Source organism: Pseudonocardia sp., assembly GCF_035305885.1.
In the GTDB taxonomy this organism is placed as follows: Bacteria; Actinomycetota; Actinomycetes; order Mycobacteriales; family Pseudonocardiaceae; genus Pseudonocardia.
Genome location: NZ_DATGOP010000020.1, coordinates 1 through 57,348, shown reverse-complemented (window position 1 = coordinate 57,348; position 57,348 = coordinate 1). Strand labels below are relative to the sequence as shown.

Below are 57,348 nucleotides of genomic sequence, written 5' to 3'. Positions count from 1 at the left end.
AAGCGACGTCCGCACCGCTGCTCGACGTCCGCGACCTCACCGTGCGGTTCCCGACGCCCACCGGGCCGATCGAGGCCGTCTCCGGGGTGTCGTTCACCGTGCGCCCGGGCGAGACGCTCGCCGTGGTCGGCGAGTCCGGCTCCGGCAAGAGCGTCTCCTCGCTCGCCGTGCTCGGGCTGCTCGGCGCCGGGCGCGTCACCGCCGGGTCGATCCGCTTCCAGGGCGAGGAGCTCGTCGGCGCCGACCCGGAGCGGCTGCGGTGCCTGCGCGGCGCCGACATCGCCATGATCTTCCAGAACCCGATGAGCTGCCTCGACCCGCTGTTCACCGTCGGCGACCAGATCGCCGAGGCGCTGCGGATCCACCGGCCGGTCTCCCGCCGGGACGCGCGCCGCCGCGCGGTCGAGCTGCTCACCGAGGTCGGCATCCCCGACCCCGCGCGCCGCGTGCGGTCCTACCCCCACGAGCTGTCCGGCGGGCAGCAGCAGCGCGTGATGATCGCCATGGCGCTGGCCTGCGAACCCGCGCTCCTGATCGCCGACGAGCCGACCACGGCGCTCGACGTCACCGTCGAGGCCCAGATCCTCGAGCTCCTGCGCCGCATGCGCCGCGATCACGGCACCGCGCTGCTGTTCGTCACCCACGACATGGGCGTCGTCGCCGAGATGGCCGACCGCGTGCTCGTCATGTACGCGGGGAGGGTCGTCGAGCAGGGCACGGTCGACGAGGTGCTGCGCGACCCCCGCAACCCGTACACGCGCGCGCTGATCGAGTCGATCCCCACGCCGTCGACGCCCCGCGGCGAGCCCATGCCCGTGATCGCGGGCAACGTGCCCCACCCGGCCGCGCTCCCCGACGGGTGCCGGTTCCACCCGCGCTGCCCGGTCGTGCTGGACCGGTGCGCGGTCGACGAGCCGGCGCTCGTCGACCTCGGCGCGGGCCGCAGCAGCCGCTGCTGGCAACACGTCGCGGCCCCGGAGGTGGCGCGTGTCGGCTGAACCGCTGTTCGAGGCGTACGACCTGGTCAAGCACTTCCGGATGCGCCGCACCGTCGTGAAGGCCGTCGACGGCGTGTCGTTCACGGTCCCGCGCGGGCGCACCGTCGGGCTCGTCGGCGAGTCCGGGTCCGGCAAGTCCACCGTCGCGCGGCTCGCGCTGCGCCTGCTCGACCCCACCTCGGGCCGGATGACGTTCGACGGCGTCGACCTGCTGCGGGTGAGCCGCCGCGAGATGCGCGCGCTGCGGCGCCGGATGCAGATCGTGTTCCAGGACCCGTTCGGCTCGCTCAACCCCCGCATGCGCGTGGTCGAGGCGGTCGGCGAGCCGCTCGCCGTGCACCGGATCGCCCGCGGCAAGGAGCGCACCGACCGCGTGGTCGAGTTGCTCGAGCGGGTCGGGCTCGGGGCCCGCGACCTGCACAAGTACGCCCACCAGTTCTCCGGCGGGCAGGCGCAGCGGATCGGCATCGCCCGCGCGCTCGCCACCGACCCCGACCTGATCGTCTGCGACGAGGCCGTGTCGGCGCTCGACGTCTCCGTGCAGGCCCAGGTGCTCAACCTGCTCAAGCGGCTGCAGGCCGAGCTGGGCCTGTCCTACCTGTTCATCGCCCACGACCTGAACGTCGTGCGGTACATGGCCGACGAGGTCTGCGTGATGCACCGCGGCGAGATCGTCGAACGCGGCGACGGCGACACCCTGTTCGCCGAGCCGCAGCACGCCTACACCAAGACGCTCGTCGGCGCCGTCCGCCACCTTCCCGCCCGGGAGGCATCGTGATCGGCTACACGCTGCGCCGGCTGGGCTACGGCCTGGTCGTGATGGTGCTCGTCACCGTGTTCGTCTTCGTCGTCATGCGGCTGGTGCCCGGCGACGCGGTGTCGCTGCAGCTGCAGGAGACCGGCGTGAGCGCCGAGGAGGCCGAGGCGCTGCGGGCGCAGTTCGGCCTCGACCAGCCGGTGTGGGTGCAGCTCGGGACCTGGCTCGCCGGTGCCGTGCGCGGCGACCTGGGCACCTCGTTCTACGGCGGCGAGCCGGTCGTCGACCTGTTCCTCGCCCGGGTCCCGGTGACCCTGCAGCTGGGCCTGCTCGCGATCGTGGTCGGCGCGCTGCTCGGGGTCGGGTTCGGCATCGTCGCGGCCGTCATGCGCGGCACCGCGGTCGACGCGGCCGTGCGCGTGTTCGCGGTGGCGTTCCTGTCGGTGCCCAACTTCGTGCTCGGGCTGCTCGCGCTCACGTTCCTCGCGCTGTGGTTCGCCTGGTCGCCGCCGATCGTCTACGCGGGCCCCACCGAGGACTTCGGGGGGTGGCTGCAGCAGATCGCGATCCCGGTGCTCGCGCTCGGCACCGGCGGCATGGCGGCGATCACCCGCATGACCCGCTCGTCGATGCTCGAGTCGCTCGGCTCGGACTACATCCGAACCGTGCACGCCAAGGGCGCCCGGCAGCGCACCGTGGTGTTCAAGCACGCGCTGCGCAACTCGACGATCTCGGTGCTCACGCTGCTCGGCCTCGAGCTCGCCACCGTGCTGGGCGGCACCGTGATCCTCGAGCAGATGTTCGCCATCCCCGGCACCGGGCAGCTGATCTACCAGGCCGTCCTCGACCGCGACTACCCGGTGGTCGTCGCCTGCACGATCTTCTACGCCGGGCTGTTCGTCGTGACGATCATCGTGATCGACCTGCTCTACGCGCTGGTCGATCCCCGGATCCGGACCGGGAGGGCGCTTTCGTGACCGCGCCCCTGATGGCACTGCGCACGTTCGTCCGCGCCCAGCCGCTCGGTGCGGTCGCCCTCGTGCTGATCACCGTGTTCGTGCTCGCCGCGATCCTCGCGCCGTGGATCGCGCCGCACGACCCGCTCGAGCAGTTCCGCCGCGACATCCTCGCCGAGCCGTCGGCGCAGTACCCGCTCGGCACCGACGACCTGGGCCGCGACGTGCTGAGCCGGGCCATCCACGGCGCCCGCACCTCGCTGCTGGTCGGCGTCGCGACCACCGGGCTCAGCCTCGTGCTCGGCACCGCGATCGGCGTGGTCTCGGGCTACTTCGGCCGCGCCGTCGACGTCGTGCTGCAGCGCGTGATGGACGCCGTGCAGGCCGTGCCGAGCATCGTGCTGCTGCTGTTCATCGCCGTGGTGCTCGGCCCGTCGGTGCGCAACACGGTGATCGCCCTGACGATCGTGATCACGCCGTCGTTCAACCGGATCGCGCGCGGCGAGACCCTGCGCATCCGCCAGGAGCGCTACGTCGAGGCCGCCCGCGCCACCGGGGCGGGGGTGCCGCGGATCCTGTTCCGGCACGTGCTGCCGAACATGTTCGCCTCGGTGCTCACCCTCGGCAGCCTGATCTTCGCCGGGGTGATCATCGCCGAGTCGGCGCTGTCGTTCCTCGGCATCGGAGCCCCGCCGCCCACCCCGTCGTGGGGCGCGATGCTGTCCGAGGGCGTCCGCTACGTCGAGCGCGCCCCGTGGATCATCCTCGTGCCCGCGGCGCTGCTGTCGGCCGCCGTGTTCAGCTTCAACCTGCTCGGCGACGCGCTGCGCGACCACCTCGACCCCCGCCTGCAGCGCCCCGCGATCACCCGCGCGGCGCGCAGCTGGTGGAAGGGCCGCCCGCCCGCGGCGCTCGCACCCGGTCTCGCTCAGGGCTCGTCCCGCCGGGACGGTTAGAAGGGGAGGAACGTGGAGATCTCGCTGGAGGGCAAGGTCGCCCTGGTCACCGGGGCGGGCCCGAACATCGGCAGCGGCATCGCGCTGGCGCTGGCCCGCTACGGTGCGAAGGTCGCGTGCAACGACATCGACCCGGCGGCGGCCGAGCGCGCGGTCGAGCGGATCGAGCGCAACGGCGGGACGGCCATCGCGGTGCCCGGCGACGTGACCGACGAGGAGCAGGTCACCGGCTACATCCGGCGCGTGATCGACGAGTTCGGCCACATCGACATCCTCGTCAACAACGCCGCGCTGCTCGGCGGGAAGGGCGTGCTCGACGAGAGCACCGAGTTCTTCACCCGGGCCGTGCAGGTCGCGGCGCTGGGAAACTTCCTCAACACCAAGCACGTCGGCCGGCACATGGCCGAGCGCGGCATCCGCGGATCGATCGTCGCGATCTCCTCGTCCAACGGCTGGTCCGGCTCGGCCGGGGTGATCGCCTACGCGTTCCACAAGGGCGGGGTGAACAACTTCGTCCGGGCCGCGGCGATGGACCTCGCCCCGTACGGCATCCGCGTCAACAGCTTCACCCCCACCGCGCCCACGCCGGACAACCCCGAGCTGATCAAGGAGCGCGGGGCGGGCGGCGTGCTGGACCGGCCCCGCGCCCACGGCATCGGCGGCGAGACCGGCACCGAGGAGTGGCGCCGCCCGGCGCGCTACACGGGCCAGCGGATGCCGCTGGTCCCCATGGGCACCACCGGCACGCCGACCGACATCGGCCACTGCGTCGCCTGGATGTGCTCGGACTACGCCCGGCTGATCACCGGCTGCGACTTCGTCGTCGACGGCGGCGCGCGGGCCAAGAACTTCGCCTACGCGCCCGCGCCCGCCTCCGAGCTCGCCGGGCCGCTGCCGCTGATCCCCCTCGACGTCACCGGCGAGCTGGACCGGGAGCTGTGATGAGAACGCTGAAGCGCAGGACCTTCCTCCTCGGTTCGGCCGCCGCGGTGGGGCTGGGTACCACCGCGTGCGGGGGCGGCGGGCGCTCCCGGTCGGGGCCGGTCGGCGAGCCCCGGCCCGGCGGCACGCTCGTGCTGCAGATGCCCTCGGAGATCAGCACCCACATCCACCCGCTGCTGCAGACCGACCCGGCGGCGATGGGCGTCGTGTCGGGCACCGTCTACTCGAAGCTGTTGGAGTTCCGGACCGGCCCGGACGTCACCACGCTCGAGATCGAGCCCGACCTCGCCGAGTCGTGGGAGGTCTCGCCGGACGGGCTGACCTACACGTTCCGGCTGCGCGGCGACGTGCGCTGGCACAACGTCCCGCCGGTCAACGGCCGCCCGTTCACCTCCGACGACGTGGTGGCCACGTTCGAGGCGATCAAGCAGACGCCCGCCCAGTACGCGTGGATGTACGAGCCGGTCTCGAGCGTCACCGCGCCCGACGAGCGCACCGTCGTGTTCACCCTCGACCGGCCCTACACGCCGCTGCTGGAGTACCTCGCCTACCACTTCAGCATGATCGTGCCGAGGGAGGGCCTCGAGGGGCGCTACGACCTCGAGACCCAGGCGATCGGCACCGGGCCGTTCCTGCTCGAGAGCCACAACCCCGACGTCGAGTGGGTGCTCAGGCGCAACCCGGACTACCACATCCCGGGCCGGCCCTACCTCGACGAGATCCGCCTCCCCATCCTCAACGACACCGCCGCCGTCACAGCGGCGCTGCGCAGCGGCCGGATGGACGTGGGGACCACCAGCGACGTCAACGTCGCCGAGGAGCTGCGCACGCGCGGGTTCGCCATCGCCGAGGCACCGGGCGCGCCGATCAGCTTCTACCTCAACCCCACCGTCGAGCCGTTCGACGACCTGCGGGTGCGGCGGGCCGTCGTCCAGGCCGTCGACTGGGTCGGGATGGGGGAGAACATCCGGGGCCGCTTCGTCCTGACCTCGCTGCTGCGCCCCGACACCAGCAGCGCCGCGCTGACCCACGACGAGGTCCTCGCGCTGCGCCCGTTCGACCCCGACGGCGCCCGCAGGCTGCTCGCCGAGGCGGGCCTGCCGAACGGGTTCACCACCACGATGATGGTGCAGCGCGTCGACGACGAGGACGTCCGCGAGGCGCAGTGGATCCAGGCCGACCTCGCCGAGGTCGGCATCGACATGGAGATCGAGATCGTCGATCCGGGCACCGGCATCGACCGGCGCCGCAGCCACGACTTCGCGATCGCCAAGGCCCTGCGCGGGGTGCACCTGCCCGACCAGGTGTGGCGCGACTTCGAGCCCGATTCGATCGAGAACTACGCCCTCGTCGACGACCCGACCCTGCACGAGCTGATCGACACCTCGCGGGCCGTGCTGGACGAGGGCGAGCGCGACGAGATCTACCGGCAGATGCAGACCCGGATGGAGACCGAGATCTGCCAGGCGCTGTACCCGATCCAGAAATTCGACTACACGATCGCCGGCGAGCGGGTGCAGGACCTGTGGCCCAGCCCGATCTACCAGGGCAAGCGGCTCGCCGACGTCTGGCTTTCCGACAACGAGGCGTGAGGGGCGGCGGCGATGCGACAGATGACGTACCCCGTTCGCGTCCGCGCACCGGTGCGGTCGGCCCGTCGCCCTGTTTGTATCGCCCCACCCCGCGTCCGAAGGAGTGCGCAGCAGTGACAGCACCCGCCACGACCCCGTCCCGTAGGAGCATCTTCGTCGCGAGCTTCATCGGGACGTCGATCGAGTGGTACGACTACTACATCTTCGGCACCGCCGCGGCGCTGGTGTTCGGGCAGCTGTTCTACCCGGACTTCTCGCCGGCGGCGGGCACGCTCGCGGCGTTCGCGACGTTCGCGGTGGGGTTCATCGCCCGCCCGCTGGGCGCCGCCGTGATCGGGCACTTCGGAGACCGGCTCGGCCGCAAGTCGATGCTCGTGCTCACGCTGCTGCTCACCGGCGGCGCGACGTTCCTGATCGGCGTCCTGCCCACGTTCGAGTCGATCGGCCTCGCCGCCCCGCTGCTGCTGGTGATCCTGCGGCTGGCCCAGGGCTTCGGGGTCGGCGGCGAGTGGGGCGGCGCGGTGCTCATCGCCACCGAGCACGCCCCGCCTACCCGGCGCGCGATCTACGGCAGCTTCGCGCAGTTCGGCGTGCCCGTCGGCGTCCTGACCTCCAACATCGCCTTCCTCGCGGTCTCCCCGCTGGCCGACGAGGACTTCATGGCGTGGGGCTGGCGGCTGCCGTTCCTCGCCAGCATCGTGCTGGTCGTCGTCGGGATCATCGTGCGCAGGCGGCTGCAGGACGCGCCCGAGTTCCAGCGGCTGAAGCAGGAGCGGTCGCTCGCCAAGGTGCCGGTGGCCGACCTGTTCCGCACCGAGCCGCTGAAGGTGGTGCTCGCGAGCCTCGCCGCGATCGGCCCGCCCGCGATCGGCTACTCGGTGATCGTCTACATGCTCACCTACGGCACCCAGGTCGTCGGCTTCCCGCGGCCGCTGCTGCTCACGCTCATCCTGCTGTCGACCCTCGTGTGGATCGCGACGATCGTCGTGTCCGCGGTGCTCGCCGACCGCTACGGAGCCAAGCCGATCTACGTGATCGGCACGATCACCGCCGTCGTGTGGCCGCTGCCGATGTTCGCGCTCGTGGACACCGGCAACGCCGGGCTCGCGTTCATCGCGTTCTGCGTCGCCGCGATCGTGCAGGGGCTCATCGTCGGGGCGCAGGGGCGGCTGTTCACCGAGATCTTCGACGTCCGCGTGCGCTACAGCGGCGCCTCGATCACCTACCAGATCGGCGGCATGATCGGCGGCGCGGTCACCCCGATCGCGGCCACGGCGCTGTTCGCCGCGTACGGCTCGTCGACGGCGGTGGCGCTGTACCTCACCGGCATCTGCCTGCTGAGCCTGATCGGCATCCTCGCGCTGCGGGTGGCCCACCCCGCCAGGTCCGAGGCCCTGCCCGCCGGAACGGACTGACCCCACCCCGGCGAGTCGCGCTCCGGGTGTCGGCGAGTCGCGGTGTGGTGCGCGCGAGTCGCGGTGTGGGTGCGCGCGAGTCGCGGTAAGGGTGCGCGCGAGTCGCGGTAAGGGTGCGCGGCGGCCGGCCGGGGTCGGCCCGGTTCCGCGCAACCGCCTCCTGGCGGCGCCGCGCGCCGATCGGGCGGGCCCCAGGGCCTGCCCGCAACAGCCTGCCGCAAGGGGCCACAGCGGGTCGCAGGTCAAGGGTCGAAGCGATCGCGTCGCCGACGCCGCCAGGCGCCTTGACCTGCGAGGAGCGGCCCCGCACCCTGCGCGGCGCCGCCAGGAGGCCCACCGAGGCTGCGTACGAAGACGGGCACGAGCGGGTTCCGCAGGCCCCCGAGGGGACCGGACCCGTCGGAACCTCGTGGGGCGGCCCGCGCCCGAGGCCGGGGAGGCGTCAGCCGAACCGGCGCACTTCCGTCGGCACCGGCACCTCGACGAGGCGGGGCCCGTCGGTGCTCGCGACCGCGGAGAGGGCCGCCTTGAGCTCGCGCGCGGTCGACACCCGGCACCCGGGCACCCCGTAGCCCTCGGCGATGCGCACGGCGTCGAGGTCGGGCAGGTCCAGGCCGGGCGCGTTCTGCACGCCCAGCTGGGAGACGATGCCGCGCAGGGCGCCGTAGCCGCCGTTGCGCAGCACGAGGAACGTGACGGGGAGCCGGTGCCGCGCCGCCGTCCACAGCCCGGTGATGCCGTACTGGGCCGCCCCGTCGCCGAGCACGGCCACGACGGGGCGGTCCGGGTCGGCGAGCGCCATGCCGACGGCGGCGGGCAGCCCGAAGCCCAGCCCGCCCGCGGCCGGGAAGAGCAGGGAGCGGGGCTCGCGCAGGTCGATCTGCTCCCAGAACTGGGTGGTGTTCGCGGTGGACTCGTTGACCAGCCGCGCGGACGCCGGCAGCGCCTCGGCGAGCGCGGCGAACAGCGCGTCGGCGGGGAACGGGCCCTCGTCCGGCAGCACCGTGTGGGGGACGCCGCGCGGGGCGGGCGGCGGGCGTTCCGGTTCGGCGGGCAGGGCGGCGAGCAGCTGGCCCGCGATCGCGGCGACGTCGCCGACCAGCGCGTCGCCGAACGGGGCCCGGGCCGCCGAGCCCGGGTCGGAGCTGACGGCCACCAGCTCGGTGCCGTCGGGCAGCCACGGGCCGGGGCGGTTGGCGTGGTAGCGGAACACCGGCGCGCCCAGCACGAGTACCAGGTCGTGCCCGGTGAGGTGCTCGGACACCCCGGCGATGCTCGGGGGCAGCACGCCGCGCCACAGCGGGTGGCGGGTGGGGAACGGGCAGCGCGGTGGCGTCGGCGCGGTCCAGACCGCGGCCCGCCACCGCTCGGCCAGCGCCACCACGCGGCCGAAGGCGCGCTCGTCGTCCACCTCGGGGCCGACGACCAGGGCGGGCGTGCGCGCCGCCGCCATCCGCTCGGCCAACGCGCCGACCACCTCGGGGGCGGCCGCGCCGGCCCAGCTCACCCGCCGCCCCGGGATCCGGGCGACGGCGGCGGGATCGACCTGCCGGCCCCAGTCGTCCATCGGCAGCGACACGAACACCGGCCCGGCGGGCGGCAGCGCGGCGCGGTGGAACGCCTCGGCCAGCGCCCGCGGCACGTCCTGCGCGGTCGTGGGCTCGCACGCCCACTTCACCTGCGGCTCGGGCACCCGCACGAGCTCGGGCTCGCCGAGCACGGCGTTCAGCCCGACGAGGGTGCGGTTCTGCTGGCCCGCGGTGACCACGAGCGGGGTGTTGCTCGCGCGGGCGTTGGCGAGGTTGCCGACGGCGTGCCCGAGGCCCGCGGCCGAGTGCAGGTTGACCAGGGCGGGACGGCCGGTGGCTTGCGCGTAGCCGTCGGCCATCGCGAGCACGGCGCCCTCGTGCAGGCCCAGCACGTAGCGGAAGTCGGGTGGGAAGCCGTCGAGGAACGGCAGCTCGTTGGAGCCGGGGTTGCCGAAGACCGTGGTCAGGCCCCAGGAACGCAGCAGGTCGTGGACGGTGTCCCGGACGGTGGGCACGGGGGCTCCTCGGCGTGGGGAGTGGCGACCCGCCGGCGGGGTCGGACGCGCTCGACCCCGCCGGCGGTGGCTCGTGGCTGCTACCCGGCCGGCGTCACTGCGCGGCGGCCTTGGACCGCCAGCCCGGCCGGTAGCTCTCCCGGACGACCTCGGCGTACGGGGCGGGGCTCACGACGGCGCGCACCGCGAGCTGCTCGTGCGGCTGGACGGTGGGCTTGCGGGTGCCGCCGTCCGGCTCGCCCCAGATCACCTGCACCTCGGCGCCGAGCGGCACGTCGGGGGCGACGGTGGCCAGCGAGAGGACCTTGCGCTCGTTGGCGCTGTAGCCGGTGAACAGCGACAGGCCCACCAGGTTGCCGTCGGCGTCGACCACCGAGTCGAAGTTCGACGGCCCGTAGTTGGCGTTGGGCAGGTCGAAGAACTGGTAGTCGGGGCCGTCGGTGACCAGGTAGCTCAGCAGCTTGGCCACGTCGTCGGCGTTCCAGGCCAGGGTGACCTTGCGGCGCTGCTTCTCGGGCTCGATCGCGGCGAGGGCGTCGCGGCCGACGAAGTCGTGGTCGAACTTGACGAACGACCCGTAGCCCATCTCCCACGGGTTGAGGTAGTAGTCCTCGATGTTGTCCGACACGAAGCTGCCTGCGATGGCGTTGGTGGCCTCGTAGCTGTCGGCAGGCAGCCACTCGCGGTAGTCGCGCAGCCCGGGGCTGGTGTAGATCGCCGGCAGCGGCGAGGGGATCCAGCCCGACTCGAGCGTGTTGCAGGCGTAGGCGCGCGAGCCGCACGGCTCGAGACCGAACTCGCGGCCGGCCTCGAGGATGGTCTCGCGCACCCGGTCGTAGCTGTCGTACGGGCCCCAGATCTCCAGGCCGGGGGCGCCCGCCATGCCGTGGCGCAGCGTGCGGACCTCCTCGCCGCCGATCTTCATGCGGCCCATGGTGAAGAACTTGGTCTGCTCGACCGGGCCGCCGTTGAGCTTCTCGATGACGTCCCACGCCCGCGGCCCCTGGATCTGGAACCGCCACACGTCGCGCTTGACGGCCTTGCCGTAGGGGCGCATCGGCGAGCGCGGGTCGAGCTTGATGTCGACGTCGTAGCCCTGCGTGGCCCGGAACTGCAGGTAGTTGGCCACCGGGGCGCGGCCGACGTAGACGAACCGGTCCTCGGCCTCGCGGAACAGGATGCCGTCGCCGATGACCCCGCCCTCGGGGGACACCGGCACGTACTGCTTGGCGGTGTCGACCCGGAAGTTGGCCGTGCTGTTGATCCCGTAGTCGGTGATCAGCTTCAGCGCGTCCCGGCCCGAGATGAACAGGTTGGCCATGTGGTGGCTCTGGTCGAACAGCACCGCCGTCTCGCGCCAGGCGATCACCTCGCGGCGCCAGTTGGTGAACTCGGCCGGGACGACCGGGTAGATGTACGCGCCCAGCTGGGAGTTGCGCAGCAGGTCGACGATGTCTCCCGCCTGGTCCAGCACTTCTTGGCAGTTCTTCGCGCTCATGCGTGCCACCCTCGTCGTTCGTCCCTACGGTCTGCAGTCACGCTAGGAACGGGGGTACCCACCCGGACACGGGGAAATGGCGTGACCGGCCCGGCCACCGGAACGCCGCCGAGCGGGTCATTTGACGTACCTGAATGATGGGGCCGTGGACGGGATCATCCGGGTGCTGGTGGTGGACGACCACGCGGTGGTGCGGCGCGGGGTGATCGCCTACCTCGACGTCCTCGACGACGTCGAGGTCGCGGGCGAGGCGGCCGACGGGGCGGCGGCGCTCGACCTGCTGGCTCAGCTCGCGGCGCACGGGCGGCTGCCGGACGTGGTGCTCATGGACCTGCAGATGCCCGGCATGGACGGGGTGTCGGCGATCGCGCAGATCCACCGCCGGTTCCCGTCGGTCCGGGTCGTGGTGCTCACGAGCTTCGGCGAGATCGAACGCGTGCACGCCGCCCTCGGCGAGGGTGCGGCGGGCTACCTGCTCAAGGACGCGGGGCCGGGGGAGATCGCGGCCGCGCTGCAGGCCGCGGCCCGCGGGGAGGTGTTCCTCGACGCCGCCGTCGCCCGCAGGCTCGCCCAGGAGATCCGCTCGCCCCGCAGCGGGCTGCGCGCGCTCACCCAGCGGGAGCGCGAGATCCTGCGGCTCGTGGCCGAGGGCCGCTCCAACAAGGAGATCGCCGCCGAGCTCGTGATCAGCGAGCGCACCGCCCGCACCCACGTCAGCAACCTGCTCGGCAAGCTGGGGCTGGCCTCGCGTACCCAGGCGGCCCTGCTCGCGATCCGGGAGGGGCTGGTGCCGCCCACCGGCTGAGCCCGACCCCTAGACTCCGGCCGTGGTCGCCCGGGTCGTGCAGGAGTCGTCGGACCCGGGGCAGCAGCACTCCCAGCGCCTGCTCGGGACGCTGCTCGGCGACTACTGGTTCTGGCGCACCGAGCACCTGCCCTCGGCCGCGCTCGTCGAGATGCTCGGCGAGTTCGGGCTGGCCGAGCCGGCGGCGCGGGCCGCGATCCGGCGGGCGGCCGCCCGGGGGCTCGTCGTCGCCTCGCGGGCCGGCCGGACCACCGCCTACGGCGTGCCCGAACGCACCCGCGAGCTGGTGATCCGGCACGTCACCCGGCTGATGCGCTTCGGCGCGGGCGACCGGTCCTGGGACGGGCGCTGGACGTTCGCGCTGTTCTCGGTGCCGGAGGAGCAGCGGGAGGTGCGCCGGACGCTGCGCACGCGGCTGCGCTGGCTGGGCTGGGCCCCGCTGTACGACGGGGTGTGGGTCACGCCGTGGGACGTCGGCGACCAGGCCCTCGACGTGCTCGCCGAGCTCGGCATCGACACCGCCACCGTGGCGCGCGCCGAGCTCGCCGAGCGGCTCCCGGCGGGCGGGCACCCGCTGCGTGCGTGGGACCTGGACGCGCTGCGCGCCCGCTACGAGGAGTTCCTCGACCGCTACCGCGGGCTGGCCGAGCGGGTGCGGGCCGGCGAGGTCGGGCCGGCCGAGGCGCTGACCAGCCGCACCCGGCTCATGACGCACTGGCGGGAGTTCCCCGACCTCGACCCGGAGCTGCCCGCCGAGGTGCTGCCCGCGGACTGGCCGCGGGCAGCCGCCCGGGAGTGCTTCGTGACGATCTACGACGGGCTCGGCCCGCTCGCCGAGCGCCGCTTCGCCGAGCTGCTCGCCCGGCACGCCCCCGACCTCGCGCCGCTCGCGGCCCACCGCACCAGCGAGGACGTGCGCCGCGGCGAGCCGCCCGACGGGCCCGCGCCGAGCGGGGACGCGCGGACCGGCTGGATCGGGCCGCTGGGGAGGCAGTAGCGGAAATAGACAACACCTTGTTGTCCGACCGGACGGACAGCTGTAGCGTGTGAGGCCTGCTCGCCGTCTCACCGTGGAGGCTGCCGTGCCCACGTCCCCCTCCCCATCGCACGGGCTGCGGGCCCTGCTCGCCGGCCCGGTCGGCATCTGCCTGGCCAACTACGAGTTCGGCGTCTACGGCACGATGTCCGCGCTCGTGATCAACGAGCTGTTCTTCCCGACCCTCGACCCCGCGGCCGGGACGCTCGCCGCGTTCACGACCTTCGCCGCGGGGTTCCTCGCCAAGCCGCTGGGCGGGCTGGTGTTCGGCCGGATCGGCGACCGGTTCGGCCGCCGCGTCGTCGTGGTGTCCGGGCTGCTGCTCATGGGCATCGCGACGATCGGCATCGGCCTGCTGCCCACCTACGAGACGATCGGCGTGGCCGCGCCGGTCCTGCTCACCCTGCTGCGGCTCACGCAGGGCCTCGCCGTCGGCGGCGAGTGGGGTGGCGCGGCGACGCTCGCCGTCGAGCACGCACCCCGCCACCGCAGGGGCCGGTGGGGCGGCGCGGTCGGCGTCGGCGGGCCGATCGGGTCGATCCTCGCCGCGCTCACCGTGCTCCCGCTGACCGCCTTGCTCTCGCGCGAGGCCTTCCTCGCCTGGGGCTGGCGGCTGCCGTTCCTGTTCAGCGCCGTGCTCGTCGCGGTCGGGCTGTGGATGCGCCTCGGGGTGGACGAGTCGCCCGTGTTCCGCGAGCGGGTCGCCGGGCGCGCCTCCGACCTGCCGCGCGTGCTGCGCACCAACGGCGGCCCGATGGCGCTCGTGTTCTTCCTCGCCGGCGCCGCCGTCACCGGCATCTACCTGTTCAACACCTACTCGCTGTCCTACGCCGTGCAGCACGCCGGCCTGGACCGCAGCGCGATGCTCGCCACGATGACGACCGCCCAGATCATCGCGGTCGGCGCGGCGATCGCGCTGCTCGGCCGGATCGACCGGATCGGGCTCGCCCGGCTGTACCGGGTCTGCGCCGTCGCGCTGGCGGCGGCCGCGTGGCTGCTGTTCGCCGCGATCGACTCGGCCGTCCTGCCGGTCGTCCTGGTGGCGTTGTGCCTCGGCCAGATCGCGATCAACGGGATGGTCGTGTCCTCCGTCCCGATCTACGTGCTGCTGTTCAAGCCCGAGGACCGGGTCACCGGCGCCGGGTTCAGCTTCAAGACCTCCGACGCGCTCCTCGGCGGCACCACGCCGCTGATCGCGGGCCTGCTGGTGCAGGCCGTGGGCGGCGCGTCCTGGGTCGTCGCGGCCTACGTGACCCTGCTCGTGGCGGTGTCCGTCACGGCGTCGTTGCTCGGCAGGCGGCTGCTCGCCGCCCGCACGGGCCCGTCCCCCGAGGAAGAGGAGGTGTCGGTCACCGCATGACCGTGCAGCCCAGCCCGCGTCCCGCCGAGCCCGGCGAGCACGACTTCGACCCGCTCGCCGAGGAGACGTTCACCAGCGCCCACGCCACCTACGCCGAGCTGCGGGCCCGGTGCCCGGTCGCCCGCAGCGCCACCTACGGCGGGTTCTGGGCGCTGTTCCGCCACGCCGACGTGGTCGCGGTGCTGTCGGACCCGGAGACGTTCACGACCAGCGTGCAGAACGTGGTGCCGAAGTTCGCCTTCACCGGCAGGCGGCCGCCGCTGCACCTCGACCCGCCCGAGCACAGCGACTACCGCCGGGTGATCAACCGGTTCTTCACCCGGCGCCGGATGGCCGCGCTGGCCCCGGCGGTGCGCGGCCACGTCGCTCGGCACCTGCAGCGGATGATCGACGCGGGCCGCGCCGACGTCGGCCCGAACTACGCCCAGACCATGCCGGCGCACGTGTTCGCCGAGTTCTTCCACCTACCGCTGGAGCTGTCGGAGCGGATCGAGCAGATCAGCGCCGAGTACGTGCGCGCGATCCAGGTGGTCGACGACGAGGAGGTGCGCCGCGGCTCCCGGCTGCTGTACCAGATCGCCGAGGACGTCATCGCCGCCCGGCGGGCCGAGGGCACCGACCCCGACACCGACCTCACGGCCGCGCTGCTGGCCGCCCGGCCCGGCGGCAGGCCGCTGCCGCCGGACATGGTGCTCGGCTGCGTGCGCCAGCTGCTGGTCACGGGCATGGTGGCGCCGAGCGTGTTCATCGGCACGATGCTCGCCCACCTCGCCGAGCACGAGGAACTGCAGGCGCTGCTGCGCCGCGAGCCGCACCGCATCCCGGCCGCCGTCGAGGAGTACCTGCGGCTGTTCACCCCCTACCGCGGCATGTGCCGCACGGCGCGGCGTGACGTCGTGATCGGCGACCGGCTGATCCGCGCCGACGAGCCGATCGCGCTGGTCTACACCTCCGCCAACCGCGACGAGGCCGTCTTCGAAGACGGCGAGCGGTTCGTGCTGGACCGGCCGAACCTGCGCGCCGCGATTCCGTTCGGGGCGGGCGTCCACGCCTGCCCCGGCGCCCCGCTCGCCCGGATGATGCTGGTGATGACGCTGGAGGAACTGCTCGCGCGCACCCGCTCCTTCGCCGTCGACGGCGAGATCACCATGGCCCGGTGGGCGGAGTGGGGCACCCGGTCGGTGCCGATGCGGTTCGTCCCCCGGTGACCCCGGCCACGTGCGTCCGCGCGGCCTTCCGCGGCCCGCGGGGACGGACTAGTGTGCCCCCTGTATCAGGAAGCCTGTCATTCGGCGGAGGACCAGGACCCATGGACACCGCAGCGCTGCGGCACGCGTCCGCTCCGGCGCTCGGCAGCTGGCCGGCCCGGCGGGCCCGCATCGCCCCGGACCGCCCGGCGTTCGTCGAGGGCGAGCGCACGCTCACCTACGCCGAGCTGGCCGAGCGCACCGCGCGCCTGGCGGGTGTGCTCGCCGCGCGCGGGGTCCGGCCCGGCGACCGGGTCGCCTACCTCGGCGTCAACGCGATCAGCGTGTTCGAGACCTACTTCGCGACGTGGCTCCTCGGCGCGATCGCGACGCCGCTGAACTACCGGCTCGCCGCGGCCGAGATCCGCTACATGCTCGAGGACTCCGGCGCCTCGCTGCTGGTCCACAGCGCCGACACCGACCGGCTCGTCGCCGCGGCGGCCGCCCCGGTGCCGGTGCTGCGGGTGGGCCCGGACTACGAGGACGCGATCGCGGCCGCGGAGCCGCTCGCCGACCCGCCGCGGGTCACCCTCGACGACCCCGCGCTGCTGCTCTACACCTCCGGCACCACCGGACGCCCCAAGGCCGCCGTGCTGACCCACGGCAACCTCACCTGGAACACGATCAACCAGCTCGCCCACGTCGACGTGCTGAGCACCGACTACGCCCTGTGCATCTCGCCGCTGTTCCACTGCGTCGGGCTGGGCCAGGTCACGCTGCCGACCCTGTTCAAGGGGGGTTGCGTGGAGCCGCTCGCGAACTTCGACGCGGGCGCGGTGCTCGCCCGGATCGGCGAGAAGGGCGTCACCAGCTTCTCGGCCGTGCCGACGATGCTGCAGATGATGGTCGAGCACCCGGGCTGGGCGAGCGCGAAGCTCGACTCCCTGCACACCGTGCTCTACGGGGGCTCGCCGGTGCAGGAGCGCGTCGCCCGCGCGTGGCTCGAGCGCGGGGTGCAGGTGCAGCAGGGCTACGGCATGACCGAGGCCGCGCCGGGTGTCTACATGGTGCCGCGGGGTGCGGGCGCCGACCGGCCGACCTCGGTGGGCGTGCCGCACTTCGCCACCGAGGTCGCGATGCTGCGCGACGGCGAGCGGGTGCCGGTCGGCCCCGAGCCCGCCGAGCTGCTCGTGCGCGGGCCGCACGTGTTCGCCGGGTACTGGAACCGCCCCGAGGAGACCGCCGAGGCGTTCGTCGACGGGGAGTGGTTCCGCACCGGCGACGTGGTGCGGGTCGCCCCCGACGGCTGGGCCGACGTCGTCGACCGGGTGAAGGACATGATCATCTCGGGCGGGGAGAACATCTACCCGGCCGAGGTGGAGGCCGTGCTCGTGCGGCTGGACGCGGTGGCCGACGCCGCGGTCGTCGCCGTCCCCGACGCGAGGTGGGGCGAGGTCGGCGCGGCGTTCGTGCAGCTGCGACCGGGCGCCACCGTCACCGACGAGGAGCTGCGCGCGCACCTCGAGGCCCACCTCGCCCGCTACAAGATCCCCAAGTACTTCGTCCGTGCCGACGCGCTGCCGCGCAACGCCACCGGCAAGGTGCGGCGCGTCGAGCTGCGCTCCCGCGCGGCGGAGGAGTTCGCCGGAGAAAGGTCCCAGTGATCATGCTGTGAGCGACGCAGCGACTGATTCCACGTGCGAGAACTTCTCCCGCCCGCCGACGTTGCAGGTCGAGCGGGACGGGGACGTGGCCGTGCTGCGGCTGTGCCGCGCCGCCAAGCGCAACGCCCTCGACGACGCCACCGTGCGCGGCATCGAGGAGTTCTTCGCCGAGCCGCCCGCCGGCGTGCGCGCGGTCGTGCTCGACGCCGAGGGCGAGCACTTCTCGGCCGGGCTCGACATGGGCGAGCTCAGCGGGCGCGACGCGTTCGGTGGGGTGGCCCACTCGCGGATGTGGCACCGCGCGTTCGAGCGGATCGCGCGGGGCAGCGTGCCGGTGGTCGCGGTGCTCAAGGGCGCCGTCGTCGGCGGCGGGCTCGAGCTGGCGAGCGCCGCGCACGTCCGGGTGGCCGAGCGCAGCACGTTCTACGCGCTGCCGGAGGGGCAGCGCGGGCTGTTCGTCGGCGGCGGCGCCGCGGTGCGCGTGCAGCGGCTGATCGGCACGGCCCTGATGACGGACATGATGCTCACCGGGCGCGTCCTCGACGCCGACGAGGGCATGGCCGCCGGCCTGTCGACCTACCTCGTCGACGCCGGCGAGGGCCTCGCGACGGCGCTCGACCTGGCCAAGAAGATGGCCGCGAACTCGCCGGTCACCACGTTCGCCGTGCTGCAGGCCCTGCCGCGGATCGCCGAGACCGGCCCGGACGAGGGGTTCTTCATGGAGGCGCTGATGGCGGCGGTCGCCTCGAGCAGCGCGGAGGCGCAAGCGCGGATGGAGGCGTTCCTCGCCGGCCGGGGAGCGAAGGTGCGGGGCCCGGAGGTGGAACGGGCGTGACCGGCAGCATCGCGGGCACCGAGCTGGGTCGCTTCGTCGACTGGCTGCGCACCGCACGCGGGCGGGACTTCGCCTCGTACGACGAGCTGCACGCGTGGTCGGTGGCGGACCTGGACGGCTTCTGGTCGGCGATCGCGGAGTTCTTCGGTGTGCGCTTCCACACCCCGCCCGCGACGGTGCTCGGCAGGCGCGAGATGCCGGGCGCGGAGTGGTTCCCCGGGGCCACGCTGAACTACGCCGAGCACGCCCTCACCGGCCACGAGGGCACCGCGGTCATCGCCTACTCCCAGACCCGGGACCGGGTGGAGCTCAGCTTCGCGCAGCTGCGCGAGCAGGTGGCGCGGGCCCGGGCGGGCCTGCAGCGGCTCGGTGTGGGCCCGGGGGACCGGGTGGTGGCGTACGCGCCGAACATCCCGGAGACGCTCGTGGCGTTCCTCGCCACCGCGAGCCTCGGCGCGGTGTGGGCGAGCTGCGCGCCCGAGTTCGGCGCGCGGAGCGTGGTCGACCGGTTCGCGCAGGTGGAGCCGGCCGTGCTGCTCGCGGTACCCGGCTACACCTACGGCGACAAGCGCATCGACCGGACCGCGGAGGTCGCGGCCGTGCGCGCCGGGCTGCCCACGGTCCGGCACGTGGTCGCCATCCCCTACGGCGACGGGCAGATCCCCGACGCCGTGGAATGGGACGACCTGCTCGCCGAGCCGGGGGAGCTCGCGTTCGAGCCGGTGCCGTTCGCGCACCCGCTCTGCGTGCTGTTCTCCTCGGGCACCACCGGCAAGCCGAAGGCGATCGTGCACGGCCACGGCGGGGTGCTGCTCGAGCAGCTGAAGAACCACGCCCTGAGCTGGGACCTGCGCACGGGCGACCGGCTGCTGTGGTTCTCCACCACGGCGTGGATGATGTGGAACGCGCTCGTCGGTGGCCTGCTCGTGGGCGCAGGCATCGTGCTGATCGACGGCAACCCGGTGCACCCCGACGTCGGCTGGCAGTGGCGGCTCGCCGCCGAGACCGAGGCCACGATGATGGGCGCGGCGCCGGCCTGGTTGATGGCCTGCCGGGCGGCCGGGCTCGCGCCGACCCGCGACCACGACCTGTCGCGCATCCGCCAGATCGGCGCCGCGGGCAGCCCGCTGCCCCGCGAGGGCTACCGGTGGGTGGCCGAGCACTTCCCGGGCGTGCTGCTCAACGTGGGCAGCGGCGGCACCGACGTCTGCTCCGGCATCGTGCAGGGCGGCCCGTGGCAGCCGGTCGTGGAGGGGGAGATCTCCGGGCCCGCGCTCGGCGTGGCCGCGGCCGCTTTCGACCCCGACGGCAAGCCGATCGTCGGCGAGCTCGGCGAGCTGGTGATCACCGAGCCGATGCCGTCGATGCCGGTCGGGTTCTGGGGTGACGCCGACGGCTCCCGCTACCGGGCCGCCTACTTCGACGTCTACCCGGGTGTGTGGCGGCACGGCGACTGGGTGCGCTTCTCCGAGTCGGGTTCGGTGGTGGTGGCCGGCCGTTCGGACGCCACCCTCAACCGCGGCGGGGTCCGGTTGGGTACCGCCGAGTTCTACGCGGTGGTCGAGGAGCTGCCGGAGGTCGTCGACAGCCTGGTCGTGCACCTGGAGGACCCGGACGGCGGGTTGGGCGAGCTCCTGCTGTTCGTCGTGCCGGCGGACGGGGTCGAGCTGGACGACCCGCTGCGCGCCCGCATCGCGACGGCCCTGCGCACGGCGCTCTCCCCGCGGCACGTGCCGGACCGGATCGTCGCGGTGCCCGCGGTGCCGCGCAACCGCACCGGCAAGAAGCTGGAGGTCCCGGCCAAGCGCATCCTGCTCGGCGCCGCACCGGACGAGGTCGCGAGCCGCGACGTGCTGGCCGACCCGAGCGCCCTCGACGCGTTCGTGGAGCTGGCCCGATGACCCGCACCGTCGCCGTGGTCGGCACCGGCGTGATCGGGGCGAGCTGGGCCGCGCTGCTGCTCTCCCACGGCCACGAGGTCGTGGCCACCGACCCCGCGCCGGGCGCCGAGGAGCGGCTGCGTGCCGACGTCGACGCGATCGGGCTGCCGGTGCGCGGCGGCCTCGGGTTCGTCGGCGACGTCGCCGAGGCGGTCGCCGACGCGGACTTCGTGCTGGAGAACGGCCCGGAGCGCATCGAGGTCAAGCACGACCTGTTCGCGGCCATGGACGCGGCGGCCCGCCCGGACGTGGTCCTGGCCAGCAGCTCGTCGGGCCTCCTGCCGAGCGAGATCGCGACCGCCTGCACCGCGCACCCGGAGCGGGTGCTGGTCGGGCACCCGTTCAACCCGCCGCACCTGCTCCCGCTCGTGGAGGTCGTGCCGGGCAAGCGCACCGACGAGGCCGCCGTGCAGCGGGCCGTGGACTTCTACACGGCGCTGGGCAAGAAGCCGATCCGGCTGCGCCACGAGCTGCCCGGGCACGTCGCCAACCGCCTGCAGGCCGCGTTGTGGCGGGAGGCGTACTCGCTGGTCGACCGCGGCGTCGTGTCCGTGGCCGACATCGACACCGCGATCGCCAACGGCCCCGGCCTGCGCTGGGCGCTGCTCGGCCCGTTCGCCGTGCAGGACCTGTCCGGCGGGCCCGGCGGCATCGCCCACGTGCTGGAGCACCTCGGCCCGCCCACCGAGGAGTGGTGGCGAACCATGGGCGACCCGTCGCTCACGCCCGAGCTGACCACGAAGATCGTCGAGGGGGTGGCCGCCGAGCTCGCGGGCACCGACCGGGCCGAGCTGGCCGCCCGCCGCGACGCCGCGCTGCGCGCCCTGCTCGCCGTCAAGGACGAGCACGGGCTCGGTTGAGGAGACGAGAGATGGACCTTTCCACCCTGGACGCGATCGACGTCCACGTGCACGTCGAGCAGGACGGGCACGGCTGCTTCGCGCTCGACCAGGAGCTGCTCGACGCCTCGGCCGCCTACTTCAAGGCCGGCCAGGACCGCACCCCGACCGTCGGCTCGATCGCCGAGCACTACCGCGCCCGCCGCACGGCCGCCGTCGTGTTCACCGTGGACGCCACCGCCGGGACCGGGCACCCCGCCCTGTCCAGCGAGGAGATCGTCGACGCCGCGGCCGAGCACGCCGACGTGCTGATCCCGTTCGGGTCGGTGGACCCGCACGCGGGCAAGGCGGCGGTCGCCCGGATCCGCCGGCTCGTCGAGCGGGGCGCCCGCGGCTTCAAATTCCACCCCAGCCTGCAGGTGTTCGAGCCGAACGACCGCGCCTACTACCCGCTCTACGAGGCGATGGCCGAGCTCGGGGTGCCCGCGGTGTTCCACACCGGGCAGACCGGCATCGGCGCCGGGCTGCCCGGCGGGCGCGGGATCAAGCTGCGCTACTCGGCGCCGATGCTGCTCGACGACGTCGCCGCCGACTTCCCGGAGCTCACCGTGGTGCTCGCGCACCCGTCGGTGCCGTGGCAGGACGAGGCGATCTCGATCGCCACCCACAAGGCCAACGTCTACATCGACCTGTCCGGGTGGTCGCCGCGCTACTTCCCGCCCCAGCTCGTGCGGGCGGCGAACGGCCTGCTCAAGCGCAAGGTGCTGTTCGGCTCGGACTACCCGCTGATCACCCCGGAGCGCTGGATCCGCGACCTCGGCGAGCTGGAGATCAAGGACGAGGTGCGGCCGCTGATCCTGAAGGAGAACGCGGCGCGGCTGCTCGGTCTGAGCTGATCTTCCCCAGCAGCCGCAGCGTGCGGTCCCGCTCCTGCGCGTCGCCGGTGAGGCTCACCAGCACGTCGGTCGCCCCGGCCCGAAGCTGCGGGCCGACGCGCGCCGCAACGTCGAGCGGCTGGTCGCGGCGGCCAGGGCCGCCCTGGACGAGGTCGGGCTCGGGGTGACGACCCGCGACGTCGCCCGCCGCGCCGGGGTCGGGCTCGGCACCGTCTACCGGCGGGTGCCGTCCCTCGACGCGCTGCTCGCCGCGATCCTCGTCGACACCGTCGACGCCATGACCCAGCGCGCGGTCCAGGCCCGCGGCGCCGACGACGCGTGGGCCGGGTTCGCGGCGTTCGCCGAGGACTTCGTGCAGCTGCGCGCCTCCAGCTGCGGCCTGCACGCGGCGCTCGGTGCAGAGGCCGGGCCGCAGCTCGAACCGCGGCTCTCGCGGCTGCGCGACGCCGTCCGCGACCTGGTCGAGCACGCTCAGGCGGCCGGGGCCATCCGGGCCGACCTCGACTGGACCGACGTGCCGTTCGTGCTGGCCACCGCGGTCCCGACCGACCGCACGCTCGGCATGCCCGCCCGCCCCGACCAGTGGCGGCGCAACCTCGCCGTCGTCCTCGACGGGCTGCGCGCCCACCGCCCGGGCTGACCGTCAGGCGAAGTCGCCCGGCGCGAACTCCCTGGGCTCGACCAGCACCATCCAGTTGCCCGAGTTGTCGCGGGCGACGGCCTCGACCCCGTACGGGCGCTCCTCCGGCTCCTGGATGAACTCGACCCCCTTCGAGGAGAGCTCCTCGAAGGTCTTGCGGCAGTCGTCGACGTTCACGCCGAGGCCGAACATGTTGCCCGCGTCCTGGGCCCGCTTGATCGCGGCGACCATGTCGTCGGAGATCGGCGGACCGGGCACCGTCAGGTGGATCTGCAGCTCGGGCTGGGTGGGGGTCTTCACGGTGCACCACCGGTAGCCCTCGCCGAGGGTGATGTCGGTGTGCTCCTGGAAGCCCAGCACGTCGATGTAGAAGGCCTTCGCGGCGTCGACGTCCTTGACGAACACGGAGGCGATGGAGACGTTCGTGATCATGTGTTCAGGCTAGGAGCCGGAACCCGCCCGCGGCTTCTCCTGGATTGCGCAGCCGCGCTTCTCGGCGAGCCCCCACATGAACACGAAGCACCCGGGGATGCGGGGCGCGCCGACGGCGGCCCAGCGGCGCTGGAAGGCGCTCGGTGTCTCCCCGACGAGCTCCCGGAACCGGCTGCTGAACGAGCCGAGGCTGGAGAAGCCCACGGCGTGGCACACCTCGGTGACGGTGAGGTTGGTGGCGCGCAGGAGGTCCTGGGCGCGCGCGACGCGCCGCCGGGACAGGTGCTCGGCGGGGGAGACCCCGTAGGTCGCGGTGAACAGCCGCTGGAAGTGGTACTTGCTGATGCCGGCGACCGCCGCGATGGAGGAGAGGTCGAGCGGCTCGGTGTAGTGGCGGTCGACGTGGTCGCGGGCGCGGCGCAGGTGCACCAGCAGGTCGTCGGGGGCCCGACGGGTCGGGGCGCTCACCGCGGCGAGTCTAGGCCGTGCCGGGAGGGTCCGGGAGCGCCCCGACGGGGGTCAGCGGGGCGTGGCGAAATCCTGCGTCCAGTAGCCGTCGGCGTAGCCGACGCCGATCTCGGCGAACGAGCAGTTGAGGATGTTCGCACGGTGGGCGTCGCTGTTCATCCACAGCTGCATGGCCCGCTCCGCCGAGGTGGTGCCGGAGGCGACGTTCTCCCCGACCTTGCGCCACTCGTACCCGGTGCGGGTGATGCGGTCACCCACCCGGGAGCCGTCCGAGCCGGTGTGGGTCATCTCGCCCATCTCCGCCTGGTCCTGCGAGTGCTCCCGGGCGGCGGTGGTGAGGCGGCGGTCGACGGTGACCGGGTCGCAGCCCGCCTCCTCGCGCTCCTCGTTGACCAGGGCCACGACAGCGGCGGCGCGGTCGGCGGCTGTCGACGAGGACGCCGAGGAGGGGACGGCGGCGTAGGCCACGGTGGCGGGCACCGTGCACGCCACCGTGACGAGTGCGGCCACGAGCGGTAGGCGGGCAGCCCCGCTGGTGCGTTCCTTCACACCTCCTACAACACCCGAACGGGCGAACGGGATACGCCCGATGCCGCATCTCGTGACGCGGCGTGTCGATCACGGGTTCCGCGCCACCCGGTCGGGCGTCAGCAGGGCTGCTCGATCGTGCGCGGGGCGTCCTCGCCGAGGTCGGCGACCTGCACGTCGTTGCCGCACATCTGCCCCTGCCGGGCGTCCGAGTCGATCTGGAAGGCCTCGGCCGCGATGCCGGAGATCCGGTTGCCCTCGACGACGTTGCCGCCCTTGTCGTACTCCTCGTCGTCGCTCTTGATCTTGATGGCGACGCCCGCCGAGTCGGAGATCGTGTTGTTGCGCACCACGTTGTTGTGGCCGCGCAGCTCGATGTTGCTGCCGTTGAACTCCGCCGACTCGACGTTGCCGGAGCACTCGTTGTTCTCGAACACGTTGTCGTGCGCGTTCTCCTTGACGTTGAAGCACTCCGAGCCGAACGTGCGGATGATGTTGCCGGTGACGAGGTTGTTCGAGCTGGTGTCGTTCTCGTGCATCGGCTGGCTGTCCGACTTCGGGCTCGTGCCGATGTAGACGCCCTCGCCGTTGTGGAACTCGAAACGGTCGGTGTCGTCGCTCTTCTTGCCGAACATGCCGCAGTACTGGATCACCGAGTCGGCGATGACGTTGTCGTGCGCGTTGTTGCGCAGCCGCACGCACTCACCGCCCGCGCTGGTGAGGAACATGTTGCGGATCTCGACCCCGGTGATGTCGCGCGACTCGTCCGACGCGCCGATGTAGATGAGCCGCCCGTCCTCGACGTCGCGGGCCACGCTGCGCTTGAACGCGGTGATCTCCTCGAGGTCGGTGGGGAACTCGCGGCCCTTGAGCTTCTCCTGGCCGTCGATCGTGAAGCCCTCGAAGACGTGGTAGCTGTGGTCGACGCTGATGATGCGGCCGGTGCCGTACAGCGTGGCCTGGTAGCGGCCGGACGGGTCCTGCCCGGTCTCCGGGCCCTTGATCGTGATCGGCGCGTCCGGCCGCCCGTCGCGCTGCGTGGCGATCTGCTCGCGGTACTCGCCGGGCGCCAGGTTGATCGTGGTGCCGGGCTGTGCGCGGTCGAGGGCCTTCTGGATCGTGCGGAACGGCCTGGCCTGGGAGCCGTCGCCCGCGTCGTTGCCCGCGGGGTCGACGTAGAGCTGCACCCCGGCCGGTGCCGGTGGGGGTGGGGTCGGCCCCGGCGGCGGGGTCGACCCGGGCAGGACGACGACCAGCACGACGACGAGCACCGCTGCTGCCACTGCGGCGCCGAGCGCCACGTTGCGCCACTGGCGGGACCGTGACGCCATCGGCGCAGCGGGCGGCGAGTTGCGGACCTGAACCACAGATTCCCCGATCGCTCCGGCGTGCTTCCAACCGCACGCGCTCCGCAACGATGATGCCCGGGGCGCCGAGGGCGGATCACCGGAGGGCCCCGTCCGGGGGACGCTCAGGCGATGATCCGCAGCGGGGCCTCCAGCACGGCGGCGAGGGTCTGCAGGAAGGCGGCGCCGACGGCGCCGTCGACGACCCGGTGGTCGCACGACAGGGTGAGCCGCATGATCGACCGGACGACGGGCTCCCCGTCGCGGGGGCGGATCTCCTCGGTGGCGGCGCCCACGGCGAGGATGGCCGCCTCGGGCGGGTTGATCACGGCGGTGAACTGCTCGATGCCGTACATCCCCAGGTTCGACACCGTGAACGTGCTGCCGGTCATCTCGTCGGCCCGCAGCTTGCGGTCGCGGGCGCGCGTCGCGAGGTCGCGGGTCCGCGCGGCGATCTCCGAGACGCTCATGCGGTCGGCGTCGCGCACGACGGGCACCAGCAGGCCCGACTCGACCGCCACGGCGACGCCGACGTGCACCCGCCGGTGGCGGCGCACCGAGTCGCCCGCGTAGGAGACGTTGATCTCCGGGTGGGCGCGCAGCGCGCCGGCGACGGCCTTGATCACGAGGTCGTTGACGCTGACCTTGGGCCCGCCGGCCGCCGCGAGGGTCTCGTTGAGCCTGCCGCGCAGCGCGAGCAGCTCGGTGACGTCGACGGCGCGGGTCAGGTAGATGTGCGGCGCCTCCTGCTTGCTGCGGGTGAGGCGCTCGGCGGCGACCTGGCGCATCCGGGGCAGGGGGAGCACCTCGACGTCGTCGTCCGCCCCGGCGTCCTGCGTCGGCGGCGCCGCGGGTGCGGCCGGCCCCGGGGTCTCGGCGGGTGCCGGCGCGGCCTGTGCCGGTTGAGCCGGCTGTGCTGTCCCGGTCGGCTGGGCCGCCTGCTGGGCGGCGGCCGCGGCCTCGATGTCGGCGCGGATCACCCGCCCGTTGGGGCCGGTGCCGCGCACGGTGGCGAGGTCGACGCCGCGTTCCCGGGCGAGCCGGCGGGCCAGCGGCGAGGCCGGCGGGCGCCGGTCCGCCGGCGGGGCCGGGGCGGGCGCCGGTGGGGCGGGGTTGGCGGGCGGTGCGGCAGGGGCCTCGGCGGTGCCGGTCCCGGTGCCGGCGGGCGGCTCGTCGCCGGCGTCGGCGGTGGCGCCGGTGCCGTCACCGAGCACCCCGATGGGCGCGCCGATCGGGGCGCTCTCGCCCTCGCCGACGAGGATGCGCTCGAGCACGCCGTCCTCGTAGGCCTCCAGCTCCATGATCGCCTTGTCGGTCTCGATGTCGGCGATGACGTCGCCCGCGTGGACGGGGTCCCCGACGTGCTTGTGCCAGGTGGCGATGACGCCCGACTCCATCGTGTCGGACAGGCGGGGCATGGTGATCTCGGGCATCGCAGGTCCTCGTGGGGTCAGGGGAGGCGGCCGACGGCGGCGAGGGTCTCCCGCACGGCGGTCAGCAGCGAGTCGGCCGAGGGGAGCGCGGCCCGCTCGAGCGGCTTGGCGTACGGCAGCGGCACCTCCGCGGCGGCGACGCGCCGCACGGGGGCGTCGAGGTGGTCGAAGGCGCCGTCGGAGATCGTCGCGGCGATCTCGGCGCCGATGCCGTAGGTGAGCCAGTCGTCCTCGGCCACGACGGCGCAGCCGGTCTTGCGCGCCGACGCCACGATCGTGTCGCGGTCGAGCGGGCGCAGGCTGCGCAGGTCGACCACCTCGGCGGAGATCCCGTCCTCGGCGAGCCGCTCGGCCACCTCGGCGGCCACGGCGGCCATGCGGGAGTAGCCGACGATCGTGACGTCGCTGCCCTCCCGGGTCACCGCGGCGCGGCCGATCTCGGCGTCGGGCAGGTCGTCGGGCACCTCGCCCTTGACGTTGTAGAGCGCGAGGTTCTCCAGGAACAGCACCGGGTCGTCGTCGCGGATCGCGGCCCGCAGCAGCGCCTTGGCGTCGGCGGGCGTGCTCGGCGCCACCACCTTCAGGCCGGGCACGAACGCGTAGTACAGCTCGATGTTCTGCGAGTGGGTGGCCCCGAGCTGCTGGCCGCCCCCGCCCGGCGTGCGGATGACCATCGGCACCGGGGTCTGGCCGCCGAACATCCCGTAGACCTTCGCGGCGTGGTTGACGATCTGGTCGAGCGCGATCAGCGAGAAGTTGATCGTCATGATCTCCACGACCGGGCGCAGCCCGAGCATCGCCGCGCCGATCGCGGCGCCGACGAAGCCCTCCTCGGCGATCGGGGTGTCGCGCACGCGCTTCTCGCCGAACTCGGCGAGCAGCCCGGCGGTGATCTTGTAGGAACCCTCGAAGACGCCGATCTCCTCCCCGATCAGGAAGACGTCGTCGTCGCGCAGCATCTCCTCGCGCAGGGTGCTGCGGAGGGCCTCGCGGTAGGTCATCACGGGCACGGTGGGCTTCCTCAGCGGTAGAGGGCGTCCGCCGGGAGGCGGCGCGACTCGTTGGCCACGGGGGTGGCGTAGGTGTGGTCGAACAGGGTGGAGACGTCCGGGTGCGGGCTCGAGGCGGCGAACGCCACGGCCTCGTCGGCCTCGCCGCGCGCCTGCTCCTCGAGCGCGGTGAGCGCGTCCTCGTCGGCGACGCCCGCGGCGAGCAGCGCGGCGCGGAAGCGGGCGATCGGGTCGGCGGCGCGGGCGGCCTCCACGTCGGACGACGTGCGGTAGCGCGCCGGGTCCACCACCGAGTGGCCCTTCAGCCGCGCGCTCACCGCCTCCAGGAGGGCAGGCTTGCCCTCGGTGCGGGCCCGCTCGACGAGCCGGCGCGCGGCGTCCCGCACGGCGAGGACGTCGGTGCCGTCCACCCGCTCGCCGTGCATGCGGTAGGCGGAGGCCCGCTTGTACAGCTCGGGCTCGGCCGACGAGCGCTCCACGGTGGTGCCCATGCCGAGGCCGTTGTTCACCACGACGTAGACGATCGGCAGGTTCCACAGCGCGGCGATGTTGAGCGCCTCGTGGAACGCGCCGATGTTGGTGGTGCCGTCGCCCATCTGGCAGACCACCACCTCGTCGCCGCCGCGGTAGTCGATGGCGAGCGCGGCGCCGGTGGCGAGCGGGACCTGGCCGCCGACGATGCCGTAGCCGCCGAGCATCCGGGCGGCGGCGTCGTACAGGTGCATCGACCCGCCCCAGCCCTTGGACGTACCGGTGGTGCGACCGTAGAGCTCGGCCATCACGCGGCCGGGCTCGATGCCCTTGGCGATCGCGTAGCCGTGCTCGCGGTAGTTGGTGAACAGGTAGTCGTCCGGGCGCATCGCGGCGAGCAGGCCGACGACGGTGGCCTCCTCGCCGAGGTTGAGGTGGCAGTAGCCGCCGATCTCGGCGCGGGTGTAGCCCTGGGCGGCGCGCTCCTCGAAGCGGCGGATGAGCACCATCTGCCGGTACCAGCCGCGCAGGACGTCGGGATCCTCCGCGGCGAGCGGATCCGCCTGCCTGCGCCGCCTGCCCGAGGTCGTTCGCGGGGCCGTCCGCGGGGTCGTCCGCGGTGTCGTCGTTGCCACGGGCCCAGCCTCGTCCCGGCCGGGTCGCGGCACCATGATCCAGTGCCCAGCGCTGGGGCCCGCCGATTGGGCAGATCGCCCAATCAGGCGGGCAGCTCGAGCGCGGAGAGCGCGAGCGACAGCTCGACGTAGGCCTGCCGCCCGGTGAGCGGGTGCCCGATGAGCGTCGACGCGCGGTGCAGCCGGTTGAGCACCGTGTTGCGATGGCAGTAGAGCCGGTCGGCGGCCACGCCGGCCGACCGGTCGGCCTCCAGCCAGGCGGTGAGCGTCTGCAGCAGGACGTCCCGCTCGCGGGGCGGCAGGCGCAGCACCGGGCCGAGCCAGTCGTCGACGATGCGCCGGCGCAGCTCGGGGGAGCGCAGCAGCAGCGCCTCGGCGTAGCGGTCGGAGATCTCCACCACCGCCGCGGTGCGCCTGGGCAGGGTGCCCAAGGCGAGCACCGCGAGCCGGTGGGCGGCGGCGACCCCGGCGAGGCCGTCGTCGGTGCGGGCGGCGGCGCCCCGGCCGCGGGCGAGGGCCCGCAGCTTGGCCAGCACGAACGCCGGGTCGTGGCCGTCGAGGGGGATGAGGCCGACGGTGGTCTCGGTGCGGACGTGCCACACCGACCGGATGCCGAGCGCGCCGAGCGCCGTCTGCGGGTTGGGCAGGGCGGCCTTGCCGTCCGGGTCGAGGTCGGCGACCACCACGAGGTAGGCGCCCCCGAGGGGAAGGTCGAGCTGGTCGGCCACCCGCTGGCCGGTGGTGCCGCCGGCCACGACCTCCTCCAGCAGCGCGTGCCTGCGCTGGTCGTCGCGCCGCAGCTGCTCGGCCTCCGCCCGACGGTAGGACGTGGACAGCGCCGACGACAGCCCGTCGACCACGGTCCACATCGCGGTGGCGGCGGCGCCGAGGTCGGCGGGCGCGACCTCGCCGGTGCGCTCGAGCAGGGCCTCCCAGACCACCCGGCCGCCCAGGCGGAAGGTCCGCAGCATCACCTCGAGCGGCACGCCCTGCTCGGCCCGCTGCCTGCCGATCGCGCCCGCGACCGGGTCGTCGTCGGTGATCCCCGCGGTGCCACCGACGAGCAGCTCCAGGACCCGGGTGAGGTAGCGGCGGCAGCCGTCGCGCAGGTCGTCGGGCGGGACGTTGCGGTAGTCGGTCCAGGCCGGGTGGTCGGTGAAGACGGCCGTGACGAGCCGGTCGGTCAGAACGTCGACGTCGGGCAGCCACGCGGTCGCGACGCTCGACAACGGACCTTCCACGGGCTCAGACGGTACCGACCGGCCTCCGGCACGCGTGCACCCGCGAGCCGCGCTCCGGCTGCGGCCGAGTCGCGGTCCGGGCGTGGGCGAGTCGCGGTGTGGGTGTCGGCGAGTCGCGGTCTGGGCGTGGGCGAGTCGCGGTCCGGCTGGGGGCGAGTCGCGGTGTGGGTGTGCGGGAGTCGCGGTGTGGGTGCTGCGCGGCGCCGACGGCTGATGCAGCCTGGGCCGATGGGGCCTGGGGTGGCCGGCGGCGTCGACACGATGAGCCGGGGCGGGCTGCGCCGCGTGCTGGTGGTGCTGTGCGGCACCGAGATCGTCAGTTGGGGCGTGCTCTACTACGCGTTCCCGGTACTCGCCCCGGCCATCGTGGCCGACACCGGCTGGTCGGTCGGCACGATCACCGCGGCGTTCTCCCTCGGCCTGGTCGTCGCGGCGCTGGTGGGGATCCCGGCGGGGCGGTGGCTGGACCGGTTCGGGCCGCGCCGGGTCATGACGTGCGGGTCGGTGATCGCCGCGCCTGCCGTCGTCGGGATCGCCTGCGCGCCGACGGTGGCGTGGTTCTTCGCCGCGTGGGCGGTGGCCGGGCTGGCGATGGCGGGCGTGCTCTACCCGCCCGCGTTCGCCGCGCTGACGCGCTGGTGGGGCCCGCGGCGGGTCACCGCGCTGACCGCGCTCACGCTGCTGGCCGGCCTGTCGAGCACGATCTTCGCGCCGCTCACCGCCGCGCTGAGCGCGCACCTGAGCTGGCGGCAGTCCTACCTCGTCCTCGCGGTGGTGCTGGCCGTGCTCACGGTGCCCGCGCACCTGTTCGGGCTGCGCGGGCCGTGGCCCGCCGCCCCGGACCCGGCGGCGCGGGCGGGCGTGCCGGGCCCCGCCCCGGCGACGATCTCGCGCAGCGCGCCGTTCCTGCTCCTCGTCGCGGCCGTCGCGCTCGGCACGTTCACCGCGTTCGCGGTGGTCGTGAACCAGGTGCCGCTGCTGATCGAGCGCGGCGCGTCCACGACCGCGGCCGCGTGGGCGCTCGGGCTCGGCGGACTCGGCCAGGTGGCGGGGCGGCTCGGCTACACCCCGCTGGCGGCGCGTACGGGGGTCCGGACGCGGTCGGTCCTGATCCTCGCCGCCCTCGCCGCCACCACCGCCCTGTTCGGGCTGCTGCCCGGCCCCGTGGGCGCGCTCGTGGCCGCCGCCGTGCTCGCCGGCGCCGCCCGGGGTGTGCTGACGCTGCTGCAGGCCACCGCGGTCAGCGACCGCTGGGGCTCCGCCCACTACGGCCGGCTCAACGGGGTCTTCCTCGCCCCGTCGACGATCGCCACCGCGCTCGCGCCGTGGGCGGGTGCGGCGTTGTCGGAGGTGATGGGCGGGTACCCGCCGGTGTTCGTGCTGCTCGCGGTCCTCTCCGTGGTCGCCGCGGTGCTGGCGGTCGGGACGGTGCCGCGGCGGTAGGGGCTGTTTCGGCGCGGCCTGCCGTTCGTGCGTGCGCGATGTCACCGGACGGCTGGTGCGGATTCCGCGAGAGCCGTCCGTTCAGGTCGGACGCCGCCAGAAGCGTTTTCGATGGCTCGGGCTCTCGATGCGGATGCCGGCTGCGTGGATCGTGAACCCGCGGCAGGTGAACGGGACGGTGCCCGCCTGTCCGAGCGCCGCTTCGTCGCCGTGCTCGATCGCGTCGCCTAGCGACGGTCACGTCGGGCGTGACGGTGACGGCGGCAGTGCCGTCTGCTGCGTCTACTCGGCCGATGGCAGAGCTCAGCATCAAGCCCATGGCGAGCAGCATGCCGAGCATGAGCATCAACGCGTTGAACACGGTGCGAATCCGGAGCACGATCATGCCTGTTCCCCATTGCCCGCGGGGGCGTGCGATCCCCCGTGATCGGGAGGATGCACGTAGGCGCGCTCGAGGCGTGCTTCGCCGCGAAAATCGGCAGATCCGGGCGGAATCCTCGTTGCGAGCGCCCACGGGAGACGCCGAGGGGCGGCGCCGCTGCCGTCTTTCCCGGGTATCGATCCGCTTCGGGCCGCGATCGCTCGTGAGGGTGGACAGTGGTTTGCTCGGGATTGACCCTGCCTCACCCGCGCATCGACAACGGGGAGGAAAGGGGCCACGAGCGCGTGGGCAACCAACGGCGAGGACTCGGTGGCGGCTCAGGGCACGGCGGAGCAGTCGGGGGATGTGGTCTGCCGACTGGGACGTGCGGCCTCAGAGCCCGCGACCTCCCCGCACGCATCCCGCGACTCGCCGACACCCACACCGCGACTCGCCCGCAGCCGGAGCGCGACTCGCCGACACCCAGACCGCGACTCGCCGACACCCAGACCGCGACTCGCCCGGTGGCCGCCACCTGGGTGAGCGGCTGCGCCGCGTACCGCAGGCCGCTGCTTCCCCCGCTCGAGTCCATGCCCCCTGGCCCGTGCCCCGCCCGGCATCGCCGGTCGTCGCACGTTGAGCCGCAGGTGGCGGGGAGCGCGCCCGATTTCCGGCTGCCGTGAGCCGCTACGCGATGCGCAGCCGGCCGCCCGCGACGATCTTGTCCTCGTCGATGATGTGCGGGTTGAGGCGCAGCAGGTGGGAGACCGTCACCCCGAGCCGGGACGCCAGGCCGGTGAGCGTGGCGCCCTGGGGGATCACGATCTCGTTCGCGGGCGCCGGGCGGATCTGGAGGGTGTCGCCCGCCCGGATCACGTCGGGGTCGGCGATGGCGTTCTGCTCGGCGATCTGCTCGATCGGCACCTGGTAGCGCAGCGCGATCCGGGCGAGCGTCTCCCCGGGCTGCACGGTGTGCGTGGTCGGGCGGTCGACGTCGGGCGCCGGGGCGGGCCGACCCGGCCCGGGCCGGGCCGGCTCGGCCCGCGGGGGGACGTCGGGCCCCGACGACGCGGCGGGCGCGCGCGGGGCCGCCGGCCGGGGTGACGGCGGCGGTGGCGCCGCCGGCTCCGCCGGGGATGGCACGGCCGGGGATGGCTCCGCCGGGGATGGCTCGGCCGGGGATGGCACCGCCGGCTCGGCCGCGGATGGCCCGTCCGGTGCGGCGGGCGTGGCGGGCTGCGGCTCGGTCCGGGCGGCGGCGACCGCCGCGATCACGGCGGCCGCGATCGGGACGGCGGCGAGCACCCCGATCACCGCCTGCCTGCCGGTGATCACGCGCCGTTCGCCGGCCTGCGAGCGCGCTTCCTCGGCCGCGGACTCGAGCTCGCGGCGTAACCGCTCGTGATCGGGCTGGTGCACGCGCGTATTCTGCATCGCTCGATCGGGCGATGGGTGCCGGGTCGGTTCCCGCGGACGGTGGTCACATTCAGTGGGGGTCGGTTGCGTCGCCGTCGCGTGATCCGGTTGACTCTCCACGTTCGGCCGAGTGGTCGTCACGCACCGTGGCGGCCTTGACCTTTCGATGGGGGTTTTTGATGCCCTGGTGGTCCAGCGAGACGGAGGGTGACTCCGCCGTCCGGGACGGATCGCGGCCGCCTGTGCGCACCGGTGCATCCGATCGGGGTGGCCCACCCGAACGGGCCGGCTCCGTCGATCGGGCCCACGAGCTCGCCGCACGCAACGCGCGTGCGGCGGCGTTGTTCACGGCCGGGAACGCGAAGGAAGCCGCCGCGCTGTTCGAGGACACGCTGCGCGGGTGCCGCGCGCTGTTCGGCCGCGACCACCACGCCACGCTGACGGTCGCGGGCAACCTCGGCGTCGCCCGGGTGTCGGCGGGCAAGCGGCGGGAGGGCATCAACCTGATCGCCGAGAACGTGGCCGACCGCTCGCGGGTGCTCGGCGACGAGGACCCGCGCACCCTGACCGCCCGCGACGCCCTCGCCGTCGCCTACCGGCTCGCCGGTGACGTGGACGACGCGGTCGAGCTGTCCGGCCAGGTCACCGCCCAGCGCAGGCGGGTGCTCGGCCCCGCCCACCCCGACACGATCACCTCGCGGATGGGCCTGGCGCGGGCCCAGGCCGCGGCCGGTGACCTCGAGGCGGCCACCGCGCTGCTCAGCGCGGCGGTGCAGGACGCCGAACAGGCGCTCCCCCCGCGCCACCCCCACCTGACCGCCCTCGTCGAGTGCGCCGAAGCCATCGGCATGACCCGCCGCGAGGGCTAGCCACCCCGGAACCGCTCCCCAGAACAGCTCCCCACGACAGACGAACCGAGGCCCCCGAGCATGTCCACCCCCGCCGCCTACCTGAACCGGGAACGCGAGACGGCGCGCAGCGACGAGGCGCTGCTGCTGCGCCTGGGTTACTCGCAGGTGCTGTACCGCCAGATGGGCGGGTTCTCCAACTTCTCGATCTCCTTCACGATCATCTCGGTCCTCGCGGGCTGCCTGACGTCGTACTACCTGGCGTTCAACAACGGAGGCCCGGTCGCGATCACGTGGGGCTGGCTGCTCGTCGGCTGCTTCTGCGTGCTCGTGGCCATGGCGATGGGCGAGATCGCCTCCTCGATGCCCACCGCGGGCGCCCTGTACTTCTGGGCGTCGAAGCTCGGCGGGCCCGCGTGGGGCTGGTTCACCGGCTGGTTCAACCTCATCGGCCAGATCGCGGTGACCGCGGCCATCCAGTACGGCTCGGCGACGTTCACGACGGCGCTTCTGAACCTGTGGTTCCCGAGCGTGGTCGGCACGGACTCGACCACGATCTTCATCGTCTTCACGGTGATCGCGGCCGGTCAGCTGGCGCTCAACCTGATGAACGTGAACCTGCTGTCGCGGCTCAACACGCTGTCGGCCTGGTGGCACATGGCGGGCGTCGCGCTGATCGTCGTGATCCTGATGATCGTGCCGACCGAGCACCAGTCGCCCGCGTTCGTGTTCGGCGAGGTGATCAACAACTCCGGGTTCTCCGACTCGAGCATCTGGTTCGTCTTCGGCATCGGCCTGCTGATGGCGCAGTACACGGTCACCGGCTACGACGCCTCGGCGCACATGAGCGAGGAGACCCGCGGGGCGTCACGCGCCGTGGCGCTGGGCATGATCTGGGCCGTCGTCGCGTCGGTCGCGTTCGGCTTCGTGCTGCTGGTCGCGGTGACGTTCGCGGTGCCGGACGTGCAGGGCGTGCTCGACGCGGCCGGGATGGCGGTGGTCTACATCTGGTCCGAGGCCACCAACGAGGCGTGGGCCGAGTTCATGCTGGTCATCGTCGTGATCGCGCAGCTGTTCTGCGGCTCGGCGTCGGTGACGTCCGCGTCCCGGATGATGTTCGCGTTCTCCCGCGACCGCGCGGTGCCGTTCTCCCGCCTGTGGCGCCGGGTCGGGGCGAACCGGGTGCCGGTCAACGCGGTGATCGCGATCGTCGTCGCGGCGTGGGCGCTGATGCTGCCCACCCTGGCCAACGGCGTCGTCGGCTACGCGGTCGGCACCTCGGTCGCCGTGATCGGGCTCTACATCGCCTTCGGGCTGCCGATCGTCCTGCGGATCAGGGCGGGGGATTCCTTCGAGCCGGGGGCGTGGAGCCTCGGCAAGCACTACAAGTGGGTCTCGCGGCTCGCGGTCGCCTGGATCGCGGTGATGTGCGTGCTGTTCCTGATGCCGCTGTCGCCCCAGGGCATCCCGGGCGCCGAGGACTTCACCTGGGAGGCGGTCAACTACGCCCCGCTGACGGTGGGTGGCTCGCTGCTGCTGTTCGGCGGCTGGTACCTGCTGTCGGCCCGCAAGTGGTTCACCGGCCCGGTGCGCGAGGCGCGGGCGCCGGTGGAGCCCACCCCGCCGATGCCACAGCACCCGGGCCAGCACCCGCAGTACCCCCAGGCCCACCCGCAGCAGCAGGTGCGGCAACCGGTCCGGCCCTACTGACGCGCGCGGGCCGCCGCACCGCACGCACGATCCATCAGCTACCGTTCGGCGGATTCGGAAGCGTGCGGGGGGAACCGTGGAGCGAGGTGACCTGATCGCCGGGCGCTACCGCCTCGACGCCGAGGCGAGCGCCCCCGGCACGGGCGAGGCGTGGCGCGCCACCGATCAGGAAACGGGCATGATCGTGCTGCTCGAGCGCGTCCCGATGCCCGATCTCCCGGCGGACGAACGCGACGCCCACCGCGAGCAGGTGCGGACCGACATCGCGATCGCCTCGCTCCTGGACCACCCCAACATCGCCCCGGTGCTCGGGGTCGTCGCGCACGAGGGCGCGGACTGGCTGATCTCGAAGTTCGTGTCGGCACCGAGCCTCGTCGGGCTCGCCGCGGCCGGCCCGCTGGCGCCCGGCCGGGTGGCGGCGATCGGCGCGGAGGCGGCCGCGGCGCTGGCGTACGCCCACTCGCCCGCGCTCGGCGTCGTGCACCGGGCGCTGACGCCGCGCAACATCCTCGTCGGCGGCGGCGACCACGTGACGGTCACCGGGTTCGGCACGCCGCGCGGCGACGCGTCGAAGTACATGGCCCCCGAGGTGGCCAACGGGCTCGCGCCCGGGCCGCAGGCCGACGTGTTCTCGCTCGCGGCGTCGCTGTACGAGGCCGTGGAGGGCCGCTCCCCGTGGGGCGACGGCGACGCCGAGCAGATCCGCGCCGCGGCGCGCAAGGGCGTCGTCGAGCCGCCGCGCCGGGCGGGCGGGCTCGGCCCGGTGCTCATGCGGATGCTCGAGAGCAGGCCGCGCGAGCGGCCCACCGCGGCGGAGGCCGCGCACCTGCTCGCGGAGGTCGCGGAGAACGCGGCGTCCGGGCCCGGCGTGCGCGGAGGGCGGCGGTGGCCGCTCATCGCGGTCGCCGTGGCCGTCGTGGTCGCGGTGGCCGCCGGGCTGGTCGTGTGGCTGCGCCCGGCGCCGGCCGCCCTCGACGTCGCGGCGCCGTCGGGTCCGTCGCTCGGCGACCCGGCCACGGCCGACCCGTGCGGGTTGTTGCCGCCCGAGCCGCTCGACCGCTTCGGCGACACCCTGCTGGAGGCCGAGTTCGGCAACTTCGACCGCTGCGACGTCACGATCGACACCGGGGAGAACCGCTCGACCGTGCAGCTGTGGTTCGCCCGGTCGGGCCCGAACCTGCCCCAGGGGGTGCCCGAGGAACGCGACGGGCTGGTCATCGTGCGGGCCGACCAGGTCGGCGAGGACTGCGCCCGCACGATCCGCCTGACCGACGGCTACGACATCCGCATCCTCGCCCGGCCGGTGCGCGGCCCGCTGCCGGAGCCGTGCCCGATGGCCGATGTGGCCACCGACAGCGCGCTCGCGGTGCTCGCCGCGGGCCCGGTGCCGCGCCGCTCGGGGCCGTTCGACCCCGGGTCGCTGGCCCTGGTCGACGCGTGCGGGCTGCTGGACCGCGGGACGGTCGCCACCGTGCCGGGCCTGGAGACCGCCGAGGCCGCCCCCGGCTTCGCCGGCTGGGCGTGCCGCTGGGAGAACGCGGCCGTCGGGTCGTCGGTCGAGGTCGAGTTCGACCGCAACCGCGGCGGCATCGGGCGCGACGCGGGCAACCCCGTGACGATCGAGGGGCGCGAGGCGGCCGCCCGCAGGGACGAGGACGGCGCCGGGTGCGACATCACGATCATGCACCGGCCCTACACCGACAAGCGCGGCTACCCGGCGGCCGAGCTGCTGATCGTGAAGTACGACCTGGCGGCCCCGCCGCCGGGCGCGCCGCCGCCCCCGGACCCGTGCCCGCGGGGCATCGAGATCGCCACCGAGGTGGTCAAGCGGGTGCCCGCCGCGCCCTGACCGGTCGGCGGCGGGTCAGGCCGCGCCGCGCCGCCACCCGTGGCAGGCCGGGCGGGAACCGCGCTCGGGGAGCTCGACGCCGAGCGTCCGTCGCACGAGGCTGCGCTCCCGCTCCTGTGCGGCGGCGAGCGCCGGGACGTGGGCGTGCGCGTCCAGGAGCGCGCGCAGGCCGCGGCCACCGAGCGCGGGGTCGGCCCAGACGGCCGCCACCGCGCCCTCGAAGTCGTCCGGCGGGTCCTCGATCAGCGCGTCGAGGCGTGCGAACAGCGCCGTGCGCCACCGGTGGTGCAGCGCGAGCAGGAACGGCTCGACGCCGCCGAACGCGGCCTCGACCTCGTCGCGGCGGGTGATCTCCGGGCGTCCCGTGCGGGCGGCCTCGGCCAGCACCTCGCGGGTGAGTGCGAACTTCGAGGACATCGCGTCGGTCTCCAGCGCTGCGACGGTTACATACTCTGTGTACGTACACCGAGTATGTCGTAGACTCCGAGCATGTCAAGGCCGAAGAGCCGTCGTGAGCTCTACTCGGAGGCCACGCGCGCGGCGCTGCTGGAGACGGCCACGGCGATGTTCGCCGAGCGCGGTTACGCGCGGACGTCGTTGGACGACATCGCGGTGGCCACGCAGGTCACCCGGGGTGCGGTCTACCACCACTTCGAGAGCAAGCAGGCCGTGTTCGAGGCGGTGTTCGACGCGCAGGAGAAGGACGTGACGCAGCGCGTCGCCGCCGCGGCGGCCGGCCAGCCGAACGCGTGGGAAGCGGGCATGGCGGCCCTGGACGCGTTCCTCGACCTGTGCTGCGAGGACCGCTACGGCCGGCTCTGCTGGCTCGAGGGCCCGATCGCCCTCGGGTGGGCCCGCTGGATGGACTACGAGCAGAAGTACGCCTACGCGCTGATCGACGGGTTCCTCGCGGCCGCCCGCGCCGAGGGGCTGCTCGCCCCGGTGCCCGCGGCCACGAGCAGCACGCTGGTGTTCCACCTGCTCGGCGGGGCCGGCCGGATGATCGCGGAGGCCCCGCCCGCCGAGCGCAGGGCGGTGCGCGACGAGTGCGCGACGACGATCCGGCGGATGCTCAACGGGCTGCGCGCGTAGCCGTCACCGGCCCGGTCCGGTCCTCCCGGCCCACGAGCAGCTCCACCGCGTCCTGCACCACGACGCGAACGTTGCGGCGGTTCCACACCGGGTTGGCGGCCATCCGGTTCGAGCGGGACACGCAGCTCGCGACGTGGTCGAGCCAGCCGAGCAGGACGAGCACCTCGGGGGCGATGACGCTGCCGCCGAGCGCGGTCTGGCACCCGACGAGGACCTCGGCCTCGGCGCGCGGCACGCCGCCGAGCCAGCGCAGCACGACCGGGCCGAGCTCCTCCTCGCCCGCCATCGCCTCCGCCATCGGCATGAACGTGGCGACGTCGAGCACGGACAGCCCGTCGGGCCGCGCGGTGCACCAGTCGAAGATGGCGCTGACCCGGCCGTTGGGGGCGGCCAGCAGGTTGACCGGCAGGTAGTCGCCGTGGGTCCAGCCGACGCCCACGACCTGGCCGCGCAGGCGGCTGTCGAGCAGCGCGGCCATCCGCTGCGCCTGCGCGCGCAGGCCCGCCGGGAGGGTGCGCGACAGCGCCTCGACGGGCTGGTGCACCCAGGCGTCGAGCTCCGCATCGCCGACCCGGCGCAGTTCGGCCGTCTGCCGGTGCAGCTCGCTGATCGCCGCGACCGCGCTGGACAGGAACGGGCCGCGGCGCGCCGGGTCGGCCAGGGCGTCCGGGCCGGGGGCGCCGCGCAGCATCGTCTCGGTCACGCAGTAGGCGTCGCCGACCTCGGCGACGCCGAGCAGGCGCGGGATGAGCGGCGTCCAGTGCTGCAGGCGCGGGTCGGCGTGCAGGGCGGCGAGCGCGGCGGTCTGCTGGCGCAGCTCCTGCTGCCCGTTCGCGGTGTCGGCGGCCTTCAGCAGGGCGCGGCGCTCGCCGGCCGGGCCGATGCTCACCACGACCGTCTCCGAGCCGCCGCCCATGCAGGGCCCGATGACCCAGCCCGCCGGGACGCCCAGGCGGCGCAGGCCGTCCTCGCCGACGCGGCGCAGCAGCGCCGAGTTGCGCAGGCCGTCCATGAACCTCCCCAGCGGGCCGGGCACCCACGGGGCGTTCGCGAGCAGCACGATGGACGCGATCAGGCACTGGGCGGTGAGCCAGGCGATCCCGACGGCCAGCACGCCCAGGTGGGGCATGAGCACCCAGGCGATCCCGATCGTGAGCACCGACAGGGAGGTCGGCACCCCGAACTGCACGGCGGAGCGCTGGCGCACCCGTGCCGTGCTGGTGGCGGCCGCGGTGACCACGTTGGGGATCGCCGACAGCGCGATGAGCGCGAGCGCGCCGGAGCCCGTGTCGGAGTAGTGCCGCCCGAACAGCGACAGCACGAGCGGCGCGCCGACGGCGAGCACCAGCGCCACCGGGGCCACCAGCACCAGCCCGCGGCGCACGGTCTCGCGGCGGGCCTGGTCGACCCGGCCGGGGTCGGCCGCGCTGTGCGCGATCATCGACTGGCCCATCCCGGACGGCACCATGTACAGGGCCAGCCCGAACTGCCAGACCATGTTGTAGGCGGCCGCGGCCTCGGCGCCGAGGCGGCCCAGCACGAGCACCGGCAGGCCCATCATCGCGGCCTGCCAGAACAGCGCGCCCAGGTAGTCGGCGCTCATGAACTTGGCGACGGCGCCTACGGTGATCGGCACCGCCCGGTCGGCGGTCCTGCGGCCGTGGGCGGGCAGCAGCCGGATGAGCAGCCACAGGTTGATCGGCAGCACGATCAGGGCGGTGGCGACCACCCAGGACACCGCGATGCCGCCGGGCAGCGCCGCGAGCGTGACCGCCACGAGCAGGGCGATCTTGAGCACCGAGAAGACGAGGTTCTCGATGGGCACGGCGGTGGCGCGCCCGACGGCGGTCAGGACGTAGTCCTGGATGGCGAACAGCGTCCAGACCGGGCAGCTCACGGCGAAGAACGCGATGAGGGTGCCGTAGCCGGCCACCTCGACCAGCTGCGGGGCCCACCAGGCGGCCCCGACCGCGAACGCCGCCCCGGCGAGGGAGGACACCGCAACGGCCACGAGGTAGCCGAGGGCGACGAGCTTGCGGGCCGCCAGGCCCGCCACGGGGACGAAGCGCAGCAGCGCGTGCGACATGTTCAGGTGCGCGATGCCGCCGACCAGCATGAGCGACGACACCGCGACCGCGTTCACGCCGACGACGTCGGCCGGGAACATCTGGGCGGCGAGCACCCAGTACAGGAGCCCGACCGCGGACGTCATCCCGGAGCTGACCACGAGCGCCAGCCCGTCGCGGTGCTGCGGCGCGCGCCAGCCACGCAACAGGTCCTTCACCCGCGCGACCGCCACCGTCACTTGCATGCCCCCAAGGTCCGGGCCCTTACCCCATCGACGTGAACACCAGGTGGACAACACCGAAACGGCCGTTGCCCGCCGCACATCCTGCCCGAGTGTCCGCAACGTCCCGCTCCTGGGCCCGGCGAACGGGCCGGCCGACGCCGACCGGTGGGCGCGCATCGCCGGGCGCGCCGGCTGCCGCGGTGGGCGGGTGGGTGTCAGTACACGTGCACCTCGGTGCCGATCGGCGCCACGTCGCTCGACCACAGCAGATCCATGGCCGCGTTGGTCAGCCGCACGCAGCCGTGCGACGCCGGGTGGGCGGGTACGCTGCCGGACCCGTGCACGGCGATGCCGCCGTGGAAGTACTTGGGCCGGTAGAGCACGCCCAGCTCCGCCCGCCGCACGCCGTTGATCTGCCGCTCGATCTCGAACTCGCCGCGCGGGGTGCGGGCGACGCCGCTGCCGCCGGAGGGCCGGTTGTAGGCCTCGCCGCTGCCGGTCGAGGTGTTGAGCGCCCACTGCACCCGGCCGTCGCGCACCACGAGCAGCAGCTGGCGCTCCAGGTCGACCTCGAGGTGGTCGCCCTCGGCGAAGCGCGGCTCGGGCCGGGAGGCGGTCTCGAGCGTCCCGCGCGTGTCGGGCCCGGCCACCCCGTCGCGGTCCAGGCCCTCGGCCTTCTGGAACGCCATCACGGCCTGGCGGGTGAGCTGCCCGTAGTGGCCGTCGACGTCACCGAGCCAGTAGCCGAGCGCCGACAGCCGCTGCTGGAGCTCCTCCACCGCGGGTCCGAAGGACTCGAGCATCAGCAGCTCCTCCTCGTCCTCGGCGCCGTCCGGCTCCCCGCCGTCGTCCGGGTCGTCCGGGTCGTCCGGGTCGCCGCGGTCGGCCCGCGCGTCGTCGAACGGGGCCGTGCTCGACGGGGCCGGGGTGGTCGGGCCCGACGTCGGGGGAGCCGACGGAGCCGGGCCGTCGGTGGTCGGCGCCGCGGGGGCGGCCGCGGGCGGCAGCGCGTCCGGGGACCCCGCCGGGTTCCCGCACGCGCCGGCGAGCGCGAGGCCGCCCGCGATCACGACGGCGAGCGCGAGCCGGACGGGGGTGCGGGTGACCTCGGCGGCGACTGGGCGGGTGGCCATCGTGTACTCCTCGCGTCCTCGAACGACCGTGGAGCGGGGAGCACGCGCCGAACGCCACGGCGTGTGCGACCGCGGCCCCCGACACCGGTCGGCATCGTGGAGATCATCGGGTACGCGTGCACGTGAGACGCGCATATCGGCCCCGCGGCGGGGCCGGTGTCACCCGGCCGAGCGATCGGGGTGGCCGTGCCAGGACCGCCACAGGGCCGCGTAGGCCCCGCCGCGGGCGACGAGCTCGTCGTGGGTGCCGAGCTCGGTCAGGCGCCCGCCCTCGAGCACCGCCACCCGGTCGGCGTCGCGAGCGGTGTGGAGCCGGTGGGCGATGGCGACGACCGTGCGCCCGGCGAGGGCGGCCGCGAGCGCCCGTTCGGTGCGGCGCGCGGTGGCGGGGTCGAGGAGGGCGGTGGCGCCGCCCGCGGCGAGCAGCGCACCGGTCCAGGCGGCGAGCGCAGGCCCGTCGCCGTCGGCGATCCCGTGGTCGACGGCCCGCCCCAGCAGGTACGGCCCGAGCGCCAGGGTGGGCATCCCGAGCGAGGCGTGCAGCGACGCGGCGGCCACCCGGCCGCGCTGGCGCGCGACCAGCCACCACAGCAGCCGCCCCGGGGTCGGGCGGGCGCGTCGGTCCCCGCCGCGCCCCCGCCCACGGCGGTCAGCCGGCGAGGTCGGCCAGCGCGGCGGCCGCCTTCTCCCGGAACTCGGCCACCCGGCGCAGCTTGAGCTGCTCGTACCCGCGGATGATCTCCGGCAGCGCGGCCAGCTCGGCGACCGCGTCCGCGGTCTCCGGCCGCAGGTGCTCGAGCGCCGCTCGGACCAGGCCCTGGTACTCCGGCACCAGGGCCCGCTCGACCCGGCGCACCTCGGCCCGGCCGAACGGGTCGAGCGCGGTGCCGCGCAGGCGGCGGGCGGCGCGCAGGGCGCGGAACACCGGGCCCGCGCTGCGGCGCAGCTTGATCTTGCGGTTCACACCCATCGCCCGCAGGACCGGCGGGTGCAGCAGCACCGAGACCTCCGCGTCCGGCCCGAACTCGGCCTCGCGCCGGGCCCGCTCCTGCGGGTCGAGGTGCAGGCGCGCCACCTCGTACTCGTCCTTGTAGGCCATGAGCTTGTGCAGCCCGCGCGCGTAGGCGACGGCGATCCGCTCGCCCGCCTCCGCGCCGGCGCGTTCGGCGGCGATCGCCGCGACGCGCTGGACCTCCTCGGCGTAGCGGTCGGCGTAGGCCGCGTCCTGGTAGGCGGTGAGGTCGGCGACGCGGGTGGCGAGCACGTCGGCGAAGCCCTCGGCGCGCGGGGCGGGCGCGGGCCCGCCGATCGCGGCCGTGACCGCCGCGGGGTCGGCGACGGCCGCCCGGCCCCAGCGGAACGCCGCGAGGGTCTTCTCGACGCCCGCCCCGTTGAGCCGGATCGCCTGCTCGATCGCCTCGGCCGAGATCGGGATGCAGCCGTGCTGGAACGCGGCGCCGATGAGCAGCATGTTGGCCGGCATGTGGTCGCCGAACAGCGCCTCGGACAGGCCCTGGGCGTCCACGTGCAGGGCCGCGTCCGCGCGGGTGGCCGCGGCGATGCGCTCGAGGGCGTCGGCGGGGGAGCCGGGCACGGGAACCCGCCCGGTGACCATGGCGGCCGTCGGCACGACGGCGGAGCTGACCACGGCGATCGTGTGGTCGCCGCGCGCGACGGCGAGGTTGGTCTCGGACGCCGCGCCGAGCAGGTCGAAGCCGATGAGCACGTCGGCGGTGCCGCGCGAGGCCCGCAGGGCGCCGCGCACGGGCTGCTTGGCGATGCGCACGTCGCTCACCACCGGGCCGCCCTTCTGGGCCAGCCCGATCTGCTCCAGCCCCGCCGCGTAGCGCCCGTCGAGGAGCGCGGCCATCTGCAGGATCTGCGACACCGTGACCACGCCGGTGCCGCCGATGCCGGGCATGCGCAGCAGCACGGTGTCGCCGGTGACCCGGCTCTGCGGCTCGGGCAGCGCCGAGGGCGGCTGCGGGACGGGTCGCTGCCCGGCGGTGCGCGGCTCGACCAACAGGAACGACGGGCAGTCGCCCTTGAGGCAGGACAGGTCGGTGTTGCAGGAGGCCTGGTGGATGCGGGTCTTGCGGCCGAACTCGGTGTCCACCGGCTGCACCGACAGGCAGGTGGACACCTGGGCGCAGTCCCCGCAGCCCTCGCACACCCGCTCGTTGATCACGACCTTCGTGGTGGGCGCGGGGAGCGTGCCGCGCTTGCGCATGCGGCGCTCCTCGGCGGCGCAGCGGTCGTCGTGGATCAGGACGGTGACGCCCTCGACGGCGGCGAGCTCCCGCTCGGCGTCGGCGAACTCGTCGCGGTGGCGGACCGTGGCGATCGGGTCGAGGTCGACGCCGCGGTAGCGCTCCGGCTCGGCGGTGGTGACGACGACCCGGCGCACCCCCTCGACGGCGAGCCAGCGGGTGAGCGCGGGGACGTCGAGCCTGCCCTCGGCGCGCTGGCCGCCGGTCATGGCGACGGCGTCGTTGTAGAGCAGCTTGTAGGTCATGCTGACGCCCGCCGCGACGGCGGCGCGGATGGCGAGCGAACCCGAGTGGTGGAACGTGCCGTCGCCGAGGTTCTGCACGAAGTGCCGGTCGTCGGTGAACGGGGCGATCCCGAGCCACTGGGCGCCCTCGCCGCCCATCTGGGTCAGGCCGAGCTGGTGGCCGCGGCCCGCGCCGTCGAGGGCGATCATCGCGTGGCAACCGATGCCGACGCCGACGAGCGTGTCGTCGTCGGTGCGGGTCGAGGTGTTGTGCGGGCAGCCCGAGCAGAAGAACGGGGTGCGCGCGGCGAGCGGGAGCGCGATCCGCGAGGGCCGCTTCGGCGCGGTGGGCTCCAGCAGGAGCGCGGCGCTGCGGGGGAGCCGGTCGGGTCCGATGCGGGAGGCGAGCGCGGCGGCCACGTCCTCGGCCGACAGCGCGGAGCGGGCGGGCAGCAGCGGCCGGCCGTCCGGGTCGTGGCGGCCGACGACGCGCGGGGGGCGCGGGCGGCCGTAGAGGGCGGCCTTGAGGTGGTTCTCCAGGAACGGGACCTTGTCCTCGACGACGAGCACCTCGTCGAGGCCGTCGGTGAGCTCGGCGAGCGCGTCGGCGTCGATCGGGAACGGCATCGCGAGCGTGATGATCCGCAGCCCGAGCGCCTCCATGGCGGCCTCGTCGAGGCCGAGGTCGTCGAGGGCGCGCTGCACGGTCGCCGCGGACGTGCCGGACGCCAGCACGCCGAGGCGGGCCTCCCGCGCGGTGAACGTGATCCGGTTGAGCCCGGCCGCGCGGGCGTAGGAGCGCGCGAGATCGAGCCGCCGGGTGAGCGCGTCGTGCTCGGCGTCGAGGGCCATCGCGCCGACGAGGGTGCGGGTGGGGTCATCGGCCCGGTCCGGGGCGGGTACGCCGAGGTTGAGCGCGTCGACGTCGAGGGTCGCCGACGCGTCGGCCACGTCGGCGACGATCTTCAGCCCGGTCCACAGCCCGCTGGCGCGCGACATCGCCACCGCGTGCAGGCCGAGCTCGACGACCTCGGCCACCGAGCCGGGCGCGAGCAGCGGCATGAGCAGGCTCTGCGCCATCGGCTCGCAGGAGCTGGGCACGGTGGAGGACTTGCAGGAGGGGTCGTCGCCGATCAGCGCGACCGCGCCGCCGAGCGCGGTGGTGCCGGCGAGGGTGCCGTGCCGGATCGCGTCGGCGGCCCGGTCGAGCCCGGGGTTCTTGCCGTACCAGAAGCCGGTGACCCCGTCGTGGCGGCGGCCCGGCGCCTGGCGCAGGAGCTGGGTGCCGGCCACGGCGGTGGCGGCGAGCTCCTCGTTGAGACCGGGCCGGAAAACCACGCCCGCGTCGTCGAGGAACGACCGGGCCCGGGCCATCTCCTGGTCGAGCCCGGCGAGCGGCGAGCCCTGGTAGCCGCTCACGAACGCGCGGGTGTTGAGGCCGCGCGCGGTGTCGAGCCTGCGCTGCTCGAGGATCATCCGCACGATCGCCTGGATCCCGGAGATCAGGACCCGGCCGTGGCGGGCGGTGTACTTGTCGTCGAGGGTGACGGTGGTGGGCCCGGACAGGGTTGGCGCAGACGGCATCGACTGACCTCCGGCGTGGCGGTTATCAGCAGGAGACCGGGTCGATGCCGCCTCAGGCAAGGGCCTGCACCGCCGTGTTCGGTGAACACGCAAAGGCCTTGCGCGCCGTCGGTGATCAGCTCGACTTCTTTGCGCGTTGCTCGGGCTGACCCCGGAGCGGCCCTTCGGCTGAACCCGGCGCGCGCCTCCACGCAAAGGGCTTGTGCTTGGATCGGGTCGGAGCTCGGGTTCTTTGCGTGGAGGCGGGCGTGGCCGAGAACGTCGTGGTGGACGACACCGACCGGCGCCTGCTCGACCTGCTGCGCGTCGACGCGCGCCGCACCTACTCGGAGATGGCCGGTGAGGTGGGGCTCTCGGTCGCGGCGGTGAAGCGGCGGGTGGACCGGCTGCGCGAGATCGGCGTGATCACCGGGTTCACCGTCCAGGTCGACCACGCCAAGCTCGGGGAGGGCGTGGCGGCCTTCGTCGAGCTGCGGTTCCTCGGCAACACGCGGGTGAGCGAGATCGTGCGCTCGGTGTGGACCATCCCCGAGGTGCAGGCGGTGTTCACGCTCGCGGGCGACCCGGACGCGCTGGTGCAGGTGCGGGTGCGCGACCTCGCCCACCTGCAGCAGGTGATCGACACGTTGCGCCGCTCCGGCACCGTGACCGGGACGCGCACGCTCATGGTGTTGGGCTCGTGGGAGCGCTCCTAGCGGACCTCACGCCGGCTTGCGCCCGCACACCTGGAAGAACGGGTGGGACAGCACCACGACACGCGGGTCGTCGAGGTGTGCCCGGCCCTCGGCGTCGAGCCGGTCGAGCTCGGCCTCGTCGGCGAGCCCCAGCTCGACCGCGTGGCTGCGCATGCTGCGCACGAGGTCGAGCAGGACGGTGCGCCGGGTGTGGCCGATCGGGAAGACCTCGACGGCGGCGTCGACCTGCACGTCGGTGAGCCCGGCGTCGCGGAACAGCTGCGGCACCCGCCTGCCGACCTGCGGGTCGGCGCCGTTGCGGGCGAAGACCACCGGGAAGATCTCGCGGATCCGGTCGATGGCCGGGTGGGGCGGGTGGACCAGGTCGTACTCGCAGTCGGGTTCGAGGGACGCGACCTGCCCGCCGGGCCGGGCGAGGCGCACCGCCTCTGCGACGACGTTCTCCGGGTCGGGCACGTTGACCAGCAGCGTGCGGGTGTGAACCAGGTCGAAGGCGTCCGACGGCAGCCCGGTGCGGCGGGCGTCGGCCTCGACCACCTCGACGCCGGGGACGCCGCGTTCGGCGGCGAACCCGGCCGCCATCTCGACGTGCACCGGGTCGGCGTCGACGCCGACCACCCGCCCGCCCGGGGCCACCCGCGCGGCGAGCAGGTCGAGCGCGCCGCGCGGCCCGCACCCCAGGTCGACCGCGGTGTGCCCCGGTCCCAGGTCGGTGCGGTCGAGCAGTGCCCGGTTGGGGGGGCAGCATCTCGTCGGCCTGACGCTGCAGGCGGGCCCGTTCCACGCCGCTGCGGCCGAGCGTGCACACGGCGTTCGGATCGGTCACCGGATCTCCCCCCGACGCGCTGCGACGCTAGTGCCGGGCGGGTGGGGCGGTCAGCACCCGCCGGTCCGATCGACACGAACGGGTGACGGGCGGGGCCGTGATCAGTTCGGTGCCAGGCAGAGGACGTAGCCGTCCAGGCTGTTCCCGCGCTGGATCCCCGACGTCGCCCCGGGCGTGGAACGGCAGACCTGTTCGACACCGAGGCGAACCCCAGCAGCAGGACGACGAGCGCCAGCACGGTGCGCCCGATGCGTGACCCGGCAGACGACATCCCGAACTCCTCCTTCGCGATCGCCTGTGACGACCGGCGTCCGCGGAGGAGCGTTGGGCGATGTGAAGCAGATCACGACCGGGTGGGCTCACGGCGCCGGGAGCGTCGCCTCCGCCCGCAGCACCGACCGCACGACCGGCCACGGCCGCCCTTCCTCGGCGAGCACGAGGTCGGCGCGGGCTCCCGGCGCGAGCACGCCGCGGTCGGCGAGGCCGACCGCTTCGGCGGGCCCGGACGTCACCAGCCCGACGGCGGCCGGGAGCGTCGTGACGCCGTCGGCCGCGAGCAGGAACGCCGCGGCGAGCAGCCCGGACGGAAGGTAGTCGGAGGCGAGCGCGGTGACGAGCCCGCGGGCGACGAGCTCGCGCGCGGAGGCGTTGCCGGAGTGCGATGCCCCGCGCAGCGCGTTGGGCGCACCCATGACCACCGGCATGCCGCGGTCGCGGGCGGCGGCCGCGGCGTCGACGGTGGTGGGGAACTCGGCCACGGCCCCGCCGCGGTCGGCGAGCGCGCCGATCTCCTCCGCCGACGCCGGGTCGTGCCCGAACAGCCGCACCCGCCCGGCGCGGGCGAGGTCGCCGAGGTAGGCGAGCGCCTCGTCGCGGACGCCGCGGTTCGCCTCGCGCGCGGCGACGAACGCGTCGACGTGGGCGCGGGCCTGCTCGGCGGTGAGGCCGCGGGTGCCCATGACGTGGCGCTCGAAGTAGCTGCGGTCGGCGTACTGGCCCTGGCCGGGGGTGTGGTCCTCGTGGGAGACGACGGCGGTCTCGCCGAGCGTGTCGAGCCGCGCCCGCAGCGCCGCGAGCCCGGCGGCCGACCGCACGTCGAGCCGGTGCAGGATCCGGTGGTCGACGGGGCCGTGGCCGCGCGCCTCGACCTGGCGGCACATCTCCAGCGCCGCGTCCACCGAGCGCACCTTGAGCGACCCCTCGCCCTGCTCGAAGGCCACGCCGTGGAACACGGTGGTGATGCCCGCGGCGCGCAGCCTGCCCTCGAACGACAGCAGCGCGAACCGCCACGGCACGTCGGCGGAGGGGCGGGGCAGCCGCTCGCGCTCGAGCCCGTCGGAGTGGACGTCGACCAGGCCGGGCAGGCAGAGCGCGGCGTCGCCGTCCACGTCCGCGGTCGCCCCGGGCGGGTGCGGTGCGACCTCGGCGATGCGGCCGTCGCGGACGGCGACCCACGCGTCGTCGAGCACCCGGTCGGCCAGCACGGCCCGCACGTGCCCGAGCACGTAGTCGGCAGGCGGCCGGGTGAGCGTCCAGCGCTCGCGGGCGGGCGCGCTCACGCCGCCGCCCCCAGCACCTGCGCCGGCGTGCCCTCCTCGGTGATCCGGCCGTCGGCCAGCCGGACCACGCGGGTGGCGAGGGCGCGCATCGCATCGGCGTCGTGGAAGACCGCGAGCACGGCGACGCCCGCACCGGACAGGGACGCGATCAGCTCGAGGGCGCGTTCCCGGTTGGCCGGGTCGAGCGCGGAGACCGGCTCGTCGAGCAGCAGCAGCCGGGGCGGGCGCACGGTGGCGGCGGCGAGGTTGACGCGCTGGCGCTCGCCCCCGGACAGCACCCCGCAGTCGACGTCCCACAGCGCCTCGTCCAGCGCGAGCCGGCGCAGGGCCGCGGCGGCGGCGTCGGTGGCGGCGTCCCGGTCGAGCCCGCGGCGGCGGGCGGCCGCGGCCACGAGCTCGAGCGGCCCGGTGCGCGGCGGCGCGGCGAGGAACTGCGAGACGTAGCCGAGCTCGCGGGCGCGCAGCCGGGCGAGGGCCCGGTCGGGCAGCGCCGTGAGATCGACCGGGCCGTCCTCGCGGTGCAGCGTGACGGTCCCGGCGTCGGGGAGGTAGGTGCGGTGCACGCACCGCAGCAGGCTCGACTTGCCCGCCCCGCTCGGGCCGGCGAGCGCCACGTGCTCGCCCGCGGCGACGTCGAGGTCGACGCCGCGCAGCGACACGACCGTGCGCCCGTCGATCGTGTGCAGGGTGAAGGTCTTGGCCAGACCCCGTACCTCGAGCACTCTCCGGGTCACGTCGGTCACCTCCGGGCCGCGGCGACGAGCCGCTGGGTGTAGGGGTGGTGCGGGTCGCGGAACAGCTGGTCGGTGAGGCCGTGCTCGACCACCCGGCCGAGCTGCATCACCAGCGACCGGTCGGTGAGCGCCTCGATCACCGCGAAGTCGTGGCTCACCACGACCGCGGCGACGTCGCGCTCGGCGAGCAGGCCGCGCAGCAGGTCGAGCACCCCGGCGGCGACCGAGGCGTCGAGCCCGGTGGTGGGCTCGTCGAGCAGCAGCACGGACGGGTCGGTCGCGAGGGCCTTCGCGATCTGCACACGCTGGCGCATGCCGCCGGAGAACGTGCGCACGGGGTCGTCCATGCGGGACAGCGGCACCTCGACGCGGTCGAGCAGCTGCGCGGCGCGGGCGCGGATGGCCCCGTAGTCGCGCCAGCCCGCCGCGGTGAGCCGCTCGGCGATGTTGCCGCCCGCGGTGACGTTCATGGCCAGCCCGGCCGACGGGTCCTGGTGCACGATGCCGAGCGTCGAGATCCGCAGCCTGCGGCGGGCCGGGCCGTCGAGCGTCAGCACGTCGGTGGTGCCGCCGTCGACGTCGGCGAGGAACAGCCTGCCCGCCGTGGCCGCCTCGTCCCCGACGATGCAGCGCAGCACCGTCGACTTCCCGGAGCCCGACTCGCCGATCAGCCCGACGGCCTCGCCCGGTGCCACGTCGAACCCGACGTCCCACGCGGCGACGATCGCGCCGGTGGCGGGGCTGACCGCGGTGCCGTGCTCCGGCCCGGTCCCGGCGACCGCCGCCGCCCCGCCGGGCCCGTGCACCTTCCCGATGCCCTCGACGAGGAGGGCCCACTCCGGGCCGGCCCCGGCCCGGTCGATGCCGCCCCGGCCGGCACGCTGGGACGCCTCCCGGGGCTCCACCGCCCGCTCGCTCGTGCGGGCGGGGCGGCGGGCGGGGTCGGGGAGCAGCGCGAGCGGGGCCGCGGCGTGGTGCGCCTCGAGGTCGGCGTCGCCCTCCTGCACGCGGGCGCACCACTCGGTGTCGCTGCAGGCGAAGCGGCCCGGCCCGGCCTCGACCAGGAACGCGTCGGTGGAGCCGCAGCGGACGCAGGGCCCGTCGGCGCCCTCCACCTCGAACGGCACGTCGTCGAACGTGAGCGGCCGGACGTCGGTGTGCGGGGGCACGGCGTAGATCCGCTTCTCCCGCCCGGCGCCGAACAGGCTGAGGTGCTCGGCCTGGTGCAGCCGGGGCACGTCCCAGCGCGGGATGGGGGTGGTGGCCATGACGTAGCGGCCGTCGACGAGCACCGGGTAGCCGGTGGACTTGGTGATCACGCCGTTGCGGACGATGTCCTCGTACAGGCTCACCCACATCGCCGCGTAGTCGGCCTCGGCGTGCATGCGCGCGCACTCGGCCACCGACCGCTGCACGCCGCGCAGCGGTTCGGGCACGGGCACCTGCAGCACGAGCACGTGCCGGTCCGACAGCGGCTGCTCGGGGACGCGGTGGCGGGTCTGGATCACGGTCGCCTCGCGGGAGTCGGCCGACTCCGCGCACCCGGTGCTGCCGGCGATGAGCCGGCGCAGGTTGGTGGCGTTGACGCCGGCGTCGTCGCCCTGGTCGATCACCTTGACGGTGTCGTCGGTCCCGATGACCGCGAGCGTGACCTGCAGGCCGCCCGAGCCCCAGCCGCGGGCCACCGGCATCTCCCGGGACCCGAACGGCACCTGGTATCCGGGCACGCACACGGCGGTGAGCACGGCGCGGCGGATCTCGCGCTTGGCGCCCTCGTCGAGGATCCCGACCGGGGGCGTCGCGGCGTCGATCCCGGCGAGCAGCTCGTCCACGCCGGAGGTGGCGGCGAGCGTCATCGGCAGTCCCTCCCAGGGGGCTCGGTGGCCACGCCGGTGGCGCGCATGGCCTGCTTGCGCTCGACCATCGAGCGGAACGTGACGTAGTGGGGCAGCTTCAGGTGCTCGAGGAAGCCGGCGGAGTCGAGGCCGTCGGTGGTGAGCAGCAGCAGCTGCTCCAGCGGGCCGGTGCGGCCGAAGCGGCGGCAGGCGATGTCGAGGTTCGCCATCGCGATCGCCTTGCGCTCGTTGTGGCCGAAGCACAGGCCGTAGCCGACGTCGAAGCGGGTGCGGTCCTCGTCCGCGCCGTCGAGGTCCTCGATGGCCTCGGTCTCGGTGGCGCGGAACCGGCCGATCTCGACCGGGTTGCCGGTGTGGGGGTGGCGCACCCGCAGCGGCAGGTACCCGTGGCGGACCTCGCCGAGGGTCACCTCGTGGACGTCGCCGTCCGGGCCGAGGATCGAGCGGTACCAGAGCCCGACGAGCGCCCCGGTCTCCGCGCGCGCCATCGACGCGAGCACCGCCGAGCGGGGCGCGGGCGGGCGTGCCGGGCGGCGGGTGACGTCGAAGGGCGGGTCGTCGGCGGGCGGCGGGTGCTCGACGAGCAGGTCCAGCTTGCGCAGGAACGCCGAGAACCGGGCGGGCCTGCGCTGCCCGGGGTCCTGCTGCGGTGCCCGGGGCGCCGACCCGTTCGACGAGCCGTCGACCGGGGCGGGGGGTTCGGGGGCGCGCTCCAGCATCCGCCCCGTGTAGTCGGTGGTGCGGCCGAGCAGCTGCGGGCCGTCCGGCGTGCGGTGGGCGGGCACGATGCGCCGCAGGACCACCATCTCGTCGGGGTCGACCGGCTCGGAGACGGCGAGGCGGGGCAGCGTCGAGCGGTGCGCCCGCACCAGGTGCGCGGCCTCCACGACGTCGCCCTCGGCCTGCCGGAACGCGTCGGCGGCGGTCGGCTCGTGGTAGAGGCCGGCCTCACCCTGGACGCGGTCGACGGCGAGCCGGAACCGGGCGGTGATCTGCTCGGTGGACACCCACGGCGCGGGGGCGTGGTCGCGGGCCTCGCGGACGAGCCGCTCGGCGGCGAGGATCGCGTCCAGCCCGCCCCGGGCTCCCGAGTACCCCATGTCAGTCCTCCTCGGTCGCGATGCGGGTGCTGCGGGGGATGCCGACCACGGCGCCGTCCGGGGCGACCAGCAGCAGGTCCGGCCCGGCCGGGAAGGCGGCGGTCGCGCGGCCGGCCACGAGGTCCGGCGGGCAGCCGCGGGGCGCGACGGTGCGGGTGCCGGGGACCCCGGGTCCGGACAGCCGCAGCGCCGCGCCGCCCTCGAGCGCCGGGACGGCGAGCGCGACGAGCGCCGCGTCCTCGGGGGCGGACGCGCTGCCGGCCCGGAGGCCCGCGAGCTCGCCGGGCGCGAGCGGGCGCAGGGCCGTGACCAGGCGGGCCTCGCCGAGCGGGGCCACCGGCGCCGAGGTCGCGGTCGCGAGCGCCTCGGCCCACCCCGGCGCGCCGAGCACGCAGACCGGGGTGTCCAGGTCGGCGAGCGCGAGCGCGGGCAACAGCGCCGCGGGCAGCTCGTCGAACCGGTGGAGCGCGGCCGGCCGCCCCGGCCGGGCGAGCGCGTCGAGCACCGCGCGGAAGGTCCGCTGGGCGGTGTCGGGGTCGAGGGCGGGCAGCGGGGTGGGGGCCAGTCCGGCGGTCACGTGAGCTCCTCGAACTCGACGACGGTCGGGGCGAGCCGCGCCCACTCCGCGGCCTCCGCCTCGGCCTCGCGGGCGGCCACGCGGTCGCACAGGGCGAGCACGTCGGCCGCGCGGGGGCGCCCGGCCTGCACCTCGGCGTCGCAGATGGCGGCGGCCAGCGCCGCGGCGCGGTCGTCGCCCAGCCGCATCGCCCAGCCGCGGGCGCCGCCCAGCTCGACCTCGGCCCGCACGGCCAGGACGTCGCCGAGCAGGAACCGCTCGCCCGCGATCGGCTCGGTCACCTGGGTGGCCACGCAGCCGACCTCGGGGGCGCGCAGCACGCGCGGGGTCGCGCCGTCGGCGAGGCAGGCGTCGGCGAGGCCGACCAGCTCGTCGGTGCGGGCCAGCGCCAGCAGCGCGGCCCGCTTCTCCGGTGGGTGGGTCATCGCTCTCCTTCCGGGGCCGAGCCCAGCTCGACCACCACGCGGACCGCGTCGGAACGGGTCCATGCCCTGCTGCACATCACCGGCCGCCCGCTCTCGGCGTCGCGGCTGACGCTCTCGACCAGCCACACCGGCCGGCTCGGCTCGATCTCCAGGCCGGTGCAGACGTCGGGCGGGGGCACCTCGAGGCTCACCCGGCACCAGGCCCGCACCGGCTCGACCCGCCCCACCTGCCGCAGGACGAGGTCGAGCGACTCGGCGGCCTGCACCGCGAGGTCGAGGTCGGCGACGACGTCGCGCGGCACCCACTCGTGCACGCGCGACGCCAGCAGGTCGTCGATGTAGAACTGCCGCACGAGGTGGTGGCACGGGGTGCCCACGGGGACGCCGAGCGCGGCGGCGTGCTCCTCCGGCAGCGGCAGCGGGTCGATGCTGCGCACGACCGTGCGCGGGCGCGCTCCGGCCGCCGTCACCGTCTCGTGCCACGACGGGCGTCGATCGTGCCCGATCACGTAGTCGATGCGCCGGTTCACGAACGTCCCCGCGCCCTGGACCCGCCGCACCACGAGCCGGCGCTCCAGCTCCTGCAGCGCGGCGCGGGCCGCCGCCCGGCCCACGCCGAACCGCCTGCCGATCCCGTGCTCGCCCTCGACGCGGGAGCCCGCGGGTGCGCCGGCGAGCTCGGCGGCCAGCTCGTCGGCGATCTCGAGGTATCGGGTGGTCGTCACGGTGGGTAACGCTGCCGGTCGGGGTTGTCCGGACAACGGCGCCGCAGGCAACGGATGCGGAAACGGCCGTGAACGGATGAGCCGGTTGTCGCCCGCGCTCAACTCACGGCCCTGCGCAGCCACAGCGCGAGCAGCTCCACGGCCATGACGGTCGCGAACACCATGAGCATGACCGTCGTGACGACGCCGAACTGCATCACGCGGGACGCGTTGAGCAGGTAGAACCCGATGCCGCCCGCCCCGACGACGCCCAGCAGCGTCGCCGAGCGGATGTTGACGTCGAGCTGGTAGAGCAGGTGCGCCACCAGTGCGGGGGCCGCCTGGGGGAGTGTGACGGCCGCGAGCACCTGCAGCCGGGACGCGCCGGTGGCCCGCACGGCCTCCTGGACGCGGACGTCGGTCTCCTCGAGCGAGTCGGCGACGAGCTTGCCCAGGAGCCCCACCGCGCCGATCGCCAGCGCGAGCGCCCCGGCCACCGGGCCGAGCCCGGTGATCACGACGAGCACGATCGCGATGATCAGCTCGGGGATGCCGCGCACGACGACGATGACCGTCCGGAACGCGGCGGCGACCCCGGGCGCAGGCGCGACGTTGCGCGCGGCGAGCGCCCCGACCGGCAGCGCGAGCACCGCGCCGAGCAGGGTGGCGGCGAGCGCGATCTGGACGGTGACGGCGAGCTCGGCGACGAGGTCCGGCAGGATCCCGCCGGTCGACGGCGGCCAGAACAGGCCCAGCGTGGCGGGCAGCTCCACCACGCCCGCCACGAGCCGGGCGGGGGAGAGGCCGGCCGCGGGCACCGCGGCGACGAGCACGGCCGCGGTCGTCGCCGCGTAGAGCGCGCCGCGGATCCGCCGGCCCGTCCAGGGCGGGGTCAGCCGGCCGGGCGCCGCCGGGGCCGGGGCCCGGCCGGTGCCGCCGAGCAGGGCGCGGCGCACCAGCCCGGAGATCAGCTCGACCACCACGCACAGCACGAGCACGACGAGGGCGAGCGCCATGCCGCGCTGGTAGTCGAGCCTGCGCAGGGCCCCGGCGATCTCGAAGCCGATGCCGCCGACGCCGACGAACCCGAGCACCACCGAGATGCGCAGGTTGATGTCGAACCGGTGCAGGGCCGTCGCGACGAACGCGGGGAGGACGGCGGGCAGCACGCCCGCCACCAGCTCCTGCAGCCGCCCGGCACCGGCCGCCCGCACGGCGGTGCGCGGCCCCTCGTCGACCTGCTCGATCGCGTCGGCGTAGAGCTTGCCGACCATCCCCACCGAGTGCAGCGCCATCGCCAGCACGCCCGCGGCGGCGCCGAGGCCGAACAGCCGGAAGAACACGATCGCGAGCACCACGTCGGGCACCGCCCGGGCGACGACGACCACCGCGCGGGCTCCGTAGCGGGCCGCGGGACCCGGCGTGGTGTTCCCGGCGGCGAGCACCGCGACCGGGACGCTGAGCAGCACCGCCAGCAGCGTGGCGCACACGACGATCGCCAGCGTCTCGCCGCACAGCGCGAGCACCTGCCCGAGCGGGGGGAGGTCCAGCGGTACCGTGCGGGCGAGGAAGCCGGCCGCGTTGCCCGCGCTGTCGACGAGGGTGGCGACGTTGATCCGCAGTTCGCCCACCGCCCAGACGGCCGCGGCGAGCAGCGCCAGCAGCGCCGCCGTCGCGGCCGCGCCGGACCGGGTCGGCCGGGCGAGCGTGCGCGGGCCGCTCACGGCGCGAGCGCCGGGACGGCCCGCTCCGGCCGGCCCGGGTGCACCGCGTCCGCGTACACGGCCATGGCGTCGGCGCGCGCGAGGCCGGCCACCGGCCGGTCGAGCACCACCCGCCCGGCGCGCAGGCCGACCACGCGTTCGGCGAACTCGAGCGCCAGGTCCACCTGGTGCAGGCTGCACAGCACGGTGAGCCGGTCCTCGCGGGCGAGCGCGGCGATCAGGGAGAGCACCTGCGCCGCCGACTCCGGGTCGAGCGAGGCCACCGGCTCGTCGGCCAGCAGGATCCGCGGCCGCTGCAGCAGCGCCCTGGCCACGGCCACCCGCTGCTGCTGCCCGCCGGAGAGGGTGTCGGCGCGCTGGAAGCGCCGGTCGGCGAGCCCCACCCGCTCCAGCTGCTCCAGCGCGGCCGCGCGCACCCGCCTGGGGTAGGTCGGCAGCCCCAGCCGCGGGCCGCGCAACGTTGCGAGCGCACCCGTGCAGACGTTCTCCAGCACGGTCAGCCCGCCCACGAGGTGGAACTGCTGGAACACCATGCCGATGCGCCGCCGCAGGCCGCGCAGCGTGGCCAGCGCGCCGGTGCAGACGTTCTCCAGCACGGTGAGGCCACCCACGAGGTGGAACTGCTGGAACACCATCCCGACGCGGCGCCGCAGCGCGCGCAGGGCCGCCCCGCCCGCCCGGCCGACGTCGGTGCCCAGCACCGTGACGCTGCCCGCAGACGGGCGGTGCAGCCCGTTGAGGTGGCGCAAGAGCGTCGACTTGCCCGAGCCCGACGCGCCGAGGAGCACGACGACCTCGCCCGCGTGCACGGTCAGGGACACGTCGTCGAGGGCCCGGACCGCCGGGCCGAAGTTCTTGGTGACGCCGGCGAGCTCGACGACGGTCTCGGGTGCGCCCGTCACCGCGATCAGCTCAGGCTCGTGCACGACTCGGCCTGCGTGACCGCGCAGACCCGGCGCACACCGTCGTAGAGCGCGTCGTCCACCGCGACGTAGCCCCAGCCG

At 74.6% G+C, this 57,348-nt stretch carries 48 protein-coding genes and 1 pseudogene (1 of these 49 only partly in view); 23 read left to right on the top strand and 26 right to left on the bottom strand.

Features of this window, described 5'->3' with window-relative positions; translation table 11 throughout:
- The 7 genes from VKZ81_RS03480 to VKZ81_RS03450 all read left to right on the top strand — a co-directional run.
- Nucleotides 1–998, top strand: the 3' portion of a protein-coding gene (locus tag VKZ81_RS03480) for an ABC transporter ATP-binding protein (protein ID WP_324239921.1). 10 nt of this gene lie to the left of the window's left edge; only the last 998 of its 1,008 coding nucleotides appear in the window; its start codon lies off the left edge, out of view; its stop codon occupies nucleotides 996–998.
- A complete protein-coding gene (locus tag VKZ81_RS03475; RefSeq protein ID WP_324239920.1) occupies nucleotides 988–1,776 on the top strand; it encodes an ATP-binding cassette domain-containing protein in 789 nt (262 codons plus the stop codon). Before VKZ81_RS03480 ends, VKZ81_RS03475 begins: the two co-directional genes overlap by 11 nt.
- Nucleotides 1,773–2,732, top strand: coding sequence for an ABC transporter permease (locus VKZ81_RS03470; RefSeq protein ID WP_324239919.1), 960 nt, complete (start codon nucleotides 1,773–1,775; stop codon nucleotides 2,730–2,732). The genes VKZ81_RS03475 and VKZ81_RS03470 overlap by 4 nt, the downstream gene beginning before the upstream one ends.
- Nucleotides 2,729–3,667 (top strand): ABC transporter permease, encoded by a 939-nt coding sequence (locus tag VKZ81_RS03465; protein WP_324239918.1) that lies wholly within the window; start codon nucleotides 2,729–2,731, stop codon nucleotides 3,665–3,667. Before VKZ81_RS03470 ends, VKZ81_RS03465 begins: the two co-directional genes overlap by 4 nt.
- Before the next feature lie 12 nt (nucleotides 3,668–3,679).
- The gene (locus VKZ81_RS03460) at nucleotides 3,680–4,609 is read left to right on the top strand and encodes an SDR family NAD(P)-dependent oxidoreductase (RefSeq protein WP_324239917.1); all 930 of its coding nucleotides are present in this window, start codon (nucleotides 3,680–3,682) and stop codon (nucleotides 4,607–4,609) included.
- Nucleotides 4,609–6,201, top strand: a complete 1,593-nt coding sequence (locus VKZ81_RS03455; protein ID WP_324239916.1) for an ABC transporter substrate-binding protein — start codon at nucleotides 4,609–4,611, stop codon at nucleotides 6,199–6,201. The genes VKZ81_RS03460 and VKZ81_RS03455 overlap by 1 nt, the downstream gene beginning before the upstream one ends.
- 113 nt (nucleotides 6,202–6,314) lie before the next feature.
- A complete protein-coding gene (locus tag VKZ81_RS03450; protein ID WP_324239915.1) occupies nucleotides 6,315–7,616 on the top strand; it encodes an MFS transporter in 1,302 nt (433 codons plus the stop codon).
- A 442-nt stretch (nucleotides 7,617–8,058) separates the two neighbouring features.
- Here VKZ81_RS03450 and mdlC read toward each other — a convergent pair whose 3' ends face one another.
- Together mdlC and ligM are read right to left on the bottom strand one after the other, a co-directional pair.
- Nucleotides 8,059–9,660 carry a benzoylformate decarboxylase gene (gene mdlC, locus VKZ81_RS03445; RefSeq protein ID WP_324239914.1) on the bottom strand — a complete coding sequence of 534 codons (1,602 nt, stop codon included), beginning with the start codon at nucleotides 9,658–9,660 and terminating at the stop codon, nucleotides 8,059–8,061.
- Between the two features lie 94 nt (nucleotides 9,661–9,754).
- Nucleotides 9,755–11,158 carry a vanillate/3-O-methylgallate O-demethylase gene (ligM, locus tag VKZ81_RS03440; RefSeq protein WP_324239913.1) on the bottom strand — a complete coding sequence of 468 codons (1,404 nt, stop codon included), beginning with the start codon at nucleotides 11,156–11,158 and terminating at the stop codon, nucleotides 9,755–9,757.
- A gap of 145 nt (nucleotides 11,159–11,303) precedes the next feature.
- Here ligM and VKZ81_RS03435 point away from each other — a divergent pair, with 145 nt between their 5' ends.
- The 10 genes from VKZ81_RS03435 to VKZ81_RS03390 all read left to right on the top strand — a co-directional run bounded on the left by VKZ81_RS03435 (nucleotide 11,304) and on the right by VKZ81_RS03390 (nucleotide 22,360).
- Nucleotides 11,304–11,963, top strand: a complete 660-nt coding sequence (locus VKZ81_RS03435; RefSeq protein ID WP_324239912.1) for a response regulator transcription factor — start codon at nucleotides 11,304–11,306, stop codon at nucleotides 11,961–11,963.
- Nucleotides 11,964–11,985: 22 nt separating this feature from the next.
- Nucleotides 11,986–12,960: a PaaX family transcriptional regulator gene (locus VKZ81_RS03430; RefSeq protein WP_324239911.1), complete on the top strand. Its 975-nt coding sequence runs from the start codon at nucleotides 11,986–11,988 to the stop codon at nucleotides 12,958–12,960.
- Between the two features lie 85 nt (nucleotides 12,961–13,045).
- Nucleotides 13,046–14,359 (top strand): MFS transporter, encoded by a 1,314-nt coding sequence (locus VKZ81_RS03425; protein ID WP_324239910.1) that lies wholly within the window; start codon nucleotides 13,046–13,048, stop codon nucleotides 14,357–14,359.
- Nucleotides 14,356–15,567, top strand: a complete 1,212-nt coding sequence (locus tag VKZ81_RS03420; protein WP_324239909.1) for a cytochrome P450 — start codon at nucleotides 14,356–14,358, stop codon at nucleotides 15,565–15,567. Before VKZ81_RS03425 ends, VKZ81_RS03420 begins: the two co-directional genes overlap by 4 nt.
- A 101-nt stretch (nucleotides 15,568–15,668) precedes the next feature.
- Nucleotides 15,669–17,210: an acyl-CoA synthetase gene (locus VKZ81_RS03415; protein ID WP_324239908.1), complete on the top strand. Its 1,542-nt coding sequence runs from the start codon at nucleotides 15,669–15,671 to the stop codon at nucleotides 17,208–17,210.
- 85 nt (nucleotides 17,211–17,295) lie between these two features.
- Nucleotides 17,296–18,045, top strand: coding sequence for a crotonase/enoyl-CoA hydratase family protein (locus tag VKZ81_RS03410; protein WP_324239907.1), 750 nt, complete (start codon nucleotides 17,296–17,298; stop codon nucleotides 18,043–18,045).
- Nucleotides 18,042–19,946: an acetoacetate--CoA ligase gene (locus VKZ81_RS03405; protein WP_324239906.1), complete on the top strand. Its 1,905-nt coding sequence runs from the start codon at nucleotides 18,042–18,044 to the stop codon at nucleotides 19,944–19,946. Before VKZ81_RS03410 ends, VKZ81_RS03405 begins: the two co-directional genes overlap by 4 nt.
- Nucleotides 19,943–20,845, top strand: coding sequence for a 3-hydroxyacyl-CoA dehydrogenase NAD-binding domain-containing protein (locus VKZ81_RS03400; RefSeq protein ID WP_324239905.1), 903 nt, complete (start codon nucleotides 19,943–19,945; stop codon nucleotides 20,843–20,845). The genes VKZ81_RS03405 and VKZ81_RS03400 overlap by 4 nt, the downstream gene beginning before the upstream one ends.
- Before the next feature lie 11 nt (nucleotides 20,846–20,856).
- A complete protein-coding gene (gene couO / locus VKZ81_RS03395) occupies nucleotides 20,857–21,720 on the top strand; it encodes a 4-hydroxyphenyl-beta-ketoacyl-CoA hydrolase (RefSeq protein WP_324239904.1) in 864 nt (287 codons plus the stop codon).
- 34 nt (nucleotides 21,721–21,754) lie between these two features.
- On the top strand, nucleotides 21,755–22,360 hold the full coding sequence (locus VKZ81_RS03390; protein WP_324239942.1) for a TetR/AcrR family transcriptional regulator: 606 nt from the start codon (nucleotides 21,755–21,757) through the stop codon (nucleotides 22,358–22,360).
- Nucleotides 22,361–22,363: 3 nt separating this feature from the next.
- On the opposite strand, the gene VKZ81_RS03385 is transcribed toward VKZ81_RS03390, so the two are convergent.
- The 8 genes from VKZ81_RS03385 to VKZ81_RS03350 form a co-directional block, all read right to left on the bottom strand.
- Entirely contained in the window at nucleotides 22,364–22,792 is a 429-nt protein-coding gene (locus VKZ81_RS03385; protein ID WP_324239903.1) for a VOC family protein, read from the bottom strand.
- Between the two features lie 9 nt (nucleotides 22,793–22,801).
- A complete protein-coding gene (locus tag VKZ81_RS03380; protein WP_324239902.1) occupies nucleotides 22,802–23,260 on the bottom strand; it encodes an AraC family transcriptional regulator in 459 nt (152 codons plus the stop codon).
- Nucleotides 23,261–23,311: 51 nt separating this feature from the next.
- Nucleotides 23,312–23,809: a CAP domain-containing protein gene (locus VKZ81_RS03375; protein WP_324239901.1), complete on the bottom strand. Its 498-nt coding sequence runs from the start codon at nucleotides 23,807–23,809 to the stop codon at nucleotides 23,312–23,314.
- 98 nt (nucleotides 23,810–23,907) lie between these two features.
- Nucleotides 23,908–25,119 carry a DUF1565 domain-containing protein gene (locus VKZ81_RS03370; protein ID WP_324239900.1) on the bottom strand — a complete coding sequence of 404 codons (1,212 nt, stop codon included), beginning with the start codon at nucleotides 25,117–25,119 and terminating at the stop codon, nucleotides 23,908–23,910.
- 140 nt (nucleotides 25,120–25,259) lie between these two features.
- Nucleotides 25,260–26,567 carry a dihydrolipoamide acetyltransferase family protein gene (locus VKZ81_RS03365; protein WP_324239899.1) on the bottom strand — a complete coding sequence of 436 codons (1,308 nt, stop codon included), beginning with the start codon at nucleotides 26,565–26,567 and terminating at the stop codon, nucleotides 25,260–25,262.
- Nucleotides 26,568–26,584: 17 nt separating this feature from the next.
- On the bottom strand, nucleotides 26,585–27,568 hold the full coding sequence (locus VKZ81_RS03360; RefSeq protein ID WP_414709323.1) for an alpha-ketoacid dehydrogenase subunit beta: 984 nt from the start codon (nucleotides 27,566–27,568) through the stop codon (nucleotides 26,585–26,587).
- A gap of 20 nt (nucleotides 27,569–27,588) precedes the next feature.
- The gene (pdhA, locus tag VKZ81_RS03355) at nucleotides 27,589–28,683 is read right to left on the bottom strand and encodes a pyruvate dehydrogenase (acetyl-transferring) E1 component subunit alpha (protein WP_324239897.1); all 1,095 of its coding nucleotides are present in this window, start codon (nucleotides 28,681–28,683) and stop codon (nucleotides 27,589–27,591) included.
- Nucleotides 28,684–28,766: 83 nt separating this feature from the next.
- Complete coding sequence (locus VKZ81_RS03350; RefSeq protein WP_324239896.1) at nucleotides 28,767–29,924, bottom strand: PucR family transcriptional regulator; 1,158 nt, start codon at nucleotides 29,922–29,924, stop codon at nucleotides 28,767–28,769.
- A 228-nt stretch (nucleotides 29,925–30,152) separates the two neighbouring features.
- On the opposite strand from VKZ81_RS03350, the gene VKZ81_RS03345 reads away from it, so the two are divergent.
- Entirely contained in the window at nucleotides 30,153–31,367 is a 1,215-nt protein-coding gene (locus VKZ81_RS03345; protein ID WP_324239895.1) for an MFS transporter, read from the top strand.
- 1,048 nt (nucleotides 31,368–32,415) lie between these two features.
- Here VKZ81_RS03345 and VKZ81_RS03340 read toward each other — a convergent pair.
- The gene (locus VKZ81_RS03340) at nucleotides 32,416–33,147 is read right to left on the bottom strand and encodes a LysM peptidoglycan-binding domain-containing protein (protein WP_324239894.1); all 732 of its coding nucleotides are present in this window, start codon (nucleotides 33,145–33,147) and stop codon (nucleotides 32,416–32,418) included.
- 29 nt (nucleotides 33,148–33,176) lie between these two features.
- Here VKZ81_RS03340 and VKZ81_RS03335 point away from each other — a divergent pair, with 29 nt between their 5' ends.
- The 3 genes from VKZ81_RS03335 to VKZ81_RS03325 all read left to right on the top strand — a co-directional run bounded on the left by VKZ81_RS03335 (nucleotide 33,177) and on the right by VKZ81_RS03325 (nucleotide 37,551).
- On the top strand, nucleotides 33,177–34,013 hold the full coding sequence (locus tag VKZ81_RS03335; RefSeq protein WP_324239893.1) for a tetratricopeptide repeat protein: 837 nt from the start codon (nucleotides 33,177–33,179) through the stop codon (nucleotides 34,011–34,013).
- A 60-nt stretch (nucleotides 34,014–34,073) separates the two neighbouring features.
- Nucleotides 34,074–35,702 carry an amino acid permease gene (locus tag VKZ81_RS03330; protein ID WP_324239892.1) on the top strand — a complete coding sequence of 543 codons (1,629 nt, stop codon included), beginning with the start codon at nucleotides 34,074–34,076 and terminating at the stop codon, nucleotides 35,700–35,702.
- Nucleotides 35,703–35,778: 76 nt separating this feature from the next.
- A complete protein-coding gene (locus tag VKZ81_RS03325; protein ID WP_324239891.1) occupies nucleotides 35,779–37,551 on the top strand; it encodes a protein kinase domain-containing protein in 1,773 nt (590 codons plus the stop codon).
- Nucleotides 37,552–37,566: 15 nt separating this feature from the next.
- Here the strand turns inward: VKZ81_RS03325 and VKZ81_RS03320 are convergent, their stop codons facing one another.
- Entirely contained in the window at nucleotides 37,567–37,968 is a 402-nt protein-coding gene (locus VKZ81_RS03320; protein ID WP_324239890.1) for a hypothetical protein, read from the bottom strand.
- 72 nt (nucleotides 37,969–38,040) lie between these two features.
- Between VKZ81_RS03320 and VKZ81_RS03315 the strand changes: the two genes are divergently transcribed.
- Nucleotides 38,041–38,643 carry a TetR family transcriptional regulator gene (locus VKZ81_RS03315; protein ID WP_324239889.1) on the top strand — a complete coding sequence of 201 codons (603 nt, stop codon included), beginning with the start codon at nucleotides 38,041–38,043 and terminating at the stop codon, nucleotides 38,641–38,643.
- Here VKZ81_RS03315 and VKZ81_RS03310 read toward each other — a convergent pair.
- The 4 genes and pseudogenes from VKZ81_RS03310 to VKZ81_RS03295 form a co-directional block, all read right to left on the bottom strand.
- Nucleotides 38,624–40,954, bottom strand: coding sequence for a phosphotransferase (locus VKZ81_RS03310; protein WP_324239888.1), 2,331 nt, complete (start codon nucleotides 40,952–40,954; stop codon nucleotides 38,624–38,626). The genes VKZ81_RS03315 and VKZ81_RS03310 overlap by 20 nt on opposite strands.
- 194 nt (nucleotides 40,955–41,148) lie before the next feature.
- A complete protein-coding gene (locus tag VKZ81_RS03305) occupies nucleotides 41,149–42,066 on the bottom strand; it encodes a L,D-transpeptidase family protein (RefSeq protein ID WP_324239887.1) in 918 nt (305 codons plus the stop codon).
- A 159-nt stretch (nucleotides 42,067–42,225) separates the two neighbouring features.
- Nucleotides 42,226–42,474: pseudogene (locus tag VKZ81_RS03300) on the bottom strand (ABC transporter ATP-binding protein); the annotation flags it as partial.
- Between the two features lie 241 nt (nucleotides 42,475–42,715).
- Nucleotides 42,716–46,144 carry an indolepyruvate ferredoxin oxidoreductase family protein gene (locus VKZ81_RS03295; RefSeq protein WP_324239886.1) on the bottom strand — a complete coding sequence of 1,143 codons (3,429 nt, stop codon included), beginning with the start codon at nucleotides 46,142–46,144 and terminating at the stop codon, nucleotides 42,716–42,718.
- A gap of 248 nt (nucleotides 46,145–46,392) precedes the next feature.
- Between VKZ81_RS03295 and VKZ81_RS03290 the strand changes: the two genes are divergently transcribed.
- Nucleotides 46,393–46,839 carry an Lrp/AsnC family transcriptional regulator gene (locus VKZ81_RS03290; protein ID WP_324239885.1) on the top strand — a complete coding sequence of 149 codons (447 nt, stop codon included), beginning with the start codon at nucleotides 46,393–46,395 and terminating at the stop codon, nucleotides 46,837–46,839.
- A gap of 6 nt (nucleotides 46,840–46,845) precedes the next feature.
- On the opposite strand, the gene VKZ81_RS03285 is transcribed toward VKZ81_RS03290, so the two are convergent.
- The 10 genes from VKZ81_RS03285 to VKZ81_RS03240 form a co-directional block, all read right to left on the bottom strand.
- Nucleotides 46,846–47,547: a methyltransferase domain-containing protein gene (locus VKZ81_RS03285; protein WP_324239941.1), complete on the bottom strand. Its 702-nt coding sequence runs from the start codon at nucleotides 47,545–47,547 to the stop codon at nucleotides 46,846–46,848.
- Between the two features lie 477 nt (nucleotides 47,548–48,024).
- Nucleotides 48,025–49,224, bottom strand: coding sequence for an alpha-D-ribose 1-methylphosphonate 5-triphosphate diphosphatase (locus VKZ81_RS03280; RefSeq protein ID WP_324239884.1), 1,200 nt, complete (start codon nucleotides 49,222–49,224; stop codon nucleotides 48,025–48,027).
- Nucleotides 49,221–49,958, bottom strand: a complete 738-nt coding sequence (locus tag VKZ81_RS03275; protein ID WP_324239883.1) for an ATP-binding cassette domain-containing protein — start codon at nucleotides 49,956–49,958, stop codon at nucleotides 49,221–49,223. Before VKZ81_RS03275 ends, VKZ81_RS03280 begins: the two co-directional genes overlap by 4 nt.
- Nucleotides 49,959–49,963: 5 nt before the next feature.
- Nucleotides 49,964–51,814 carry an alpha-D-ribose 1-methylphosphonate 5-phosphate C-P-lyase PhnJ gene (locus VKZ81_RS03270; RefSeq protein WP_324239882.1) on the bottom strand — a complete coding sequence of 617 codons (1,851 nt, stop codon included), beginning with the start codon at nucleotides 51,812–51,814 and terminating at the stop codon, nucleotides 49,964–49,966.
- Nucleotides 51,811–52,914: a carbon-phosphorus lyase complex subunit PhnI gene (locus tag VKZ81_RS03265; RefSeq protein WP_324239881.1), complete on the bottom strand. Its 1,104-nt coding sequence runs from the start codon at nucleotides 52,912–52,914 to the stop codon at nucleotides 51,811–51,813. Before VKZ81_RS03265 ends, VKZ81_RS03270 begins: the two co-directional genes overlap by 4 nt.
- Before the next feature lies 1 nt (nucleotide 52,915).
- Nucleotides 52,916–53,491, bottom strand: coding sequence for a phosphonate C-P lyase system protein PhnH (phnH, locus tag VKZ81_RS03260; protein WP_324239880.1), 576 nt, complete (start codon nucleotides 53,489–53,491; stop codon nucleotides 52,916–52,918).
- Nucleotides 53,488–53,916 carry a phosphonate C-P lyase system protein PhnG gene (locus tag VKZ81_RS03255; RefSeq protein ID WP_324239879.1) on the bottom strand — a complete coding sequence of 143 codons (429 nt, stop codon included), beginning with the start codon at nucleotides 53,914–53,916 and terminating at the stop codon, nucleotides 53,488–53,490. The genes phnH and VKZ81_RS03255 overlap by 4 nt, the downstream gene beginning before the upstream one ends.
- The gene (locus VKZ81_RS03250) at nucleotides 53,913–54,641 is read right to left on the bottom strand and encodes a GntR family transcriptional regulator (protein WP_324239878.1); all 729 of its coding nucleotides are present in this window, start codon (nucleotides 54,639–54,641) and stop codon (nucleotides 53,913–53,915) included. Before VKZ81_RS03250 ends, VKZ81_RS03255 begins: the two co-directional genes overlap by 4 nt.
- A gap of 98 nt (nucleotides 54,642–54,739) precedes the next feature.
- On the bottom strand, nucleotides 54,740–56,344 hold the full coding sequence (gene phnE, locus VKZ81_RS03245) for a phosphonate ABC transporter, permease protein PhnE (protein ID WP_324239877.1): 1,605 nt from the start codon (nucleotides 56,342–56,344) through the stop codon (nucleotides 54,740–54,742).
- Nucleotides 56,341–57,246 (bottom strand): phosphonate ABC transporter ATP-binding protein, encoded by a 906-nt coding sequence (locus tag VKZ81_RS03240; RefSeq protein ID WP_324239876.1) that lies wholly within the window; start codon nucleotides 57,244–57,246, stop codon nucleotides 56,341–56,343. The genes phnE and VKZ81_RS03240 overlap by 4 nt, the downstream gene beginning before the upstream one ends.
- Nucleotides 57,247–57,348 lie beyond the last annotated feature (102 nt).

What these genes read in the sequence shown, in the direction of transcription:
- VKZ81_RS03455 (WP_324239916.1), top strand. Translation starts at nt 4,609, where the DNA reads ATGAGAACGCTGAAGCGCAGGACCTTCCTCCTCGGTTCGGCCGCCGCG.
- ligM (WP_324239913.1), bottom strand. Translation starts at nt 11,158, where the DNA reads ATGAGCGCGAAGAACTGCCAAGAAGTGCTGGACCAGGCGGGAGACATC.
- VKZ81_RS03420 (WP_324239909.1), top strand. Translation starts at nt 14,356, where the DNA reads ATGACCGTGCAGCCCAGCCCGCGTCCCGCCGAGCCCGGCGAGCACGAC.
- VKZ81_RS03415 (WP_324239908.1), top strand. Translation starts at nt 15,669, where the DNA reads ATGGACACCGCAGCGCTGCGGCACGCGTCCGCTCCGGCGCTCGGCAGC.
- VKZ81_RS03400 (WP_324239905.1), top strand. Translation starts at nt 19,943, where the DNA reads ATGACCCGCACCGTCGCCGTGGTCGGCACCGGCGTGATCGGGGCGAGC.
- couO (WP_324239904.1), top strand. Translation starts at nt 20,857, where the DNA reads ATGGACCTTTCCACCCTGGACGCGATCGACGTCCACGTGCACGTCGAG.
- VKZ81_RS03385 (WP_324239903.1), bottom strand. Translation starts at nt 22,792, where the DNA reads ATGATCACGAACGTCTCCATCGCCTCCGTGTTCGTCAAGGACGTCGAC.
- VKZ81_RS03370 (WP_324239900.1), bottom strand. Translation starts at nt 25,119, where the DNA reads ATGGCGTCACGGTCCCGCCAGTGGCGCAACGTGGCGCTCGGCGCCGCA.
- VKZ81_RS03365 (WP_324239899.1), bottom strand. Translation starts at nt 26,567, where the DNA reads ATGCCCGAGATCACCATGCCCCGCCTGTCCGACACGATGGAGTCGGGC.
- VKZ81_RS03360 (WP_414709323.1), bottom strand. Translation starts at nt 27,568, where the DNA reads ATGACCTACCGCGAGGCCCTCCGCAGCACCCTGCGCGAGGAGATGCTG.
- VKZ81_RS03345 (WP_324239895.1), top strand. Translation starts at nt 30,153, where the DNA reads ATGGGGCCTGGGGTGGCCGGCGGCGTCGACACGATGAGCCGGGGCGGG.
- VKZ81_RS03335 (WP_324239893.1), top strand. Translation starts at nt 33,177, where the DNA reads ATGGGTGCCGGGTCGGTTCCCGCGGACGGTGGTCACATTCAGTGGGGG.
- VKZ81_RS03330 (WP_324239892.1), top strand. Translation starts at nt 34,074, where the DNA reads ATGTCCACCCCCGCCGCCTACCTGAACCGGGAACGCGAGACGGCGCGC.
- VKZ81_RS03320 (WP_324239890.1), bottom strand. Translation starts at nt 37,968, where the DNA reads ATGTCCTCGAAGTTCGCACTCACCCGCGAGGTGCTGGCCGAGGCCGCC.
- VKZ81_RS03315 (WP_324239889.1), top strand. Translation starts at nt 38,041, where the DNA reads ATGTCAAGGCCGAAGAGCCGTCGTGAGCTCTACTCGGAGGCCACGCGC.
- VKZ81_RS03310 (WP_324239888.1), bottom strand. Translation starts at nt 40,954, where the DNA reads ATGCAAGTGACGGTGGCGGTCGCGCGGGTGAAGGACCTGTTGCGTGGC.
- VKZ81_RS03305 (WP_324239887.1), bottom strand. Translation starts at nt 42,066, where the DNA reads ATGGCCACCCGCCCAGTCGCCGCCGAGGTCACCCGCACCCCCGTCCGG.
- VKZ81_RS03295 (WP_324239886.1), bottom strand. Translation starts at nt 46,144, where the DNA reads ATGCCGTCTGCGCCAACCCTGTCCGGGCCCACCACCGTCACCCTCGAC.
- VKZ81_RS03270 (WP_324239882.1), bottom strand. Translation starts at nt 51,814, where the DNA reads ATGACGCTCGCCGCCACCTCCGGCGTGGACGAGCTGCTCGCCGGGATC.
- VKZ81_RS03265 (WP_324239881.1), bottom strand. Translation starts at nt 52,914, where the DNA reads ATGGGGTACTCGGGAGCCCGGGGCGGGCTGGACGCGATCCTCGCCGCC.
- VKZ81_RS03255 (WP_324239879.1), bottom strand. Translation starts at nt 53,916, where the DNA reads ATGACCCACCCACCGGAGAAGCGGGCCGCGCTGCTGGCGCTGGCCCGC.